We start from the raw sequence: 52210 nt of genomic DNA, 5'->3' as shown, positions 1-52210 counted from the left end.
CACCGTGGCCGAGGCCGGCGACGGCATCGCCCGTGTCTCCGGTCTTCCCTCGGCCATGGCCAACGAGCTCCTCGAGTTCGAGGACGGCACGCAGGGCCTGGCGCTGAACCTGGACACGCGCGAGATCGGCGTCGTGGTCCTGGGTGACTTCGAGGGCATCGAGGAGGGTCAGAGCGTCCGTCGTACCGGCGAGGTCCTCTCGGTCCCGGTCGGGGACGGCTACCTGGGCCGCGTCGTGGACCCGCTGGGCCGCGCGATCGACGGCCTCGGCGACCTCGAGACCACCGGTCGCCGTGCGCTGGAGCTGCAGGCTCCCGGAGTGATGGCGCGCAAGTCGGTGCACGAGCCGCTCGCGACCGGTATCAAGGCCATCGACGCGATGACCCCGGTCGGGCGCGGGCAGCGCCAGCTGATCATCGGTGACCGTGCGACCGGCAAGACGACGATCGCCATCGACACGATCATCAACCAGAAGCAGAACTGGGACTCCGGTGACCCGTCGCAGCAGGTGCGTTGCATCTACGTGGCGATCGGTCAGAAGGGCTCGACCATCGCCTCCGTGCGTGGCGCCCTCGAGGAGGCCGGTGCGCTCGAGTACACCACCATCGTGCACGCGCCCGCGTCCGATCCGGCCGGCTACAAGTACATCGCGCCCTACGCCGGCTCGGCGATCGGACAGCACTGGATGTACGCCGGCAAGCACGTGCTGATCATCTTCGACGACCTGTCCAAGCAGGCCGAGGCCTACCGCGCCGTGTCCCTGCTGCTGCGCCGTCCGCCGGGCCGTGAGGCCTACCCGGGCGACGTGTTCTACCTGCACAGCCGCCTGCTGGAGCGTTGCGCGAAGCTCTCCGACGAGATGGGCGCCGGCTCGATGACCGGTCTTCCGATCATCGAGACCAAGGCCAACGACGTGTCGGCCTACATCCCGACCAACGTCATCTCGATCACCGACGGCCAGATCTTCCTCCAGTCGGACCTGTTCGCCGCGAACCAGCGCCCCGCGATCGACGTCGGGATCTCGGTCTCGCGAGTCGGCGGCGCCGCGATGACGAAGGCCGTCAAGAAGGTCACCGGATCGCTCAAGGTCGACCTCGCGCAGTACCGCGCGATGGAGGCCTTCGCGATGTTCGCCTCCGACCTCGACGCCGCGTCGCGTCAGCAGCTGGACCGTGGTTCGCGGCTGATGGCGCTGCTCAAGCAGCCGCAGTACACGCCGTACCCGGTCGAGGAGATGACCGCGTCGCTGTGGACCGGGACCACCGGTCGCCTCGACAAGGTGCCGACCGACGACGTGGCGCGGTTCGAGTCCGAGTTCCTCGACTACCTGCGGCGCGAGCACTCCGGGATCCTCGACGGGATCCGCGAGAGCCGCGACTTCAGCGACGACACCTCGTCGGCCCTCGAGGGCGCCTACGACTCCTTCCTGGACCAGTTCGAGACCTCCGAGGGGCAGTCGATCAAGATCGGCACCGAGGAGCACGAGGCCCTGGAGGACGAGGACGTCGAGCAGGAGCAGATCGTCAAGCAGAAGCGGGGCTGACCCATGGCAACCTCTGTGCGTGAGCTGCGAGCGCGGACGAAGTCCGTCTCGTCGATGAAGAAGATCACGCGCGCCATGGAGCTCATCGCTGCGTCCCGGATCATCAAGGCGCAGCAGCGGGCCCAGGCCGCGGCGCCGTACGCGCGGGAGCTCACCCGGGCGGTGTCGGCGGTGGCGACGTTCTCGAACGTCGAGCACGCGCTGACCACCGAGCCCGAGGAGCCCAAGCGCGCGGCGATCCTCATCGTGACCAGCGACCGCGGACTGGCCGGCTCGTACTCCTCGAGCGTGCTCAAGGAGGCGGAGCGGCTCGCCGAGAAGCTCCGGAGCGAGGGCAAGGTCGTCGACTCCTACATCACCGGGCGCAAGGGCGTGGCCTACTTCACGTTCCGCAGGCGGCCGGTGGCGGCGAGCTGGACCGGGTTCTCCGACCAGCCGAGCTACGACGTGGCCCGGGAGATCGGCGAGCGCCTCATCGGGGCGTTCCTGGCCGACACCGACGAAGCCCCCTCGGAGTCGGTCGGCGACGCGGAGGAGCCGGCAGGCGTCGACGAGGTGCACGTGGTCTACACGCGGTTCCGGTCGATGCTCGTGCAGGAGCCGACCGCGGTGCGGCTGCTGCCGCTCGAGGTCGTCGAGGGCACGGAGAAGCCTGCCGAGGAGGAGGCGCTGCCGCTCTACGAGTTCGAGCCCGGTGCCTCCGAGGTGCTCGACGAGCTGCTTCCGCGCTACGTCCAGAGCCGGATCTTCTTCGCGCTGCTCCAGGCCTCGGCCTCGGAGCTGGCCGCGCGCCAGCGGGCGATGAAGGCGGCGACGGACAACGCCGAGGAGCTCATCAAGAAGTACACCCGCATGGCGAACCAGGCTCGCCAGGCAGGGATCACCCAGGAAATCAGCGAGATCGTCGGTGGCGTGAACGCGCTTGCCGATGCGACGGCCGGGAGTGAGTGAAGGAAATGACTGCCACTGTGAACGAGGGCACTGCCCAGGGCTCCGCCGCCGGCGGAGTGGGTCGCATCGCACGGGTGATCGGCCCGGTCGCCGACGTGGAGTTCCCCGTCGACGCGATGCCCGAGATCTACAACATGCTCACCGTGGAGGTGGAGCTCGGCTGTGAGAAGCGCACCCTCAAGCTCGAGGTCGCGCAGCACATCGGTGACGGCATGGTCCGCGCCATCTCGCTGCAGCCGACCGACGGCGTGGTCCGCGGGGCGCCGGTGCAGGACACCGGCGAGCCGATCACGGTGCCCGTGGGCGACGTGACCAAGGGCCGGGTGTTCAACGCCACGGGCGAGGTGCTCAACCTCGAGGAGGGCGAGAGCTTCGACGTGCAGGAGCGGTGGGGCATCCACCGCAAGGCACCCGCCTTCGACCAGCTCGAGTCGAAGACCCAGATGTTCGAGACCGGCATCAAGGTCATCGACCTGCTGACGCCCTACGTCCTGGGCGGCAAGATCGGCCTGTTCGGCGGCGCCGGGGTCGGCAAGACCGTGCTCATCCAGGAGATGATCGCGCGTGTCGCCAAGGACCACGGCGGTGTGTCGGTGTTCGCCGGCGTTGGCGAGCGCACCCGTGAGGGCAACGACCTGATCGCGGAGATGGACGAGGCCGGCGTCATCGGGCAGACCGCTCTGGTGTTCGGCCAGATGGACGAGCCGCCGGGCACCCGGCTGCGCGTGGCGCTGTCCGCGCTGACGATGGCGGAGTACTTCCGCGACGTCCAGAAGCAGGACGTGCTGCTGTTCATCGACAACATCTTCCGGTTCACCCAGGCGGGCCAGGAGGTCTCCACGCTGCTCGGCCGGATGCCGTCGGCGGTGGGCTACCAGCCGAACCTCGCCGACGAGATGGGCGTGCTGCAGGAGCGGATCACGTCGACGCGCGGTCACTCGATCACCTCGATGCAGGCGATCTACGTGCCGGCCGACGACTACACCGACCCGGCGCCGGCGACCACGTTCGCCCACCTGGACGCGACCACCGAGCTGTCCCGCGAGATCGCCTCGCTGGGCATCTACCCCGCGGTGGACCCGCTGACCTCGACCTCGCGCATCCTCGACCCGCAGTACATCGGTCGGGAGCACTACGACTGCGCGATCCGGGTGAAGCAGATCCTGCAGCGCAACAAGGAGCTGCAGGACATCATCGCGATCCTGGGTGTCGACGAGCTGTCCGAGGAGGACAAGATCATCGTCAGCCGGGCGCGCCGCATCCAGCGCTTCCTGTCGCAGAACACCTACGTGGCCAAGCAGTTCACCGGCATCGAGGGCTCGACCGTCCCCGTCGCCGACACCATCGAGGCGTTCAACAAGATCGCTGACGGCGAGTACGACCACGTGGCCGAGCAGGCCTTCTTCATGTGCGGCGGTCTGGACGACGTCGAGAAGAAGTGGGCCGAGATCCAGAAGAACCTCTGATGACGAGCGAGGGAGCCACCGGCCTGCAGGTCGCGCTGGTCGCCGCCGACCGGACCGTGTGGTCCGGCGAGGCGTCGATGGTCATCGCTCGCACGACCGAGGGCGACATGGGTGTGCTGCAGGGCCACGCGCCCATGCTCGCCCTGCTCACGGACGCCGCGATCGAGATCAACGCTCCCGAGGGTGTCGTGCACGCGGCCGTCGACGGCGGGTTCATCTCCGTCGCCGACGACCGGGTCTCGATCCTCACCGAGCACGCGCTGCTGGCCGAGGAGATCAAGGTCGACGAGGCGCGCGCGGAGCTGGAGGCGGCCCAGGGGCTGCCCACCGGCGACGAGCGCGAGATGCGGATCCGACGCGCCGAGGCGCGCATCCGGGCTGCCGAGAAGTCCAGCTGACCGCACGCCTGCCCCGCAGGTCCTGACCCACCCACCGTCCCGCTAGGGTGACCCCCAGCCGGGACGGTGGGTGGTGTCGTTTCCCGGACTCGTCGGCGTGAGGGGGATGCGGTGCCGCTGTGGCAGTGGCTGCTCGACATCGCCGGCGGGCTGCTGGTGCTGGTGCTTCTCTACGGGCTCGGGCTGGTCGTCCGCCGACGGGTCATCGCGCGCTCCGGCGGCACCTTCGAGCTGTCCCACCGCGTGCGCACCGCGCACCCGGGGCGGGGCTGGCTGCTGGGTGTGGGCCGCTACTCCGACGAGCGGTTGGAGTGGTTCCGGATCTTCTCGCTCTCGCCGCGGCCCAAGCGCACCTGGGTGCGCGAGGAGCTGACCTACGTCGGTCGCCGTGACCCCGAGGGCCCCGAGCAGGTCTCGCTCTTCCCCGACCACGTGGTCATCTCCTGCCGGGCTGCCGACGGCGACATCGAGCTGGCGATGAGCCCGGCCACGCTCACCGGTTTCCAGGCCTGGCTCGAGGCGCGCCCACCGGGGGCGGAGATGCCCGGGTCGCGGGGGACCCGGCCCTGAGCCGGGGCGACCGATCGCCATTTGACCGGTAAACAAACCAGGCGCACCATGGTCGGGTGAGTGCCACGACCGACGTACGCCGCAGCCCTCTCGCGCCGGGGTTGCTCGCCGCCCGCAACGCCGTCGCGGCCTCCTTCGTCCTCAACGGCCTGGTGTTCGCCTCCCTGGTCTCGCGGTTGCCCGACCTGCGTGAGCGGCTGTCGCTGTCGAACGGCTCGCTCGGCATGCTGCTGCTGGCCATCGCCGGCGGCTCGCTCGTCGCGCTGCCCAGCACCGGTCGCGTCATCGAGCGGATCGGCGCGACCCGCACCGTGCGCGGTGGCGTGCTCGCGGACACCGTGGGCCTCTCCGTGGCCGCCCTGGGCGCCGTGACGGGCCAGCTGCCCCTGGCCGCGGTCGGGCTCTTCGTGCACGGCATCGGCATCGGTGTCTGGGACGTGGCGATGAACGTCGAGGCGGCCGAGGTCGAGCGTCGGATGGCGCGCACCGTGATGCCGCGCTTCCACGCCGCCTGGAGCGCGGGCTCCTTCCTGGGCGCCGGCATCGGGATCCTGGTCGTGGCCCTGGACGTCCCGATGCTCCTGCACCTCGTGGGCGCGGCCGTCGTCATCGGTGTCGTCGCCTGGACCACCTCCGCCCGCTTCCTGCCTGCCGAGCCGGCCGCCGCGGCCGGCGACGGCGGAGCCGTGCGCCGCGGCCCCTCGCCGTGGCGCGAGCCGCGGACCCTGGCCATCGGCCTCATGGTGCTGTGCTTCGCCATGGTCGAGGGCACCGCCAACGACTGGCTCACCCTCGGCCTGATCGACGGCTACGGCGTCGAGCACTGGGTCGGGGTCGCCGGGTTCGCGCTCTTCGTCGTGGCGATGACCGCCGGCCGCCTCTACGGACCGGTGCTGCTGGACCGCTACGGCCGACCGGCGACGTTGTGGGGAAGTGCCGCGCTGGCTGCGCTCGGCGCGGTCCTCACCGTGCTGGGTGGTGCGTTCCCGGGCCCCGCGCTGCCGTTCGTCGTGTTGGGTGTCCTGCTCTGGGGCCTGGGTGCGGCCCTCGGCTTCCCCGTGGGCATGAGCGCGGCCGCCGACGAGGGCGAGCGGGCCGCAGCGCGGGTCTCGGTCGTCTCGACGGTCGGGTACGGCGCGTTCCTGGCCGGCCCGCCGCTGCTGGGCCACCTGGGCGACCGGATCGGCACGCTCGAGGTGCTCCTCGCGGTCACCGCGCTCATGCTGCCCGCGGCGCTCAGCGTGCTCGCGACCCGCACGCCGGCCCCACTGGACTGAGGCTCACTCCCCGGAGGAGGCCGTCCGCTCACCACCCGGCACCCAGAGCACGTCGCCCTGGGCGCGGTTGGCGTGCCGGGCGAGGATGAAGACCAGGTCCGAGAGCCGGTTGAGATAGGTGATGGCCACCTTGTTCATCGTGTCGTGGTGCTGCTCGTAGGCCGCCCAGGCGGACCGCTCGGCCCGGCGGACGACGGTGCGGGCCACGTGCAGGTGTGCGGCACCCGGCGTACCACCGGAGAGGATGAAAGAGCGCAGCGGCTCGAGGTGCTCGTTGTACTCGTCGCACCAGGCCTCGAGGCGGTCGACGTAGTCCTGCTCGATCCGCAGGGGCGGGTACTCGGGGTCCGGGACCACCGGGGTGCAGAAGTCCGCGCCTACGTCGAAGAGGTCGTTCTGCACGTGGGTCAGCACCCGCACGACGTCCTCGTCGAGCCCGCCGGTGGCGACCGCGAGGCCGATCGTGGCGTTGGCCTCGTCGACGTCGGCGTAGGCGTGCAGGCGCAGGTCGTTCTTGGTGGTGACGCTCATGTCGCCGAGCCGGGTCTCGCCGGCATCGCCGGTGCGGGTGTAGATGCGCGTCAGGTTCACCATGACCGAGAGCGTAGCCACGCGGCCCGGACCCCTGCGGGCTAGGTTCGAGCGATGGCACGCAGCACCGGCACCACCAGCAGCACCGTCCTCCGCGACCCGGCCGCAACGGGCCGGTCCGGTCGTCGCGTCCCGCACCCGGCGCTGGTCGCCGCGCCGGCGTTCGCGCTGGCGGCCGCGGGGCTCTTCCACCCGCACTCGCTGACCTACGACTCCTCGTGGCGGTGGTTCACGCTGCACGTGGCCGGCCTGGTCGTCTTCCCGCTGGTCGGCTGGGCCCTGGCGACCCTCGTGGCCGGACGGCGCGACCCGCTGGCGTGGCTGGTCCGCCTCGGTGCCTACACCTATGCCACCTTCTACACCGCGCTCGACGTCGTGAGCGGGCTGGCCGCCGGCTGGGTCACCCACCAGCTCGGGCCGGGCGTGCCCCGGCCCGAGGCGGTCAGCCAGCTCTTCCGGATCGGTACGCCGTTGGGCCGGGTCGGGGAGTGGGCGCTGATCGTGGTGGTGCTCGCCCTCGTCGTGGACCGGCTCGTCCGGCACCGCGGCGACGTCCCCACCTGGGTCGTCGGGACCGTGACCCTGCTGCCCGGGGCCTGGCTGGTGCACGTCGGCCACATCTTCGCCCCCGAGGGCGTGGCCGGGATGGGGCTGATCGGCGTCGGGAGCGCCTTCTGGGCGTGGCGGCTGCGCTCCGCGGGACGCGCCCCGCTCGGTGGTTGATCCGTCCACCACCGACACGCGTCGAGAAAGTCGGGTCCGAGGTGCAACCGAAAAGGACTGGCGAGCGTCACTGTGGGTAAAGGAACCTGGGGGAGCACGTCTCGGGAGGCAGCGGATGGACATCACGACCGACGGACCCACGCTCGTGCTGAGCGGTGACTTCGACGCGCGCAGCACCATGGAGGTGCGTTCCGCGCTCTACGACCGGTTGGCCGAGCACGAGCACGTCGTGGCCGACCTGACCGCGGTGGCGACCATCGACCTCACCGCGCTGCGGGTGCTGGCGATGGCCTCGCGGGAGGCCGCTCGGGAGGGCCAGCACCTGACGTTGCGCGGGTGCGGCCCGGCGGTGATCCGGATGCTGCACCTCTCCCACCTGATCCGCGTGGTGGACGTGGAGCGCTCGGCCGCGACCGCCTGACGCACCACGTGCCCCGTGGCCGCGGCCTCCGGACGCGTGGCGATGGCCACATGGACGGAGGTTACCGACGCGTACATCTCGTTCTACCCTTCGATCCATGACTGCGCCCACCGAGCGGCCCGCTGACAGCCAGGCCCCCGCACGTCCCGCGAAGGACCGTCCCTGGGTCATGCGGACCTACGCCGGGCACTCCACGGCGACAGCGTCCAACCAGCTCTACCGGACGAACCTCGCCAAGGGGCAGACCGGTCTCTCGGTCGCCTTCGACCTGCCGACCCAGACCGGCTACGACCCGGACTCGGTGATGGCGCGCGGCGAGGTCGGCAAGGTCGGCGTCCCGGTCATGCACCTCGGTGAGATGCGCAAGCTCTTCGACGGCATCCCGCTCACGGAGATGAACACCTCCATGACGATCAACGCGGTCGCCATGTGGATGCTCGCGATGTACCAGGTCGCGGCCGAGGAGCAGAACCCCGAGCTGTCGCCGGAGGAGGTGGCCGCCCAGCTGGCCGGCACCACCCAGAACGACATCATCAAGGAGTACCTCTCCCGCGGGACCTACGCGTTCCCGCCCGAGGCATCCATGCGGCTGATCGCCGACATGATCGCCTACACCGTCCACCAGATCCCCAAGTGGAACCCGATCAACATCTGCAGCTACCACCTGCAGGAGGCCGGCGCGACGCCGACGCAGGAGCTGGCCTACGCGCTGTGCACCGCAATCGCCGTCCTCGACGAGGTCAAGGGCTCGGGGCAGGTGTCGGAGGAGGACTTCGGCACGGTCGTCGGCCGGATCTCGTTCTTCGTCAACGCCGGTGTCCGCTTCATCGAGGAGACCTGCAAGATGCGGGCCTTCGTGCAGCTGTGGGACGAGATCACCCGCGAGCGCTACGGCGTCACCGACGAGAAGATGCGCCGCTTCCGCTACGGCGTGCAGGTCAACAGCCTCGGCCTGACCGAGGCCCAGCCGGAGAACAACGTCCAGCGCATCGTGCTGGAGATGCTCGGCGTCACCCTGTCGAAGAACGCCCGTGCCCGCGCGCTGCAGCTGCCGGCCTGGAACGAGGCGCTCGGCCTGCCGCGGCCCTGGGACCAGCAGTGGTCGCTGCGCCTGCAGCAGGTGCTGGCCTTCGAGTCCGACCTGCTGGAGTACGGCGACATCTTCGACGGCAGCCACGTGATCGAGGCCAAGGTGGCCGAGCTGGTCGCCGGCGCGAAGGCCGAGATCGACCGGGTCCAGGCCATGGGCGGCGCGATCGCCGCCGTGGAGTACATGAAGGGCGAGCTCGTCTCGTCCCACGCCGCGCGTCGCGCGCGCATCGAGTCCGGCGAGGAGGTCATCGTCGGGGTCAACAAGTTCGAGACCACCGAGCCCTCGCCGCTGACCGCGGACCTCGACGGCGCGATCATGGTCGCCGACCCCGAGGCCGAGCGCACCGCGCTGGCCAGCATGGAGGAGTGGAAGGCCCAGCGCGACGAGGCAGCCGTCGAGGAGGCGCTCCGGGCGCTGGCCGAGGCTGCGAAGGGCACCGAGAACCTCATGCCCGCCACGCTGGCCGCGGTGCGCGCCGGCGCGACCACGGGGGAGTGGGCCGGCACTCTGCGCGAGGTCTTCGGCGAGTTCCGGGCGCCCACCGGTGTCTCGGGCGCCGTCGGCGTGGTGGAGGCCGGGGCCGAGCTGACCGAGGTCCGCGCCCGGGTGCAGCAGACCGGTGAGGAGCTGGGCGGTCGCCTGCGGCTGCTCGTGGGCAAGCCCGGTCTCGACGGGCACTCCAACGGCGCCGAGCAGGTCGCCGTGCGCGCCCGCGACGCCGGCTTCGAGGTCGTCTACCAGGGCATCCGGCTCACCCCGCAGCAGATCGTGTCCGCCGCCGTGGCCGAGGACGTGCACTGCGTCGGGCTCTCGATCCTCTCCGGCTCGCACATGGAGCTGGTGCCCGCGGTGCTCGACGGGCTCCGCGAGGCCGGGCTCGACGACGTGCCGGTCATCGTCGGCGGCATCATCCCGGAGTCCGACGGGCGCAAGCTGGTCGAGCTCGGCGTCGCGGCGGTCTACACGCCCAAGGACTTCGGGCTGACCCAGATCATGGGCGGCATCGTCGACGTCATCCGCAAGGCCAACGGGCTGGACTGACGGCGGCGGGCGCCGTCCTGCGCAGCGAACATAGGTTAGGCAATCCTGACTTCTTGCTACCCTCGTGCCGTGGGCAAGAAGAAGAGCAGCACGAAGATGGTGCTGAAGCTGCCGAAGACCAAGTGCTGCGAGTCGCGCAAGAAGTGCGACCGCTGCCCGCTGCGCATGCTCAAGGAGGGCACCCTCCCCGACGGCTACACCGTCAAGAAGCGCCGGCTCGTCCGGGTCGACGGCCGGACCTTCACCAAGAAGGACCTCACGCGCGCCGCCTGAGCGCCACCAAGGAGACATGACCGTGCCTGCCGCGCGCTTCGTCGACCAGCTCAACGCCCAGATCGGCAACGAGCTCGCCGCCCACAACCAGTACCTCGCCTGCGCTGTCTACTTCGACGCCCAGACGATGCCGCAGATGGCGGCCTTCTTCTACGGGCAGGCGTTGGAGGAGCGGGAGCACGCCATGATGATGGTGCGCTACCTGCTCGACACCGACTCCGACGTGGTCATCCCCGGGGTCGCGGCGCCGGTGCCGACCTTCGCGGACGTCGTCGCCCCGGTCGCGCTCGCCCTCGACCAGGAGCGACGGGTCACCGAGCAGATCAACGCCCTGCTGCGGATCGCGCGGGAGGAGAACGACTTCGCCTCCGAGCAGTTCATGCAGTGGTTCATCAAGGAGCAGGTCGAGGAGGTCGCGACCATGTCCGACCTGCTCGCGGTCGTCACGCGCAACGTCGGCGACGTCGAGGACATCGAGGAGTACGTCGCGCGCGAGCAGCGCGGCGAGGGGGCGGACCCGACAGCGCCCCGGGTCGCGGGGGCCTGATCCCCAGCCCTGGTGGCAGCACGAGGCCCCCGCCTGTCGGCGGGGGCCTCGTCGCGTCTGCTGCTGGTGCGGTGCGGGTGCTCAGCGCTCCACGAAGGTCGTGTCGAGCCAGTCGAGCACGGTGCGGCGCACCTGGGGCGCCTGGCGCTCCAGGGGGAGGGCCGAGCCGGCGCGGGCGAAGGTGCGCGCGGTGACCGCCTCGGAGGAGCGGAACCGCCGGGCCTGGGCCTGGGCGTCGCCGTCGGTGCGGGCGTCGCGGCCGCCCTGGAGCACCAGGACCGGGGGCTCGATCGAACCGGTGCCGAGGCCGAGCGCGCCGAGGGTGCCGAGCAGGCTCGTCACGTCGCCGCAGGGCGTGTCGTTGCGCTGGGCCACGGCCCGGCGCTGGACGGCCTGGGACGCCGAGGAGAACAGCAGGGAGACGAAGTCGGCCGGCGTCGCGCCGTACGACGCGTAGTCGTCGCCGAGGCAGGCGGTGGTCTGGCGCGCGGCCTCGCGCACGGCGGCCCGCGAGGCACCGGTGTCGTTGAAGCCCATGACGACCAGGCCTTCGACGTCGTCGAAGGTGGCCGCCTCGAGCTGGGCGACGGCCGCGCCGACGCCGTGCCCGTGCAGGACGACCTGTGAGGCGTGGGGGACCGAGGCCCCGGGACGGTCGACGAAGCGGTAGATGCCCGCCGTCACGTTCTGCACCACCTGGTGCAGCATCGTGGCCTGGGCACCCAGGCAGGTGGAGCGGCCGTCGGTCAGCGGGCTGGCGTCGAAGCCGAGCCGGTCGAGCACGAGGGAGGTCTCGCCCTGCGCAGCCAGGCGGCCGGCGTAGTCGTGGCGGGGGGAGGACTCCAGGTTCCAGAACCAGCCGCCGGTGCCGGCGTCGTGGACCAGCACGTTGATCCGGGTGCTCCCGGCCCGGCCGAGCACCTCGTCGCGGGGGCCCACGAGGCGGCCGGCGACGGAGTACGTCGAGCCGTCGGCCAGGCAGGGGACGTCGGTGTCGTTGGTGTTGGTCAGGGTGAAGACGACGTCGCGGGTGATCACCGGCTGGCGCTCGCCGCGCGGACCGGCCTCGGCGGCGGTGGACTGACCGGCGACGGCGCCGACCAGGGCGCCGGAGACCGCGCCGGCCAGCAGGCCGACGAGGAGGGTGCGCGCGACGCGCGAGCGGTGGGGGGTCCTCATGGTTGTTGAATGTAGGTCAACAACGAACTTGCGAACAAACTGTCGGTATGTGGCGCTCCCCACGTCCGAGCGGGTGGTGCTAGGGGGTTCCGCGTCCGTTGGCGTCGCGATCCTTGCCCCGCCGCAGCAGTAGCCAGACGGCGAGCAACCCCACCGCCAGGCCGGCGGCCGCGCCGGCGAGGGTCTCGGGGCCGCCGTCCGGGCCGCCGACGAGCACCCCGCCGAGGCCGGCCAGGGTCACGAGCAGCAGGCCCAGCGCTGCGTTGCGGAGCACCTCGCGCAGGAAGAGGCCACTGAAGGAGGTCGCAGCGAGCGCGTCCTCCAGGGGTACGGCGCGGACGACCGCGGCCACGGGCACGGGCCCGTACAGGTGCGGGAAGGTCTCGCGGCCGCCGGGCTCGCCGGGCTCCTCGAGCATGGGGCAGCCCAGAAGTGCGGTGTCGATCTCGAGCAGGACCAGCGGCTCGGTGACGTCGGCGTAGAAGCGCGCGTGCACCCCGCGCCACTGGTCGGCCCGGCTGGCGTGGACGAAGCCCTCCTGCTCCAGCGTGCGGCCGCGGGTGGAGGTCGTGTACCGCCCCTCGCGCCGGGCGGCGGCCCAGTCGGCGGCGGTGGCGACGTGGTAGACGAGCACGTCAGAAGAGCCGGTGCTCGGCGCCGTCGTCCATGCCCCGCAGCGCGTCGTAGTCCACGACCGCGCAGGTGATGCCACGGTCCTCGGCGAGGACGCGGGCCTGGGGCTTGATCGCCTGGGCGGCGAAGATGCCGCGGACCGGGCCGCGGGTGCACAGCAGGGGGTCGCGGTTGAGCAGCTCGAGGTAGCGGGTCAGCTGCTCGACGCCGTCGATCTCCCCGCGGCGCTTGATCTCGACCGCGACCGAGAGCCCGTCGGCGTCGCGGCACATCAGGTCGACCGGCCCGATCGCCGTCGGGAACTCCCGCCGCACCAGGGTGAGGCCGTCGGCGAGGGTCGCGGGGTGCTCGGCCAGCAGCTCCTGGAGGTGCCTCTCGACCCCGTCCTTCTGCAGGCCCGGGTCGACGCCCAGCTCGTGGGAGGAGTCGTGGAGGACCTCGGCGAGGAGGATCCGCAGGGTGTCCTCGGGGCCCTTCGCGGTGGCGCGGCTGGTGACCGTCCACTCCACCTGGCCGTCCTCGGTCGTGCCCTCCTTGAGGGTGCACGGCGGGGACATCCAGTTCAGCGGCTTGTAGGAGCCGCCGTCGGAGTGCACCAGCACCGACCCGTCGGCCTTGATCATCAGCACCCGGGTGGCCATCGGCAGATGGGCGGTCAGCCGGCCGGCGTAGTCGACCTGGCAGCGCGCGACGACGAGTCTCACGCGGCCCGAGCGTACCGGCGACGTGCCTCAGGCCGCGGCGGGGCCCTCCCGGGTGGTCCACTAGCCCGATCGGGTGGTGTTGCATGGTCCGCTATGACCATTCTCGGAAGCATCGCCGCGGTGACCCCGCTGGCCGCGCAGCCCGACGAGGGCGTCATCACCGACATCGAGCAGGGGATCAACGACGCCTTCACGCCCATCGCGGACGCCGTGACGTCCGTGGTGTTCTGGCAGGTCCCGCTCGGGGACTACTCCTTCCCGCTGATCGTCCTGTGGCTGGTCGCGGCCGCGGCGATCTTCACCGTCTACTTCAACGGCGTGCAGTTCCGCTCGCTCGGCACGTCCTGGGCGCTGGTGCGCGGGCGCTACTCCCGCTCCAGCGACCCGGGGGAGGTCACGCACTTCCAAGCGCTCGCCTCGGCGGTGTCCGGAACCGTGGGGCTCGGCAACATCGCCGGCGTCGCGGTGGCCGTCACGGTCGGCGGTCCGGGCGCCACGTTCTGGATGATCCTGGCCGGTCTGCTCGGGATGTGCACGAAGTTCGTGGAGTGCACCCTGGGCGTGCGCTACCGGGAGATCCACGAGGACGGCACCGTCACCGGCGGCCCCTTCACGTACATGCCGGTCGCCTTCGAGCGTTTCGGCGCCTCCGCCAGCAAGATCGGCGTGAGTATCTTCGCGGTGGCCCTCATCCTCTTCGGAGCGCTGGGCGGCAACGCCTTCCAGTCCAACCAGACCTACGCGCAGGCCGTGGAGATCACCGGCGGCGAGGAGGGGTTCCTCGGCTCACCGCTGGCCTCGTTGCTCTTCGGCATCGCTCTCGCGCTGCTGGTCGGGGTGGTCATCCTCGGGGGCGTCCAGTCGATCGCCCGGGTCACCTCCAGGCTCGTCCCCTTCATGGCGCTGCTCTACGTCGGAGCCTGCCTGCTGGTGATCCTCGGCAACGTCACGGAGGTCCCGGACGCCTTCAGTGCGATCATCACCGGCGCGTTCAACCCCGAAGGCGTCGCCGGCGGGATGATCGGTGTGCTGATCGTCGGCTTCCAGCGCGCCGCCTTCTCCAACGAGGCCGGGGTCGGCTCCGCGCCGATCGTGCACTCCGCGGTCAAGACCAAGCACCCCGTCAGCGAGGGCTTCGTCGCGCTGCTCGAGCCGTTCATCGACACCGTCATCATCTGCACGATGACGGCGCTCACGATCATCATCGCGGCCGACTCCACCGACTACGAGGACCGGATCGGGCAGAGCATCGACAGTGCGGGCGGGGTCACGTTGACCTCGCGGTCCTTCGAGTCCTTCCTACCGGGCTTCGAGAACGTGCTCACCGTCGCGGTAGCCCTGTTCGCCTTCTCCACCCTCATCACCTGGAGCTACTACACGCTCAAGGCCTGGACCACACTGGTCGGTAGGTCGCGGGCCAAGGAGAACGCGTTCAAGATCATCTTCTGCCTCTTCACCGCCCTGGGCGCCGTGGTCGATCTCGGCTCGGTGCTCTCCTTCGCCGACGCGATGCTCTTCGTCTGCGCGGTCTTCAACCTGCTGGCCTGCTACCTCCTGCTGCCGAAGGTGCGCGAGGAGATGCGCTCCTTCCTCCGCGGCATCCGCAGCGGTGAGATCGAAGAGGTCCCGGTCGAGGAGCGCGCCACCACGTGAGCGGGTCCCCGCCGGTCCTGGTGCGCGAGGCCCGACCCTCCGAGCTGCGCCACCTCGCGGCGATCGAGGACTCCGGTGCACCGCTCTTCCGGGAGTGGTGCACCGGGGACCTCCCGCCGGCCCTGGTCGCCCCCGCACCCACCGGGCACCAGCGCGACGCGGAGCCGGGGCGGCTGCTGGTCGCCCTCGACCCGGCGTACGACGGTGGGCCGGTGGGGTTCGCGCACCTGCTGTGGCTGCGTGACGACGCCGGTCTGCCCGCGGCCCACCTCGAGCAGCTCTCGGTGCTGCTCCCGGGGCACGGGCGGCGCGGGTTCGGGTCCGCCCTGGTGCGGGCGGCGTGCGAGGAGGCCCGGTGGGAGGGCCACGGGTCGATCAGCCTGTGCACCTACCGCGACGCCCCCTGGAACGGGCCGTTCTACCGGCGGCTCGGGTTCCGCGAGGAGCCGCGCCCGGCGGCGTACCTGCGGCGGCTGCGGGAGCACGAGCAGGCGCTGGGCCTCGACGCCTGCGGGGTCCGAGAGGTGCTCGTGCGGGACTTGGATCGATCAGATCGCGGCTAAGTTACCGACCAGTGAACATCCGCGGGGGAGGGGTGCCCGGACCGTGCCATGATGCCGCCCATGACCGCTGAGAGCGCCGCCACCGAGTCCGCTTCCCGCACCTTCACGACCATCGGCGTCGTGGGTCTCGGCACCATGGGTGCTGGCATCGCCGAGGTGTTCGCCAAGCACGGCTACGCCGTCGTCGGCGTGGAGAAGGACGAGGAGGGCGTGGCCCGCGGCCGCCGCCACCTGGAGGCCTCGACCTCCCGCGCGGTCTCGCGCGAGAAGCTGACCCAGGAGGAGGCCGACGCGCTCCTGGGGCGGATCACCTTCTCCACCACGCTCAAGGACCTCACCGACGCCGACCTCGTGGTCGAGGCCGTCGTGGAGTCGATGGACGTCAAGATCGGCATCTTCCGCGAGCTCGACTCCGTGGTCGCGCCGGGCGCCATCCTGGCCACCAACACCTCCTCGCTCTCGGTCACCGAGCTCTCCACCGCGACCTCGGCCCCGGGGCGGGTCGTGGGCATCCACTTCTTCAACCCCGCGCCGGTGCAGCGACTGGTCGAGGTCGTGCGCACCGTCGTCACCGAGCCCTCGGTGCTCGAGGACGTGCAGTCGCTGCTCGGCTCGCTCGGCAAGAGCCCGGTCGTGTGCGGCGACAAGGCCGGCTTCATCGCCAACACCCTGCTCTTCGGCTACCTCAACCACGCCGCCTCGATGTTCGAGCAGAAGTACGCCTCGCGCGAGGACATCGACGCCGCCATGCGCTTCGGCTGCGGCTACCCGATGGGCCCGCTGGCGCTGCTGGACCTGATCGGCCTCGACACGGCGTACGAGATCCTCGAGACGATGTACCGCCAGGGCCGCGACCGCCTGCACGCGCCCACCCCGATCCTCAAGCAGATGGTCACCGCCGGCCTGCTGGGCCGCAAGACCGGCCGCGGCTTCTACACCTACGAGAAGGCCGACTCCCCGGTCGTGGTCGCCGACGCCGCGACGCCGTCCGCCGACGAGGCGCCCGCGCTGCGCCACGACATCACGCAGGTCGGCGTCGTCGGCACCGGCACGATGGCCTCGGGCATCGTCGAGGTCTTCGCCAAGGCCGGCTACGACGTGCTCTACGTCGGGCGCTCGGCCGAGAAGGTCGAGGGCGTGCGCGGCATGATCACGAAGAACTTCGACAAGCAGATCCAGCGCGGCCGCGCGACCGAGGAGCAGAAGAGCGAGGTGCTGGGCCGCGTCACCGGCACCACCTCGCTCGACGACCTCGCGACCGTCGACATCGTGGTCGAGGCGATCGCCGAGGACCTCGCGATCAAGACCACGCTCTTCGAGAACCTCGACGAGATCTGTCGGCACGGGAACGGGGGGCGTGGCGCGATCCTCGCCACCACCACCTCGAGCCTGCCGATCATCGCGATGGCCAAGGTGACCTCGCGGCCCCAGGACGTCATCGGCATGCACTTCTTCAACCCGGCCACCGTGATGAAGCTGGTCGAGGTCGTCTCCACCGTCTCCACCTCCGACGAGGTGACCGAGACCGTGCGCGCGCTGTGCGCCAAGGTCGGCAAGGTCGCCGTGTCCTGCTCGGACCGCGCCGGCTTCATCGTCAACGCGCTGCTCTTCCCCTACCTCAACGACGCCGTGAAGATGCTCGAGGCGCACTACGCGACCGCCGACGACATCGACACCGCGATGAAGCAGGGCTGCGCGCTGCCGATGGGTCCCTTCGAGCTGCTCGACGTCGTCGGCAACGACGTCTCCCTGGCGATCCAGCGCGAGCTCTACCTGGAGTTCCGCGAGCCGGGCTTCGCGCCGGCGCCGCTGCTGGAGCACCTGGTCACCGCGGGCTACCTCGGTCGCAAGACCAAGCGCGGCTTCCGCGACTACAGCGTGCGCTGAGCGCTCACCACCTCCTTCGACCACCCCCGTAGCATCGGGACATGGGCCTGCTCCTGATGCTGCTGGTGGTCGTGCTCGGCATGGTGGTGCTCGGCGTGATCGTGACCCGGGTCAACCGCCGCCAGGTCGAGGCACGTCGCGAGGCCGAGATGGCGCCGGTGCGCAAGCTGGCCTTCGAGGACGTCACGGCGCTCGGCACCGAGCTCCAGGACCTCGACCTGGAGCTCGCCGGGCACCCGCTGGACGCCGGCGCCAACGCCGACTACCAGCGGGCGCTCGACGACTACGAGTCGGCCAAGGCCGCCGCGGACGCCATGAAGTCCCCCGAGGACGTCAAGGGCGTCACCGAGATCATCGAGGACGGCCGCTACGCCATCAACTGCGTGCGTGCACGGGTGGCGGGCCGGCCGCTCCCGACCCGGCGTCCGCCGTGCTTCTTCGACCCCCGCCACGGGCCCTCGGTGTACGACGTGCCGTGGACGCCGCCGGGCGGCGCCGAGCGCGAGGTGCCGGCCTGCGCGCTGGACGTGGAGCGGGTGCGTGCCGGCGCGGAGCCGGACATCCGCAAGGTGATGGTCGGCACCCAGCGGGTGCCCTACTGGCAGGGCGGCCGCGCCTACCGGCCCTACGCCGCCGGCTACTTCGGCGCGTTCAGCCCCATGGACTGGATGTTCGCCGGCCTGCTCTTCAGCGGCATGGGCGGCTTCGACGCCCTCGGCGGGATCGGGGAGGGCATCGGCGAAGGGATCGCCGGGGTCGGTGAGGGCTTCGGCGACCTGCTCGGCGGCATCGGCGAGGGCTTCGGCGACCTGTTCGACTTCTGACCCGCTCCCGGGTCGGCGACTCCCTCAGGTGGGGCGCTCGGCGCCGGCCAGCTGCTCGACGGCCTCGACCAGCCCCGCGGCGGTGAAGGGCTTCACCAGCACGCGGTCCACGCCGGCCGCCAGCGCCTTGGCGTGGTCGGGCAGCGCGGTGACCATGAGCAGCGGCAGCGAGGTGAGCGCCAGCTCGCCGCGCACGGCGGCCGTGAGGCCGAGGCCGTCCAGGCGCGGCATGTTCCAGTCGAGCACCACGATGTCCGGGACCTGCTCGCGGATCGACCCGAGCGCCTCCAGCCCGTCCCCGGCCGTGGTGACCTCGTGACCGGCCTTGCGCAGGAACAACGACATCAGCAACGACAGGTCGGGGTCGTCGTCGACGACGAGGATGCGCATCGATGGTCTCCTGGGACGGCTCTGGGGGAGTCCCGCTGGGGACAAGGGTGGCACAGCGCTCCACGCCGCGCCGGGGAACCGGGGGAGGGGTCGCTCACGTCCCGGCACGTGGGACGACGGCTCGGGGCGGACGCCGCCGGGGCGGCTGTCGTGGGGCTAGCGTGACCGGGTGGTCAGCAGTGTCCTCGCCGCCGTCGTCGCAGTGCTCGCCGCGGCGGTCCCGGCCCAGCCGACCCCGCCGGCACTGCCTGCCGCGAGCGACTGGGACTACCAGCTCGGCGGTGTCTCCGAGCCGCCCGAGCACGTCGGGATCGTGGCCCGCGACCGCACCGAGGCGCCGACGCGGGCGGAGGAGGGGCGCTACGACCTCTGCTGCGTCAACGGCTTCCAGACCCAGCCGGATGAGAAGCGCTTCTGGCGCCAGCGGTGGGCGCTGGTGCTGAAGGACGGGCGCGGGCGGCCGGTGGTCGACCAGGCGTGGGGCGAGTGGCTGCTCGACCTGCGCACCGCCGCCAAGCGCGAGCGGCTGGCCCGGATCGTCGGTGGGTGGACCGCCGGGTGCGCCGAGGACGGCTTCGAGGCGGTGGAGTACGACAACCTCGACTCCTTCACCCGCAGCGACGGCTTGCTGCGGGCGCGGCACGCGACGGCGTACGCCGCCCTGCTGGTGGAGGCGGCGCACGGGGTGGGTCTGGCTGCGGCGCAGAAGAACCGCGCGGGCTGGGACGGGACTCGGGTGGGCTTCGACCTGGCGGTCGCCGAGGAGTGCGGTCGCTACGACGAGTGCGACGCCTACACCTCGACGTACGGCGACCAGGTGCTGGTCGTGGAGTACCGCCGGGTGGACTTCGAGGAGACCTGCGAGGGGTTCGGTGAGCAGCTGCCGGTGCTGCTGCGCGACCGCGACCTGGTCGCCGACGGGCTGCGGGAGTGGTGCTGAGCGCCGCTCCCAGCGTGGATCAGTCCCCGCCGGCCTGGCGGGCGCGGTAGGCCGCGACGGCGTTCCGGTTGCCGCAGGTGGTGGAGCAGAAGCGCTTGGACCGGTTGCGGGAGAGGTCCAGGACGATGCCGTCGCAGTCCTCGTCGTCGCAGGTGCCGAGGCGCGACATCTCGTCGGCGCGGATGACGTCGATCATCGCCATCGCGGTCTCGACGGTCATGCGGGTGGCGAGGGCGGCGTCGGGGGAGACGGCGTGCACGTGCCAGTCGTAGGGCTCGTGGCGCACCAGCTGCGGGACGGCTCCGGCCTCGGCGAGCATCCGATTGACCATGCCGACGGCGTCCTCGCGGGAGGCCGTGAAGAGGCTGCGGAGCTCGGCGCGCAGGGCACGGACCTCGTCCAGCTCGGCCCGGGTGCGCTGGTGGCGACCGGTGTACTGGAAGCGCGAGTAGAACTCGTCCAGGTCGGCGACGGTCTGCAGGGTGTCGGGCTCCGAGGCGGTGTTGACCAGCTCGACCGCCGCTTGGAGCGACATCGCGGTGTCATGGGCGAATACCATTTTGACAGATTACTACGCCGACCGTACCGTCATGTGTCATGACGACTTTGACCCATGACGCCTCCCGAGGCGCCTCCGTGTCGCGGGTGCCGGCGGGGCTCGCCTTCGCCCTGGTCTCCTCGCTGTCCTTCGGGCTGTCCGGCGCGGTGGCGCGTGGACTGCTGGACACGGGCTGGTCGCCGGGGGCGACGACGCTGATCCGCGTCTCGGTCGCCGCGCTGGTCGTCCTGCCGCTCGGGCTGGTCGCGCTGCGCGGGCGGTGGGAGCTGCTGCGGCGCAACGCCTCGCTCGTCCTCACCTACGGCGTGCTGGCGGTCGCCGGCGCGCAGTTCTGCTACTTCTCCGCGGTCCAGCACATGCAGGTCGCCCCGGCGCTGCTCATCGAATACACCGCGCCTGCCGCGGTCGTGGTGTGGCTGTGGCTGCGCCACGGCCAGCGCCCCGGCCCCGTCACCCTGGCCGGCGCCGCGCTGGCCGCGGCCGGCCTGGTGCTGGTGCTCGACGTGGTCTCCGGGGCCGACCTGAGCGTGCCGGGCGTGCTGTGGGCGCTGGGTGCGATGGTCGGCGCGACGGCGTACTTCCTCATCTCCGCCGACGAGGACAACGGCCTGCCGCCGCTCTCGCTGGCCGCCGGCGGCCTCGTGGTCGGCGCGGTCGCCCTCGGCCTGCTCGGGCTGGTCGGGCTGCTGCCGATGGACGCCGGCACAGCCGACGTGTCGTACGCCGGGGCGGCAGGCGGCACGGTCGCCTGGTGGGTCCCCGTGCTGGTGCTCGGGCTCGTCACCGCCGCGCTCGCCTACACCTCCGGCATCGCCGCGGGGCGCCGGCTGGGCTCGCGCCTGGCGTCCTTCGTGGCGCTGACCGAGGTGCTGGCCGCGGTCGTCGCCGCCTGGCTGCTGCTGGGTGAGCTGCCGCGCGGCATCCAGCTGGTCGGCGGACTCGTGGTGCTGGCCGGGGTCGTCACCGTCAAGCTGGGCGAGGGCCGTGGCGCCCACCTCGCCGAGCGGCCCGAGCCGGTCATCCAGAACTGACGCGCGTCTCCCGCCACGCCCACCAGGCCAGCGCGACCAGCACCGGCCAGAGGGCGAGCCGCTCGAGCGCGCCGGTGACCGGGGTGTCCCCGAGGGCGATGAAGGCGACCGCCGCCGCGGCGGTCACGACTCCTGTGAGGGTGAGCGCGCGGGCCGTCCTCGGCTGCTCCCGCCGCACTCGCGCCCCGAGCAGCAGCAGCGCCAGCGGCTGGGCGACGAACAGGGGAGCGGCCGCCAGCAGGTGCAGGGTCGCGTCCTGGTCCTGCGGCGCCAGCCCCGTCGCCACCGAGCTGAGCCCGGAGACCACGAGCAGCGCGGTCACCAGCGGTCCGAGCCTTCGGTGCAGCAGCGTCGCTCCCAGCGCGAGCAGCACGCCGAACACCACGAACGAGCCGTTCATCAGCGCGTGCCGCGGCGAGCAGTACGCCGCCGAGCAGCCGACCTCCCCGAGCCGGCTCACGGTGTCGCGCGCGAAGCCGTAGCCGCCGGTCGTCGCCGCGGCGACCACGACCTCCGTCGCGACGTACGTCGGGCGCACCAGCAGGGCCAGGACGCCCCAGCGCTCGAGGTGGGGGCGGGTGGCTCGGGGCACGCGGTCACCGTAGGCGGTGGGGAGGGGAGCCGTTGCCGGTTGGCGCCCCGCTCGCGGCGCTATGACGCAGATTCCTCCGTGGTGTGATGATCGTGGAGATGGTGGTCCACCCGATGGACCAAGGCCTCCACGATCTCGAAGCTGCGCGTCGATCTGGGCGGAGTGACGCGACCGAGAGCGCCGGGCCCCGCGCAGTCCGACCGGCGAGACGCTCCGGAACTCGCTGGCTGCCGCCCCGGCGTGCCTCCACGCTGTGCGGGTGGGCCCCCTCCTGATCCTGGTCTCCGCCACGTGCTTCGGCGCGATGGCGGTCTTCGGGAAGCTCGCGTACGCCGCCGGCGTGCCGGCCCCGACGCTGGTGCTGCTCCGGTTCGCGCTGGCCTCGCTCGTCCTCGTGGCCGCCGTGCTCGCCCTGCGGGTGCGGAGCGGCCGCCCGGCGCTGCCGGTGGAGGGACCCGGGCGGCGACGACTGGTGCTCACCGCGCTCGCCCTCGGGGGGATCGGGTACGCCGCCCAGGCCTCGCTCTACTTCGCCGCGCTCGAGCGGATCGACGCGGCGCTGGTGGCGCTGGTGCTCTACACGTTCCCGGTGATGGTGACCGTCGCGTCGGTGCTGCTCGGGCGTGACCGGCTCACGCCGGCCCGGGCCGCGGCCCTGCTGGCGGCCACGGGCGGGACGGCCCTGGTGCTGGTGGGTGCGGGGGCGGTGTCCTTCGACGCTGCCGGGGTGGCCCTCGCCTTCGGGGCGGCCCTGACCTACACCGTCTACATCCTGGTCGGGGAGACGACGGTCCAGCGGGTGCCCGCGCTGACCCTGACCGCCCTGGTGATGGTCGGCGCCACCGTCACCCTCGCCGGCCGCGCCGCGCTGGCCGGCGGGATCGACCTGGACCTCGGAGCCGAGGGCTGGGGCTGGATCGCCTGCATCGCCCTGGTCTCGACCGTCGTGGCGTCCACGACGTTCTTCGCCGGCCTGCGTCGCACCGGGCCCTCGGCCGCCTCGATCCTCTCCACGTTCGAGCCCGTCGCCACGGTGGCCCTGGCGGCGCTGGTGCTGGGGGAGCGGCTCACGGGTCTGCAGGCGGTCGGCGCCGCCCTGGTGCTGTCCTCGGTCCTGCTGGTGCAGCTGCGACGCCGGCCCGTTGTCGACGCGCCGGTCCCGCTGGTGGACGCGCCCGTGCCGGCCGCCGTCGAGGAGCACGCGGCGGGGCCGCGCCCCGCGGACGGACAGGCCTAGCTGGCGTCCTGTCGCCGCACGTAGACCTCGCGCAGCAGCATGAGGATGCCCGCGGCGGTGGGGATGGCGAGCAGAGCACCGACGACACCGAGCACGGCCGCGCCGACCAGGGCGCTGATGACGATGACCGCGCCAGGCAGGTCGACCGAGCGCGACATCACGCGCGGGTAGATGAGGTAGTTCTCGACCTGCTGGTAGACGACGTAGAAGACGATGCAGATGATCCCGGTCTGGACGTCGGTGGCGAAGCCGATCGCGACGACGACGACCGCGCCGAGGGTGGCCCCGATCATCGGGATCACGCCCAGCAGCGCGACCACGGTGGCCAGGGCGACGGCGTACTCCCCGAGGCCGACGGCGAAGAGGAAGACCAGCGAGGACAGCCCCGCGACCAGCGCCACCAGGAAGGCGCCGGAGACGTAGCCGCCGATGCCGGCCAGCACCCGGTCGCCGAGCCGGCTGACCCGGTCGCGGCGCGAGGCCGGGGCCAGGCGGTAGACGGCGGCCTTGGTGGTCTCCATCGAGGCGAGGAAGTAGAGCGTCAGCACCAGGATGATGAAGGCGTTGAACACGGCCCCGAGCAGTGCCAGGCCCAGTCCCAGCACCCCGCCGAAGAGGCCGCTGATGAAGTCGCCGCTGGCGACGTACTCCTTGGCCCGCTCGAGGACCTGGTACTCCGCCTCGAGGTCGCGGATCCGCTCGTTGGACTGCAGCTGGTCGAACCAGCCCGGCGCCCGGTCGGTCAGCGCGCTGACCTGGTCGGCGATGACCGGCACGATCGCGAAGACGAATAGCGTGACGCCCGACAGGAACGCGACCGTGACGGTGAGGACCGCGAAGCCGCGGCGCAGGCCGTGCCGCTCCAGGAAGAGGACGGCCGGGTGCAGCCCCGCCGCGAGGAACAACGAGACCACGATGAGCAGCAGCGTGCTGCCGATGGCCAGGAGGGTCGTGCCGAGCCACCAGGCGGTGAGGGCCCCGAGCCCGCCGAAGAAGCCGAGGTAGAACGGCGCCCGGCGGTCCAGCGGGGGACCGGGGTGCCCGAGGTGGTCGGGGCCACCGACCAGGCCGACGTGCGCGTCCTCGTCACCGTCCCCGTCGGCGGCCTCGTGCTCCTCGACCATCGCGACGGTCTCGTCGTCGGCCAGGCGGGAGTGGTCGTGCTCCTGCGCCGCCTCCGGGTGGCGCGAGGGGGCCGGGCCGGGCCGTTCGTCCTCCGGCCCGCCCGACCCGGTGCTCACTTCGAGCCCGCCTCGGGGTCCGCTGCCGGCGCGTCGTCGTCGCGGCCGAAGCCGGACACGATGTCGGCCAGCGAGGCCAGCTGGGCGGTGATGCCGTCGCGGCGCTTCTGCAGCCGCTCGACCTCCGCGCGCACCGCGGCGAGCTCGCGCTCGGCCTCGGCGGTGCCGGACGTCGAGATCGACTCGGCCTGCTTCTGCGCCGAGGTGACGATCTGCTCGGCCTCGCGACGGGCCCGCTGCAGCAGGGCGTCGGCCTCGGCCTGGGACTGCTCGCGGTACTGCGTGGCCTGGGTCGTGGCCTGGCGGCCGCGCTCCTCGGCGGCGGTCGCGCGCTGCTCGGCCTCCTGGACCAGGCGCTGGGTCTCGGCCATGGCGCTCTCGTGGTGGTCGGCGGCCTCGCGGGCCAGCCGCTCCTTCTCCACCGCCAGGGTGCGGCGCGCCTCGGTCACCTCGCGGTCGGCGGCCGCGCGGGCCTTCTCGACCTCGCGCTGCGCGGCCGTGCGCATCTCGGTGGACTCCTGCTGGGCGGCCAGCCGCAGCTGCTCGGCCTCCCGTTGCGCGGAGGCACGCAGGTCGGCGGCCTCGCTGCGGGCCAGCGAGCGCTCCTGCTCGGCGTCGGTCAGCAGCCGGGTGCGGTGCTCCTCGAGCTCGGCCAGCTGGACCAGGCGCATGTCCTCGGCCTCGCGGGCGGCGTCGGCACGGATCGCCTTCGCGTCGCGCTCGGCCTGGGTCAGGATCTCGGCGGCGTCGCGCTGGGCGGAGGCGCGCACGTCGGCGGCCTCCTCCTCGGCCAGGCGCAGCATCGCGCTGGCGCGCCCGCCCAGGCCGGCGTACGACGGTCGCTCCATCTCCGCGAGCTCGGTGCGGACCTTCTCCAGCTCGGCCTCCAGCTCGGCGACGCGCCGCTCGGTGGCCACGACGCGGGAGGCGTCCTCGGACTTCTCCGCGAGCAGCTGGCGCAACCGCGTGTCGACCGCGGCGACGTCGTACCCGCCGCGGCGCACGACCGGGAAGGCACTGCCGCTCGGCGGAGGCACGGGCGCGGCGCCGCGGGCAGGCGCGGGAGCCGGCGGCACGACGGGACGCTGGGCCGTGGGCTGGCCGGTCGCGGACCCGCCCGCGGCACGGCCGGCGCCGGCGGCGGAGCCGGGCCCGGCCTGCGCGTCGGGGGTGCTCGGCTTGCTCGCGGAGCTCGCCGAGGCTCCCTGGACGGGGATCACCTGGGTCTTGTCGTCGGGGGAGCCGGGCTCCTCGTCGAAGATGGACAGGCCCTGGTCGCTCATGGAGGACAACCTACTTCCAGTCGTGGGAGTGCGGTGGCGGGCCCCATCATGGCGCGGGGCCCCGGTGGGACACACCCGGAGGACGCCTGCGGGGCCTGAGAAGTTGCCGTGCTTCCGGGTCCGGACCGGCTGGGGACGCCACGAGGGCCGCCCCTGCGGGACGGCCCTCGTGGTGGGAGCAGCAGGTGCGGCGGCTCAGACTCCGCGGAAGCGGTTGATCGCGTCGAGGTGCTTGGCGCGCTTCTCGTGGTCGCGCACGCCCAGGCCCTCCTCGGGAGCCAGGCACAGGACGCCGACCTTGCCCTGGTGCTTGTTGTGGTGGACGTCGAGGGAGGCCTGGCCGACCTCGTCGAGGGTGTAGGTCTTCGACAGGGTCGGGTGGATCTTGCCCTGGTCGATGAGGCGGTTGGCCTCGTAGGCCTCGCGGTAGTTGGCGAAGTGGCTGGAGACGATCCGCTTGAGGTTCATCCACAGGTAGCGGTTGTCGTACTCGTGCATGTAGCCCGTGGTCGAGGCGCAGGTCGTGATGGTGCCGCCCTTGCGGGTGACGTAGACCGAGGCGCCGAAGGTCTCGCGACCGGGGTGCTCGAAGACGATGTCGATGTCCTCACCGCCGGTGAGCTCGCGGATCTTCTTGCCCAGGCGCTGCCACTCCTTGGGGTTCTGCTCGGTGTTGTCCTCGTTCCAGAACTTCCAGTTCTCCTCGGAGCGGTTGATGATCATCTCCGCGCCCATGGAGCGGCAGATCTTGGCCTTCTCCTCGTTCGAGACCACACAGATCGGGTTGGCGCCGCCGTTGAGGGCGTACTGCGTCGCGAAGCCGCCCAGGCCGCCCGAGGCGCCCCAGATCAGGACGTTGTCGCCCTGCTTCATCTGGCCGGCGTTCTTGGAGACCAGCTGGCGGTACGCCGTGGCGTTGACCAGGCCCGGGCTGGCCGCCTCCTCCCACGTCAGGTGGGCCGGCTTCGGGAGCAGCTGGTTGGACTTGACCAGCGCGATGTGCGCGAGCCCGCCGAAGTTGGTCTCGAAGCCCCAGATCCGCTGCTGCGGGTCCATCATCGTGTCGTCGTGGCCGGCCGGGTCCTCGAGCTCGACGCTGAGGCAGTGCGCCACGACCTCGGCGCCCGGCTTCCACTGGGTCACGCCGGGGCCGGTCTTGAGCACGACGCCCGCGAGGTCGGAGCCGACCACGTGGTAGGGCAGGTCGTGACGCTTGGTGAGCTCGGAGAGCCGGCCGTAGCGCTCGAGGAAGCCGAAGGTGGAGACGGGCTCGAAGATCGAGGTCCACACGGTGTTGTAGTTGATCGCCGAGGCCATGACCGCGACGAAGGCCTCGCCGGGACCGAGCTCGGGCAGGGCGACGTCCTCGACGTGGAGGCTCTTGCGCGGGTCCTTGTCGCGGGTGGCGACACCCTCGAACATGTCGACCTCGTCCTTGTGGACGGTCACGGCGCGGTAGGACTCGGGCAGGGCAAGGTTCGCGAAGTCCTGCGAGGCCACGTCGCCGGAGTCGAGGGCCTGGATCGCGTCGAGGATGTGCTGCACGGGGTGGCTCCTGTGTCGTCGGGAGTCGGTCGGGGCGGGTGCCCGCGACGGCGGGCTGAGATTACCGATGGGTAACAGTGACGGGAAGGGCGTCTCGCGGGCCAGTGGCTGTGACGCACGCCATGGAGGGCCCGTCAGCCGGTCCGGTCCGGCGGCGGGTCAGTGCGCCGCGTGGGCGGCGGGCTCGACGATCTCGACGAGGATGCCGCCGGCGTCCTTGGGGTGGACGAAGTTGATCCGGCTGTCGGACGTGCCGCGCTTGGGCGCGTCGTACAGCATCCGCAGGCCGCGCTCGCGCAGGATCGCGGCGACCTGCTCGACGTCGGTGACGCGGTAGGCGATCTGCTGGCAGCCCGGGCCGTTGCGGTCGATGAACTTGGCGATCGTGGAGGACTCCGACAGCGGCGCGAGCAGCTGCACGCAGGAGCCGGAGTCGCCGACCGCCATCATCGCCTCGCGCACGCCCTGCTCCTCGTTGGTCTCCTCGTGCGCCAGCGTCATCCCGAAGGTGTCGCGGTAGAACGCGATCGCCTCGTCGAGGTCCGGCACGGCCATGCCGACGTGGTCGATGGCGGTGAAGAGGTGGGCGGGGATGTCCAGGGGTGCGCTCATGGCCGCATCGTCGTACGACGGGGGCGGGCGCGACAACGCACGTGCGGAGGTTGTGACGAGCGACTCACCGGACGTCCGACGGACGCCTCTCGCCGCCGAGGTGACTCGTGGGTAGCCTGAGCCGGTCCCGGCCCGGCGCGCCGCGAACCTCGGCGTGCCCCGGGGGTCGGGCCCACGCCAGCACTGGAGGAGAACCCCATGTCCGGAACCGTCATCGTCGCCGGGGCACGCACCCCGATCGGCCGCCTGCTCGGCGGGCTCAAGAGCTTCTCGGCCGCCGACCTCGGTGGCTTCGCGATCAAGGGCGCCCTGGAGAAGGCCGGCGTGTCCGGTGACCAGGTCGACTACCTGATCATGGGCCAGGTCATCCTCGCCGGCGCGGGCCAGAACCCCGCCCGCGCGGCCGGCCTCGCCGGTGGCCTGCCCGCCTCGGTGCCCTCGATCACCATCAACAAGGTGTGCCTCTCGGGCCTGAACGCCATCGCCACCGCCGACCAGATGATCCGCGCCGGCGAGGCCGACATCATCGTGGCCGGCGGCATGGAGTCGATGACCAACGCCCCGCACCTGCTGCCGAAGTCCCGCGAGGGCTTCAAGTACGGCGACACCGCGCTGGTCGACTCGATGGCCTACGACGCGCTGTTCGACCAGGCCACCCAGCAGGCCATGGGCGGCCTGACCGAGGCCTGCAACGCCGCGACCGACCAGTTCACCCGCGAGGAGCAGGACGCCTTCGCCGCCGCCTCGCACCAGAAGGCCGCGCTGGCCTGGAAGAACGGTGTCTTCGACGAGGAGGTCGTCCCGGTCTCGATCCCGCAGCGCAAGGGCGACCCGGTCGTCGTCTCCGCCGACGAGGGCGTGCGCGGCGACACCACCGCGGAGTCGCTGGGCAGCCTGCGCCCCGCCTTCGCCAAGGACGGCACCATCACCGCCGGCACCTCCTCGCAGATCTCCGACGGCGCCTGCGCCGTGGTCGTGATGAGCAAGGCCAAGGCCGAGGAGCTGGGCCTGGAGTGGCTGGCCGAGATCGGCGCGCACGGCATGGTCGCCGGCCCCGACTCCACCCTCCAGCTGCAGCCCGCCAACGCCACCAAGAAGGCGTGCGACAAGGAGGGCATCTCGCCCGCCGACCTCGACCTGGTCGAGTTCAACGAGGCCTTCGCCGCGGTCGGCATCGCCTCGGCCCGCGCGCTCGGCCTCCCCGACGAGAAGGTCAACGTCAACGGTGGCGCGATCGCCCTGGGCCACCCGGTCGGCATGTCCGGTGCCCGCGTGGTGCTGCACCTGGCCCTGGAGCTCAAGCGCCGCGGTGGCGGCACCGGTGCGGCCGCGCTGTGCGGCGGCGGCGGCCAGGGCGACGCCCTGATCGTGCGTGTCCCGAAGAGCTGACGCCTCGGCGGTCCCGGACCTGGTCGAGCGCGCACGCGCCGGCCAGGCCCGGGCCGTCGCCCGGCTCGTCTCGCTGGTCGAGGACGAGTCGCCCCTGCTGCGGCCGGTGATGGCGGCGCTCGCGCCGCACACCGGCCGTGCCCACGTGGTCGGCCTGACCGGCGCCCCCGGCGTCGGGAAGTCGACCTCGACGAACGCCCTGATCGGCGCGCTGCGCGCCGCGGGCAAGCGGGTAGGCGTGCTCGCCGTCGACCCCTCCTCGCCGTTCTCCGGCGGCGCCCTGCTGGGCGACCGGATCCGGATGCAGGACCACGCCTCCGACGAGGGCGTCTTCATCCGCTCGATGGCCTCCCGTGGCCACCTCGGCGGGCTCTCCTTCACGACCCCGCAGGCCGTGCGCGTCCTCGACGCCGCCGGCTTCGACGTCGTGCTCGTCGAGACCGTCGGCGTGGGCCAGAGCGAGGTCGAGGTCGCCGGTCTCGCCGACACCACGATGGTGCTCCTCGCCCCCGGCATGGGCGACGGCATCCAGGCCGCCAAGGCCGGCATCCTCGAGGTCGGGGACGTCTACGTCGTCAACAAGGCCGACCGCGACGGCGCCGAGCGGCTGCGCCGCGACCTGCGCAACGGGCTTTCGCTCGCCGAGCGCGCGGAGGGCTCCTGGAAGCCGCCGATCGTGCTCACCGTGGCGCAGTCAGGGCAGGGTGTCGAGGAGGTCGTGGCAGCGCTGACGTCGCACCGGGAGTGGCTGGGGGAGACCGGCCAGCTGGCCGTGCGCCGCGCCCGACGCGCCCGGGCCGAGGTCGAGGCGGTCGCGGTCGCCGCGCTCCGCGCGCGGTGGGAGATCGGCGACCGGTCCTCCCTCGACGCGCTCGCCGAGGCGGTCGCGGCCGGTGAGACCGACCCGTACGCCGCTGCCGACCGGCTGCTCGGGGACTGACGCGCCCCGGGCCTGCCGCGGAACGGGCCCGACCGGGCGGGTGGGTGCGGGTGCCGTGTCTGCTCTGATGGGGGAGTGGACCTCGCGACGCTGCTGGCCGACCTCCCGGACGACCCGCGGGTCGTGGTCACGGGCAACCACGCCAGCCCCGGGCACCTGCTCGGCCTGGTCGACGGGCTGCTGCCGGCGTACCGGCTGTGGATGCTCAACGCCCAGCGCGGCATCCCGGACCGCGACGGGGTGGTGCTCGAGACACCGTTCGTCGGGCCGGGGATGCGGCGCAGCCCGCGGTTGCGCTACACGCCCTCGCGGCTCTCGCTGGTGCCGCGGCTCTTCCGCACCACCCAGCCGCCGGACCTGGTGCTCCTGCACACGACCCGCCCCCGCGGCGGGAGGGTGTCCCTGGGCACCGAGGTGAACATCCTCCCGGCTGCCATCGAGGCGGCCCGCGCGCGAGGTGGCCGGGTCGTGGCGCAGGTCAGCGACCAGGTGCCCTGGACCTTCGGCGACGCCGAGCTCGACCTCGAGCACGTCGACCTGCTGGTGGAGGCGGACGAGCCGCCCGTGCCCGCGGCGCCGGCCCGGATCGACGACGAGGCGGCCCTGATCGGCGAGCAGGTGGCCGCGCGGGTCGGCGACGGCGCGACCCTGCAGGCCGGGATCGGCGCGGTGCCCGACGCGGCGCTGCGCGGGCTGGTCGGCCGACGGGGGATGCGGGTGTGGACCGAGATGTTCTCCGACTCGATCCTGGCGCTGGAGCTGGCGGGGGCGCTGGACCCGGACGTGCCGATCCACGCCTCCTTCCTCTTCGGCACCCCCGAGCTGCTCGCCTGGGTCGACGGCAACCCGCGGGTGCGGATGATCCGCACCGAGACCGCCAACGACCCGGCGCTGATCGCGCGGAACCCGGCCATGACCAGCGTCAACACCGCGCTCCAGGTCGACCTCTTCGGCCAGGCCAACGCCTCGCGGATCAACGCGCGCATCCACTCCGGCTTCGGTGGCCAGACCGACTTCATCGTCGGCGCGCTGCACAGCGACGGTGGGCAGGCGCTGATGGCGCTGCGCTCCTGGCACCCGAAGGCGGACTGCTCCACGATCGTGCCGCTCGTGGACGAGCCGGTCACCTCCTTCCAGCCCACCGCGGTCATCACCGAGCAGGGCGTCGCCGAGGTGGCCGGCCACGACGAGCGGTCCCAGGCGCGGCACCTGATCGAGCACGCGGCGCACCCGCAGGTCCGCGAGGAGCTCCGCGAGGAGGCGGTCGCGCTGGGTCTGGCGTGAGGGGCCTCGCCTGACCGGGGGGGACCGACGCTTCCTAGGATGTCGGCCATGACGCAGCAGCCGTTCTCCCGACCCGGTGCGATCGACCTCTCCGCGCTCAAGCGCCCCGCCCCACAAGGTGCTGCGGGTGGCGCGGCCGGCGGCGCCGGCGCGCAGGGCGGCTCCGCGGGGGCCGGCGGCGGGTCGGCGTACTCCGTCACCGTCACCGAGCAGAACTTCCAGGAGGTCGTCGAGTCCTCGATGACCGCGCCGGTGCTGCTGGTGTTCTTCTCCGCCAGCCGGCTGCCGGAGAGCGAGCAGATGGCCCGCGACCTCGCCACGGTCGTCGACGAGCACGACGGGCGGTTCCTGGCCGGGCTGGTCGACGTCGACGCCACGCCCGCGATCGCCCAGGCCGTGCAGCTGCCCTCGGTGCCGTTCGTGATGGCCGTGCTCGACGGTCGTCCGCAGCCGCTGCTCCAGGACGTGCTGGGGATCGACGAGCTGCGCACCGTGCTGCAGCAGGTCGGCCAGCAGCTGACGACCCAGGGGATCGCCGGGCGCCACCAGCCTCGCGCCGCCGCTCCCACCGCCGGCGGCGAGGAGCCGGCGACGGACCCGCGCTACGCCCCGGCGCAGGACGCGCTCGAGGCCGGTGACGTGGACCGGGCGGTGGAGGAGTACCAGAAGCTGGTCTCGGCCAACCCCGCCGACACCGAGGCGGCCGCCGGCCTGGCGATGGCCAAGGTGCTCCAGCGGACCCAGGGCGTGGACCTGCAGGCCGCGCGCGCGGCGGCCGCGTCCGCCCCCGACGACGTCGACGCCCAGACCCTGGTCGCCGACCTCGACATGCTCGGCGGCCACGTCGAGGACGCCTTCGCCCGGCTGGTCGAGCTGGTGCGACGGACGTCGGAGAAGGAGCGCGACCGCGCCCGCGACCACCTGCTCGGGCTCTTCGCCGCCGTCGGCAACGACGACCCCCGCGTGCTCAGCGGCCGGCGGGCCCTCGCCTCGGCGCTTTTCTGAGCCGCGGGTCCGAGGCGGTGGCCAGCCGATGACTGCGCCGATGACCGGGCCGATGACCGGTCCGGTGCGGGGAGTCGCCGGCGGTCCGGCGTGCCTCCTGCGCGGCCTCGGCATGTGGCGTCGCCGCCCGGGTCTGATGCTGCTCGGGATGCTGCCCGCCCTGCTGGTGCTCGTCGCGGTCCTCGCCGGGCTCGTCCTGCTGCTGCTGCACGTCTCGGACCTGGTCGCGTGGGCGACGCCGTTCGCCGACGACTGGGCCGAGGGCCTGCGCTCGCTGCTGCGGCTCGGGCTGGCGGCCCTGGTGGTCCTCGGGTTCGTCGTGGTGTCCTCGCTGACCTTCACCGCGCTCACCCTCGTCGTGGGGGACCCGTTCTACGAGCGGATCTGGGCCGAGACCGAGCGTATGCTGGGCGGACAGGTGCCCGACCAGGGGCCCGGCTTCTGGAGGTCGGCGAGGGACGGGGCGGCGCTGGCCGGCACCGGGCTGCTGCTCGGGCTCGGTGTCGTGGTCCTGGGCCTGCTGCCGGTGGTCGGGACCCTCGTCGGACTCGTGCTCGGGGTGGCCGTCTCGGGCCGGTTGCTGGCCGCCGAGCTGCTGTCCCGCCCCCTCGAGGCGCGGGGCATGGACCGGGTCGCGCGTGCCGAGGTGCTGCGCCGCGACCGCGGGGCGGTGCTCGGCTTCGGCGTCGCCACCCAGCTGTGCTTCCTGGTCCCGCTGGGCGCGGTGGCCGTCATGCCCGCCGCGGTCGTGGGCGCGACGGTGCTGGCCCGCGACCTGCTCGAGCGCGAGGCGATCGGGGACGTCATACGCCCCGCAGCAGGGGACGTCCCGCCCGTATGACGTCCCGAGACGAGCGGCGGGACGTCATACGCCCCGCAGCAGGGGACGTCCCGCCCGTATGACGTCGCGAGGCGAGCCTCAGCGGCCGCTCTCGGTGTACGCCGGGCCGTGGCCGTGGAGGCTGGCCAGGGCCGACTCGATCCGGCGCGCGGTGAAGTCGGCGCAGCGCTCGCGGACCTCCTCGACCGTGCAGAACTGGGCGTCGCGGATCTCGCGGGTCTGGCGCTCGATCCCGGCGACGATCGAGGCGTCGTGGACCCCGCCGTCGAAGACCAGGCACAGGGCGTCGTCCCAGCCGCCCCACGGGGGCAGCCAGTCGGTGAGCAGCAGCCGGCCCGCGGTGATCTGGAGGGCGAGCTCCTCCTCGACCTCGCGCGCGACCGCGAGCTGCGCGGACTCACCGACCTCGACGACCCCGCCGGGCAGGTCCCAGTCGGCCTTGTAGGTCAGCTGGCACAGCAGCACCCGACCCGCCTCGTCGCGCACGAGCATCTGGCTGATCGCGCGCTTGCGGGGGAGGAAGGAGTTGAGCAGGGCGCGGAAGGCACCGGGCTCCGAGAGCGGCGGGTCGGTGGCCAGGCGGGCCAGCACGACGTACCCCGTGGCGTCGGAGTCCTCACCCGGGACGACCCGTCGCACGCCCTCGCGGCGCAGCCCGGCGCGGGTGGCGACGCGCAGCGCGGCCTCGTGGTCGGTCGGTACGTGCGCCTCGACCCGGCTCAGGCCCAGGCCGTCCTCGCGGACCGGGGCCAGCGACCAGTCGGTGAGGACCCGCACGGCGCGGGTGGCGTAGCCGCGCCCGCGGTGGGGCTCGGTGAGCTCCCACGACAGCTCGCCGGCGCGTCCGCCGACGGGGACGACGGCCACCCGGCCCACCAGTTCCTCGCCCGCGAGCACCACGAAGGTGTGCGGCTCGGCGGAGGGCTCGAGGGTGACGGTGCCGTCGGTCAGGGTCGGCTGGGCGGTCACACGACCACCTTAGGGCGCGCCGCCCAACTCCATGGCCTGCTGCGCGGCCGAGAGTCGGGAGGCACGCCCTAGACAGTGCCCGGCAACCAGTCCGGCAGCTGCCCGCTGGCCCTGCGCTCAGTCCGCTGCCCGGAACCACACGGTCCCCAGCGGCGGGAGCGAGACGTCGGCGTGCGCCGGCTGTCCGTGGTGGGCCCCCTCGACGGCGGTCACGGCACCGAGGTTGCCGACCCCGGAGCCGGCGTAGGCCTCGGCATCGGTGTTGAGCACCTCCGACCACTCACCGGCGGTGGGGAAGCCGACCCGCACCCCGTGGTGCGGCACGGCCGAGAAGTTGGCCACGCACACGACGTCGGGGTGCCCGGGGGCACGCCGCACGAAGGAGAAGACGTTGCGACCGGCGTCGTTGGCGTCCAGCCACGCGAAGCCCTCGGGGGAGTGGTCGAGCGCCCAGAGCGCGCCGGAGCCGGCGTACGCCGTGTTGAGGTCGCGCACGAGGTCGTGGACGCCGCGGTGCTCGGGGTGGTCCAGCAGCCACCAGTCGAGCTCGCGCGACTCCGCCCACTCCGACTCCTGGCCGATCTCGCAGCCCATGAAGAGCAGCTGCTTGCCGGGGTGGGCCCACATGAAGGCGAGGTAGGCGCGCAGGTTGGCCAGCTGCTGCCAGCGGTCGCCGGGCATCTTGCGCAGCAGCGAGCCCTTGCCGTGCACGACCTCGTCGTGGCTGATCGGCAGCACGAAGTTCTCCGACCACGCGTAGACCAGCGAGAACGTCATCTCCCCGTGGTGGTAGGCGCGATGGACCGGCTCGTGGGCCATGTAGGCCAGCGAGTCGTGCATCCAGCCCATGTTCCACTTGAAGCCGAAGCCCAGGCCGTCGACGTCGGTCGGGCGCGTGACACCGGGCCAGGAGGTCGACTCCTCGGCGATCGTCACCACGCCCGGCACCCGGCGGTAGACGGTGGCGTTCATCTCCTGGAGGAACTGCACCGCCTCGAGGTTCTCCCGGCCGCCGTGGATGTTGGGCGACCACTCGCCCTCCTTGCGGGAGTAGTCGAGGTAGAGCATCGAGGCCACGCCGTCGACGCGCAGGCCGTCGGCGTGGAACTCCTCGCACCAGTAGATCGCGTTGGCGAAGAGGAAGTTGCGCACCTCGGGGCGGCCGAAGTTGAAGATGTGGCTGCCCCACTCCTGGTGCCAGCCGCGCTGCGGGTTGGGGTCCTCGTAGAGCGGGGTGCCGTCGAAGCGGGCCAGTGCCCACTCGTCGGTCGCGAAGTGGCCGGGCACCCAGTCGAGGATGACGCCGATGCCGGCCTGGTGCAGCCGGTCGACGAGCAGCCGGAAGCCGTCGGGGTCGCCGAACCTGCTGTCGGGGGCGAAGTACGACGTCACGTGGTAGCCCCACGACCCGCCGAAGGGGTGCTGCATCACCGGCATCAGCTCGACGTGGGTGAACTCGAGGTCGGCCACGTAGGCGACCAGGTCGGTGGCCAGCTGCTCCCACGACCAGTGGGTGTCGTCGTAGTTCTTGCGCCACGACGCCAGGTGCACCTCGTAGGTGCTCATCGGCGCGCTCACGGCCTGCCGCTCGGCGCGCGCGGCCATCCACTCCTCGTCACCCCAGGCGTAGGAGGACTCGAAGACCTTCGAGGCGGTGCTCGCGGGCTGCTCGGCCCACTGCGCGAGCGGGTCGGCCTTCTCCCGCCAGTGGCCGTCCTGGCCCAGGATCGCGAACTTGTACGCCGCCCCGGACCCGATCCCGGGCACGAACAGCTCCCAGACCCCGGACGTGCCGAGCTGGCGCATCGGGTGCTCGCGGCCGTCCCAGCCGTTGGCGTCGGACTTCAGCCGCACGCCCCGGGCGGAGGGTGCCCAGACCGCGAACGAGGTGCCGCTGACCGGCTCCTGCCCGGGAGCGTCGTAGTGGTGCACGTGCGCACCCAGGACGGTCCACAGCTGCTCGTGCCGGCCTTCGTTGACCAGGTGCAGGTCGACCTCGCCGAGCGTGGGCAGGAACCGGTAGGGGTCCTCGAGGAGCAGCGGCTCGCCGTCGTAGGCGACGGAGAGGCGGTACGCCGGGACCTCGGCCACGGGCAGCACCCCGACCCACACGCCCTCGTGCTCGTGCGTGAGCGCGACCTCGGTGGTGCCGCCGAAGTCACCCAGCACGCTGACCCGCGAGGCCAGCGGCTTGAGCACCCGCACGGTGACCGCACCGTCGTGCTCGTGCGGACCGAGCACCGCGTGCGGGTGCCCGTGATCGCCGCGGACGAGCTGGTCGAGCTCCCCGGTGGGGACGGGCGCGGGGGCGGGTGTGCTGGCGGGGCTCATGCGGCTCCGATCTCGGCCACGGCCCGGAGCGGGATGTCCACCCAGGTCGGCCGGTTGCGGGTCTCGTAGACGGTCTCGTAGACGGCCTTGTCGGCGACGAAGGCCTCCACCAGCGTGCGCTGCTCGGGGGTCACCTCGCCACCGGCGTAGGCGACGAGGAAGTGGTTCTTGGCGCGGTTGGCCCACTCCTGGGCACGGGCGCCGCGGACCTCGCCGCCGTCGGGGTCGTCCTCGGCCCAGGTGCGCTCGACCACGCGCGGGGCGTAGTCGAAGGAGCGCAGCATCCCGGCGACGTCGCGCCAGGGGCAGTCGGGCAGCAGCCGCTCGGCCAGCGGCTTGGCCGGCTCGCCCTCGAAGTCGACGATCTTCCAGCCCAACGAGGTGCGCAGGGTCTGGCCGAGGTGGAGGTCGCCGTGGACCCGGTGCACCGTGACGTCGCCGAGGGCGGCCACGCGGCCGAAGAGTGCCTCGAGCCGCTCACCGTGCTCGGCCAGGGCGGGTGCGGCCGCGACGGCGGCGGGCAGCCGCTCGCGCATCCGTGCGGCGACGTCGCCGGCCGGCACCCGGCCCACGCCGAAGTGCTCGACCAGCAGGTCGTGCACTGCACGCAGGGTCAGGCCGAGGCGGGTCGCCTCGCCGGCGAAGTCCCCGCCGGAGGCCGAGGCGTGCACGTCGGGCTCGGAGAAGAGGGTGCGGACGCTGGCCAGCGCCAGGTCCCACCCGTCGGAGGCGGTGCGCAGGAACTGCTGGAGCATGGCCAGCTGCACGACTTCTCCCGAGTCCGAGTCCGCGGGGTCGACCGAGCCCGGCTCGACCCAGTCGACCCAGCCGTAGAGGTGGGCCACGTCGGGGGAGTCGGCGCGCGAGAGCACCTCGTGCACCTGGATGTCGGGGTTGATCCCGGGGGTCACCTTGCGAAAGACCTTGAGCAGCGCGTCCTCGCCGAAGGCCACCGAGGAGTTGGACTGCTCCCCGGAGAAGAGCGACGAGTGCGCGGAGAGGTCGAGGTCGTGGCCGGGCAGCCGGTGGAAGGCCAGCGAGCTGGCCGGGTCGTGCAGGTTGCCGCCGGGCTGCTCCGCGGCGGCCGCGAAGGCCCGCTGCCAGGCCGCCATCGCCTCGCGGTCGTGGAGGGCGTCGTAGGCGTGGACCCAGCCCAGCCCCGGCTCCTCCCACCAGCCGACGAAGGCGTGCTCGAGCCGCGCCTCGGCGTCGGTGTAGAGGGCCAGCGGGACCTGGTAGTGCTCCACGGCGTCGGGCGCGCCGGGGTCGACGTCGGTGTAGGTCACCTCGACCAGGTGCAGGGCCACCCGCGGCTCGGTCGCGCCACCGGTCGCGGCGCGGGTCTGGGTCCCGGGCACCTCGCCGAGCCGGCGTACGCCGGTGACGGAGGAGGGGCGGCCCTTGCCGGCGTACCAGCGGGTCCGCGCGAGGTAGTCGGCCAGGACCTGGGGGTCGAGGTGGTCGGTCTCCGGGCTCAGCCCCGGACGGGCATCGTCGGGCTCGCTCACAGCAGCTGGTCCTCCTCGTGGTGGCCCTCGGGCGTGGTCAGCCGGAACCAGTAGAAGCCGTACCCCGCGAGCGTCAACAGGTACGGCAGCTCGCCCACCGGGGGGAACGGCACGTTGCCGAGGAGCTCGACGGGGCGGCGGCCCTCGAAGCGACGCAGGTCCAGCTCGACCGGCTGCGGGAACCGGGAGAGGTTGTTGACGCAGAGGATCACGTCCTCCTCGCCGGTCTCCGGGTCGGTCCACTCCCGCACGTAGGACAGCACGCAGGAGTTGGATCCGCCCAGGTCGTGGAAGGTCCCCAGGCCGAAGGCCGGGTGGTGGCGGCGGGCGGCGAGCATCCGGCGGGTCCAGTGCAGCAGGGAGGAGGGGTTCTCCATCTGCGCCTCGACGTTGACCGACTCGTAGCCGTAGATGGCGTCCTGCACCACCGGCAGGTCGAGCCGGCCGGGGTTGGCCGAGGAGAAGCCGGCGTTGCGGTCGCCGGTCCACTGCATGGGGGTGCGCACGCCGTCGCGGTCACCGAGCCAGATGTTGTCGCCCATCCCGATCTCGTCGCCGTAGTAGAGCACCGGGCTGCCGGGCAGCGAGAGGAGCAGGGCGTTGAACAGCTCGATCTGGTTGGTGTCGTTGTCCAGCAGCGGGGCCAGCCGCCGACGGATGCCGATGTTGGCCTTCATCCGCGGGTCCTTGGCGTACTCCGACCACATGTAGTCGCGGTCCTCGTCGGTGACCATCTCCAGGGTCAGCTCGTCGTGGTTGCGCAGGAAGATGCCCCACTGGCAGGTGTCGGGGATGGCCGGTGTCTGCTCGAGGATCTCCGAGATCGGGTAGCGCGACTCGCGGCGCACCGCCATGAAGATGCGCGGCATGACGGGGAAGTGGAAGGCCATGTGGCACTCGTCGCCGCCGACGGAGAAGTCGCCGAAGTACTCCACGACGTCCTGCGGCCACTGGTTGGCCTCGCACAGCAGCACCCGGCCGGGGTACTCCTCGTCGACGACCCGGCGCACCTTCTTGAGGAACTCGTGGGTCTCGGGGAGGTTCTCGCCGTTGGTGCCGGGCCGCTCGTAGAGGTAGGGAACGGCGTCGAGCCGGAAGCCGTCCAGGCCCATGTCGAGCCAGAAGCGCAGCGCGTCGAGGATCGCGTCGTGCACGGCCGGGTTGTCGAAGTTGAGGTCGGGCTGGTGGTGGAAGAACCGGTGCCAGAAGTACTGCCCGCGCACCGGGTCCCAGGTCCAGTTCGAGGGCTCGGTGTCGACGAAGATGACCCGGGCGTCCTGGTAGAGCTCGTCGGTGTCGGACCAGACGTAGAAGTCGCCGTACGGGCCGTCGGGGTCGCTGCGGCTGGCCTGGAACCACGGGTGCTGGTCGCTGGTGTGGTTCATGACGAAGTCGATGATCACGCGGATGCCGCGGGCGTGCGCCTCGTCCAGGAAGTGGTGGAAGTCGTCGATCGTGCCGACCGCGGGCAGGACGCCCTCGTAGTCGGCGACGTCGTACCCGCCGTCGCGCAGCGGGGAGGGGAAGAAGGGCGGGACCCACAGGCAGTCCACGCCCAGCCACTGCAGGTAGTCGAGCTTCTCGACCAGGCCCTTGAAGTCACCGGTGCCGTCGCCGTTGGAGTCGCGGAAGGAGCGGACCAGGACCTCGTAGAAGACGGCGGTCTTGAACCAGTCGGGCGTGCTGTGCGCGGCCTCGGTCACGTCCACTCCCGAGTCGGTGGTCTCGTGCGGGGCCTGGGTCATGCGCCTCTCCTGACGGTCAGCACGTGGGCTGGTTCGTGGTGGGGGTCGAGCCGGACGTAGTTGTGCTGGCCCCAGGACCAGTCGGCCCCGGTGACCTCGTCGTGCACGACGTACCGCTCTCCCCACTCCATGCCCAAGGCCGGCAGGTCGATGTGCACGGTGGTCTCGCGCGTGGCGTGCGGGTCGAGGTTGACGACCACGATGACGGTGTCGCTGTCGGGGTCGCCGACCACGGCCTGCTTGGCGTAGACCAGCACGTTCTCGTCGTCGCTGGAGTGGACGGTCAGGTTGCGCAGCAGCTGCAGGGAGCGGTGCTCGCGGCGCACCCGGTTGAGCATCGAGAGGTACGGCGCCAGCGTCCGTCCCTCGGCCTCGGCGCCCTCCCAGTCGCGGACCCGCACCTGGAACTTCTCGGTGTCGAGGTACTCCTCCGAGCCCGGCTTGACCGCCACGTGCTCGAACAGCTCGTAGCCGGAGTAGACGCCCCACGTCGGGGAGCTGGTCGCCGCGAGGGCCGCCCGGACCTTGAACGCCGCCGGTCCGCCGTACTGGAGGTAGGCGTGGAGGATGTCGGGGGTGTTGACGAAGAAGTTCGGCCGCATGAGGTGGTCGGTCTCGCGGCTCAGCTCGCGCAGGTAGTCCTCGATCTCCCACTTCGCCGTGCGCCAGGTGAAGTAGGTGTAGCTCTGGTGGAAGCCGACCGCGCCGAGCCCGCGCATCATCGCCGGCTTGGTGAACGCCTCGGCGAGGAAGAGCACGTCGGGGTCGGTGCGGCGCACCTCCTTGAGCAGCCACTCCCAGAAGGCGACCGGCTTGGTGTGCGGGTTGTCGACGCGGAAGATCCGCACCCCGTGCGACATCCACAGCCTCACCACGCGCAGGACCTCGCGGCAGATGCCGGTCGGGTCGTTGTCGAAGTTGATGGGGTAGATGTCCTGGTACTTCTTCGGCGGGTTCTCCGCGTAGGCGATCGAGCCGTCGGCGCGGGTGGTGAAGAACTCCGGGTGCTCGGTGACCCACGGGTGGTCCGGCGCGGCCTGCAGCGCCAGGTCCAGCGCGACCTCGAGGCCCAGGCTCCTGGCGTGCGCGACGAAGGCGTCGAAGTCGGCCATCGTGCCGAGGTCGGGGTGGATCGCGTCGTGACCGCCGTCCTTGGACCCGATCGCCCACGGCGAGCCCGGGTCGTCGGGGCCCGGGGTGAGGGTGTTGTTCGGGCCCTTGCGGTTGACCTCGCCGATCGGGTGGATCGGCGGGAGGTAGACGACGTCGAAACCCATCGCCTTCGCCCGGTCCAGGCCGGTGACGGCGGTGCGGAAGGTGCCGCTGGTGATCTTCCCGGTGACCGGGTCCTTCCTGGCGCCCTCGGACCGCGGGAAGAACTCGTACCAGCTGCCGAACAGCGCGCGCTCCCGGTCGACGTACGCCGGGTAGGGGCCCTCGACGGTCAGCAGCTCGCGCAGGGGGTGGGCCAGCAGGACGGCGTCGAGCTCCGGGTCCTGGAGGGCGGCCAGGCGGGCCCCGGCCGGGCGTCCGGTGTCGGAGGCGGCCAGCACGGCGCCCTCGAGGACCTCGCGCGCCTTCGTCTCCTCCGCGGGCAGCTCGGCGAGGACCCGCTCGAAGAGCAGCCGGCCCTCGGTGAACATCAGCTCCACGTCGACCCCGGCCGGGATCTTGATGCCGGCGTCGTGCTGCCAGGTCGCCAGCGGGTCGGACCAGGCGTGCACCTCGAACGTCCACGCGCCCTCGACGTCGGGGGTGACCCAGGCGAGGTACTCGTTGGGCTCGGGGCTGGGCAGGTGCATGCGCACCGGTGGCCGCCGGACCCCGGCGGGGTCGACCAGCACGACTTCCGCAGCCAGCGCGTCGTGGCCCTCCCTGAAGACCGTCGCGGTCACGGGGAAGGGCTCGCCGACGGTCGCCTTGGCGGGCTGACGTCCCAGGTCCACCAGGGGCATCACGTTCATGACGGGGATGCGTCCGACCATGCGCACTACCCAACCGGCTGCCCCCTGCAGGTGCAAGCGGCCCCCGGGGTGAGGGGCGGGTCCGGGGGGCCGGCGGTTGAGGAGGTTGCTCTGCAACCGTCTCGAAACCCCCGGCGGTGGTGCGGGGCGCCGGCGGTTGAGGAGGTTGCTCTGCAACCGTCTCGAAACCCCCGGCGGTGGTGCGGGGCGCCGGCGGTTGAGGAGGTTGCTCTGCAACCGTCTCGAAACCCCCGGCACCGTCGCTTGTCCACAGGTGGCCGACGCGACTGGTTCGCCGAGTGACATCCGGGCAGACCGGACCCATGACCGCCTGGACCTACATCCTCCGGTGCGCCGACGGTTCCTACTACGTCGGCAGCACCACCGACATCGACCGCCGGCTCAGCCAGCACCAGCTGGGCGAGGGGGCTGCGTACACGCGACGGCGGCGCCCGGTGGAGCTCGTGTGGTGCGCCGAGTTCGAGCGGGTGGACGAGGCCTACTGGTACGAGAAGCAGGTCCAGGGATGGAACCGCCGCAAGCGGGAGGCGCTCATCCGTGGGGAGTACGAGCTGCTCCCCGAGCTGGCGAGCCGGTCGTGGGCGGCGCGGCGGGCGACGGGGTTTCGAGACGGCGCTGGCGCGCCTCCTCAACCGCCGTCGTCTCGGCGGCCGCGGTCGGGGGCACCGTCGGGGTTTCGAGACGGCGCTGGCGCGCCTCCTCAACCGCCGTCGTCTCCGCGGCCGCGGTCGGGGGCACCGTCGGGGTTTCGAGACGGCGCTGGCGCGCCTCCTCAACCGCCGTCGCCTCGGCGGCCGCAGTCGGGGGCACCGTCGGGGTTTCGGGACGGCGATGGCGCGCCTCCTCAACCGCCGACGATGCCCTCATCCGTCAGCGGCTGAAGACCTGCAGCTCGGCGGCGTGCACGATCGTCCCGCGGTCCGACCCGGTGGCGCAGTCGGTGGTGGTGATCGGGTCGTTGTCGAGCTCGCCGGCGTACCCCTTGAACCCGGTGCACTGGTTCTCCAGGGTCACCAGGCGCACCGCGGCGGCGCGGGCCGGCTCCGGGAGCCGGAAGGAGCGCATGGCCTGGGTGGGGGCCGTCGGGCGCGGGCGCACCGACGGGAACGCATCGGGTGCGGAGGTGAAGACACGCGTCCAGCGGGCCTTGCTGCTCCCGCAGTCCGAGGTGCACACCTCGATCGCGAACCGGCGCAGCGCGGTGAAGCGCGAGCCGGAGGCCTGGTCGACGTCCTCGGGACCGTCGACCGGGTTCAGCAGGGCGCTGACCTGGACCCGACGGATGGTCGAGGTGCCGCCGGCGAGGTCCACCGCGACGTAGGGGTTGGACTCGTCGACGTTCTCGGCGGTGATGCCCGCCCAGTTGGTGTCCTCGGTGCCGTCGATCAGCGCCTCGGTCTTCAGCGAGCCCGGGGTCGCGTCGATGACCTTCGCGCCGGCCGCGCCGGCCGCGAGGTTGCGGTGCCTCGGCATCCGCACGGTGCGGGTCTCGCCCGCGCGCAGCTGCAGGGTCGCGCGGTGGAAGCCGCCCTTGCGGGACACGTAGACGACGTCGTACGTGCCGGGCGCGAAGCGCGCGGTCGAGGAGACCTTCTTGGTGCGCGGGTCGGTGTCGGCGGCTGGCGAGGTGCGGGCCTCGAACATGCCGACGAAGACCTGCGTGGGGCCGTTGCCGCCGGTGAAGCGGACCGTGGCGTTGGGCTCCCTGGGCGTGGCGAAGCCGCCGGTCACGTCGTTCTCGTCGGCCTTGGCGATGGTGGCGTTCGCCCCCATGCCGCGGCGGGCGAAGGCGCGCCACATGACCTGCTGGTTCTCGCCACGGAAGCGCATCCGGTCCGCGGCGAGCATGGCGTCGCGGGCGTCGAGCATCGTGGTGCTGCCCTGCTGGAGCAGGAAGGCGTCGAAGAGCAGCTGGATCCAGCGGCGGTTGCCGGGGCAGAACTGCGGGGCCACGGGGGAGGCGTTGGGCGTGCCCTCCGCGCAGGCGACCTGCAGCTTCTTGTCCCGGTAGGGGAAGCGGGCGTCCCACTTCTCCACCAGGGCCTGGCGGACCTCCCACTGGGTGCCGCTCCAGATCTCGCCGTCGGCGTGGACCTGCACCCCGAGGGTGTCGTAGCCGTAGTTGGCGTAGTTGAGCGGGTTGCGGTTGATGGAGAAGTTGCGGATCGCGGTCGTCTTGTTGCCGGTCGCGTAGACGCCGACGGCGAAGATGTTGCCGCCGTTGTCGTAGCCGTGGCTGAACTGGTATTCCGCGGCGACCAGGTCGCCCCACGACTCGCCCATCGCGCCGCCCTGCTGGGAGCCGATGCCCTCGTCCGGGCCGGCGATCATGCGGTTGGAGATGGCGTGGGTGTACTCGTGGCCGACGATGCCCATGTCCAGGCTGCCGTCGGTGCACGGGGCGTAGAAGGCGCCCGCGACCGGCTGGAAGAGGTACTGGTTCGTGATGCCCGGCACGCCGTCCTGCAGCGTGATCTGGTTGGCGTTGTTGCGGCCGGTGGCCACGCCGGTCTCGTCGAAGACCGGCGAGGTGAGCGCGCCCGCCTGGACGTTGCCGGTCTCCTGGTCCGCGGGCACGCCGCCCTTGCCGAAGTTGTCCAGCTGCATGTTGTAGTTGGCCTCGGTGAAGCCGAGGTAGTAGCTGTAGTCGTGCATCCGGTTGTGGGACACGAACAGGTTGCCGGTCACGTAGTTGATGTCGTTGCCGCCCGGCACGAGGTTGGCCGGGTCGCAGGCCGACTCGTTCCAGGCGTCGGTGAACTCACCGGTGTAGTCGCGGACCGGGGAGACCGGGGCCTGGAAGAGGCCACCCGGGCTCAGGGGGCTGCCCCACGCCTCGTGGGTGTTGGCGTTGTTGCCGACCGTGGTCATCGAGGAGCTTCCGGCCACGTTGACCTGGTCCCAGGCGAAGGGCGAGGCGATGTTGGCGAAGGGGCCGGTGCGCTCGGTGCAGTCCGGGGTGTCGGTCCAGCAGCCGACCACGTCGTTGGACGGGGTCTTGCCGACCCGGGTCGAGTCCATCGAGGGGTTGGCCGGGAAGTAGCTCCAGGTGGGCGCGAGGCCCGCGCCGCCGCCGGGCGTGGGGGTGCCCTCGTCGGAGGTGTTCACCACGAGCGCGTAGGTCCCGACGACCACCGAGGCGGCGTCGAAGGGGCAGACCTGGGCGGAGTAGACGCCGGCCGGCAGCGGCTCGGGAGCGGTGTACGTCGCGACCTCGGGGCTGGTGAGCAGGTCACCGGTGAAGAGCAGGCGGTCCTTCGGTCCGAAGAACTTCACGACCACGTCGTCGGAGGGCAGCGCCAGCGCCACGGCGGTGAGGGTGCGGGTCGCGTCGTCGGTGAGCTCGAAGGGGTGCTTGGCGCCGCACTCGGTGGGCGTGATGGTGCCCTGGAAGACCTCCTGCACGGAGTCGTTCTCGACCTGGCGGGCGCGGTGGAGCACGTCGCCGGTCACGGCGTCGACCATCAGCGTGTAGGCGAAGCCGATGCCGCCGGTGTTGTCGACGACGTTGGTCTCGTAGACCGGGCGCACGGTGCCGTCGGCCAGCGCGAGGGCGCGCAGCCGGACCTGCTGCTGCTCGGAGAAGCCGGGCACCGCCAGGCGGGTCCAGGCCACGGTGCCGGCGGTGGCCTCGTCGACGGTCTCGGTGATCTTCGACAGGACCGAGCCGGTGACCGAGCGGCCGACGTTGGCGGCGGCCTCGACCCACGCCTGGACCGGGCTCAGCTCGGCGGCGGGCACCGAGGCGCCGTCGGCGACCCGGGCCAGGGAGGAGGAGACGTAGGCGATCTCGCCGCGGGAGACGCCCACGGTCACCATCGAGCCGATCGCGGGGGAGAGGTCTCCGAAGCGCTGCCGGAACAGCACGGCGTGGCCGGCCTCGGCGGTCGGGCGGCCCTGGGCATCGGGGTAGCTCGCCAGCTGCTGGGCGTTGACCAGCTCGAGGTCGGCCATCGCCGCGCGGGTCAGCCCGAAGAGGCTCGCGTTGTCCTCGAGGAAGGTGCGGGCGGCACGGACGGGGTCGGACGACGTGGCCCGGGCCAGCGCGCCGTCGGCGGGCAGCAGCGAGGCCGGGGTGCCGAGCGCGTTCCAGCGCAGGGTGCTCTCCCCGAGCCGGTCGGCGGCGGCCAGCTGGGCGCGCGTGGGCAGCACCCGGCCGCGCAGGTCGAGGTCGGAGAGACCGGGCACGGTGTCGCCGATGGTCGCGACGACGTCACCGACGACGTCGCCCCGGTCGGCCGCGGCGAGGGCGCCGGAAGAGGTGGCGAGGGCGGGGAGCTGCGCGAGGCCCGGGACCAGGGTGGCGGTCAGCAGGGCGAGGGCGACCGTCGTACGGCGGCCTCGGCGCGAGGGAGCGATGGGCATGGCCTGCACAACGGAGGGCGCGGCCCGTGGTTATGTCCGCGCCGCGGACGAAACACGATCGTCACCGGACCGGTCCACCGGGCCCTCGAGTGGTGCAGGGTCTTGGATCGATCCAAGAAACCGTCTAGCATCCCGCGGGTGCGTGCCATCCGACGCTTCACCGTCCGCCCCGTCCTGCCGGCCGAGCTGGCGCCCCTCCACGACCTGGCGCTGAACCTGCGCTGGTCCTGGCACCCGCCGACCCAGGACGTCTTCGCTGCCGTCGACCCCGAGCGGTGGGAGGCCGTGGGCCACGACCCGGTGCGGCTGCTGGGGGCCGTGGACCGCGACCGGTTCGCCGAGCTCGCCGCGGACGCCGGCTTCCGGGCGCGGCTGGACGCCGCCCAGGCCGACCTGGCGGCGTACCTCGGCACCGACCGGTGGTACCAGCGGGCCCGGGGCGAGCAGGGCGGGGAGTCCCTGCCGCGCGCGATCGGCTACTTCTCCCCGGAGTTCGGCATCACCGCGGTGCTCCCGCAGTACTCCGGCGGCCTGGGCATCCTGGCCGGCGACCACCTCAAGGCCGCCAGCGACCTGGGCGTGCCGATCATCGGCGTCGGCCTGCTCTACCGGCACGGCTACTTCAAGCAGTCGCTGTCGCGCGACGGCTGGCAGCAGGAGACCTATCCGCTGCTCGACCCCGACGAGCTGCCGATCTCGCTGCTGCGCGAGCCCACCGGCGAGCGCACCCGGATCTCGATCACCATGCCCGGCGGGCCCGACCTGGTCGCGCAGGTGTGGGTCGCCAGCGTCGGCCGGGTGCCGCTGCTGATGCTCGACACCGACGTGGAGGAGAACCCCGCGGCGTACGTCGAGGTGACCGACCGGCTCTACGGCGGCACCTCCGAGCACCGGCTGCGCCAGGAGCTGCTCCTCGGCGTCGGCGGCGTCAAGGCGCTGCGCGCCTACTGCCGCATCACCGAGCACCCCGAGCCCGAGGTCTTCCACACCAACGAGGGGCACGCCGGCTTCCTCGGCCTGGAGCGGCTGCGCGAGCTGACCGTCGACCCCGCCGGCCCCGGGCTGGACCTCGACACCGCGCTCGAGGTCGGTCGCGCCTCGACCGTCTTCACCACCCACACCCCGGTCCCGGCCGGCATCGACCGCTTCCCGCGCACCCTGGTCGAGCAGTACTTCGGCGAGGGCGGCGCCGTGCCCGGCGTCCCGCTCGACCGGGTGCTGGCCCTGGGCGCGGAGGACTACGAGGGCGGGGACCCCGGCGTCTTCAACATGGCCGTCATGGGCTTCCGGCTGGCCCAGCGCGCCAACGGCGTCTCCACGCTGCACGGGCGCGTGTCCAGGCACATGTTCGAGGGGCTGTGGCCGGGCTTCGACGACGCCGAGGTTCCGATCGGCTCGATCACCAACGGCGTGCATGCGCCGACCTGGGTGGACCGCAAGGTCGCCGAGGTGGCGGACCAGTACGTGGGGCCGGAGCTCACCGAGCACGGTCGCGGCTGGGGCGAGCTGATGAAGGTGCCCGCTGCGGACGTCTGGCGGGTCCGGGGCGAGCTTCGCGCCCAGCTCGTGGAGGAAGCCCGCAAGCGCGTGCGCGCCTCGTGGCTGAAGCGGGGGGCGTCGGCCGCCGAGCTGCGGTGGGTCGACGGCATCCTCGACCCGAACGTCCTGACGATCGGCTTCGCCCGCCGGGTGCCGACCTACAAGCGTCTGACGCTGATGCTTCGCGACCCCGAGCGGCTGAAGTCGCTGCTGCTCCATCCCGAGCGACCCATCCAGCTCGTCGTCGCCGGCAAGTCGCATCCCGCCGACGAGCAGGGCAAGCGGCTCATCCAGCAGATGGTCCGGTTCGCGGACGATCCCGCGGTGCGCCACCGCATCGTCTTCCTGCCCAACTACGACATCGCGATGGCACAGCGCCTGTACCCGGGCTGCGACGTGTGGCTGAACAACCCCGTGCGCCCGCTCGAGGCGTCCGGGACCTCAGGTATGAAGGCCGCGCTCAACGGGTGCCTCAACCTGTCGATCCTCGACGGGTGGTGGGACGAGTGGTACGACGGTGAGAACGGCTGGGCGATCCCGACCGCTGACGGCGTCGAGGACGACGACAGGCGCGACGACCTCGAGGCCGCCGCCCTGTACGACCTCATCGAGAACTCGGTTGCGCCGCGCTTCTACGACCGAGGCGCCGACGGCCTTCCCGAACGGTGGATCGAGATGGTGCGGCACACGCTCTGCACCCTCGGGCCGAAGGTCCTCGCGAGCCGGATGGTCTCCGACTACGTCGAGCAGCTGTACCTGCCCGCCGCCGTGAGCGCGCGACAGATGGACGGCCCGAAGTACGACGGTGCCAGGGAGCTCGCCGCCTGGAAGCAGCGCGTGCGCCAGCACTGGGGCGAAGTGCACGTCGACCACGTCGAGTCCGGCGGGCTCGGTGACGTCCCACAGCTCGGTGAGGTGCTGCGGGTCCGCGCATACGTGTCGCTCGGGGAGCTGTCTCCCGACGACGTCGACGTCAAGGTCGTGCACGGGCGCGTCAACGAGACCGACGACCTGACCGACGTCGTCGCGGAGTCCCTCGACCACTGCGAGAGCTACGAGGCGGGCCGGCACCAGTTCGCCGGCGAGATCCGGCTGCGCCGCACCGGACCGTTCGGGTACACCGTCCGGGTGCTGCCCAAGCACGCGGGTCTGGCCAGCCAGGCCGACCTCGGGCTGGTCGTCAACGCCTGACCGAGTGGTCATTCCGGCTGCGGGACCGGCCTGATCGGCTGGCCCTGTGATCGGCTCGTCGTCAGCGCAGCGCTCGGTACAGACGCACGCTCCGCTCGGCGACCACGACGCCACCGCCGGCCGGCGTCGTGACGTGCGGGACGTCGTCCGGGTGCTCGAACGCGCTGTCCCACAGCAGGTGGAACGACCGCGCCCACGGTGTCGGCGGGAGCGTCAGAGGGACCGGCTCGTCCCCGGCGTGCAGGACGATCAGCACCGACCCGCGGGGGGTGGGGTCGTACAGGAACATCTGCAGGGTGCGCAGGGACGCATCGTGCCAGCGGTCGTGGTCCATCAGCGTGCCGTCCGCGGCGAACCAGCCGAGGTCGGTGGTGCCGTCGGTGTGGACGGCGCGACCGGCGAAGAACCGGTCCTGGCGCAGGGCGGTCAGCTCACGCCGCCACCGGAGCAATGCCGCTGTGGTGGCGAGGAGGTCCTGCCGCCACCGCTCGAGCTGCTCGGGCTGGTCCGGCCGGTCGTCGCCCCAGTCCAGCCACGACGTCTCGTCATCCAGGCAGTAGGCGTTGTTGTTGCCGTGCTGGGTGCGTCCCAGCTCGTCGCCGGCGGTGATCATCGGCACGCCGGTGGCGAGCAGCAACGTCCCCAGCAGGGCACGCATGCTGCGTCGGCGGGCGGAAAGGACGTGCGCGTCGTTTGTCTCGCCCTCGACCCCGTGGTTCCAGGCGCGGTTGTCGTCGGCGCCGGCGGCGCCGCCATCTCCGGTGGCCTCGGTTTGCGTTCGTTCGTACGCCGTGAGGTCGGCCAGGGTGAAGCCGTCGTGGGCGGTGACGAAGTTGACCGACGCGGTCGGCGTGCGCGGCGCGGCGTCCAGGGAGGCGGACCAGCTGAAGAAGTCCGCGGAACCGGCGAGGCGAGTGGCCAGATGCCTCACCCCGTGACCGAGAACGCCCTCGTGCCTGCGGGTTTCGGCCGCGTCGGCCAGCCAGAACGTCCGCACGTCGTCCCGGAACCGGTCGTTCCACTCCGAGAACGGCGCCGGGAACTGGCCGGTGCGCCAGCCGTGGTGGCCGACGTCCCAAGGTTCGGCGATGAGCTTGACGCGGCTGAGAACCGGGTCGGTCCGCAGGGCGACGAGGAAGGGGTGGTCGGGCTCGAAGCCGGCGGTGCCCCGGGCCGGGGTGGTGGCCAGGTCGAACCAGAACCCGTCGACTCCGAACGCGGTCACCCAGTAGCGCAGCGAGTCCAGGGCGAGGCGGACCGTCCACGCGTTGCGGAAGTCCAGGGTGCCGCCGGTGCCGGTGACGTCCAGGTCCCGACCCCGGGAGTCGAGACGGTAGTAGGTGGCTGCGTCGAGACCACGCAGGCTGAACATCGGGCCCTCGACGCCGCCCTCGGCGGTGTGGTTGTAGACCACGTCCAGCACGACCTCGATACCGGCCTCGTGCAGGGTGCGGATCGCCTGGGCCAGCTCGACGATGACGGCGTCGGGGCCTGCCTTGCGAGCGGCAGCCGTCGCGTAGCGGGGCTCCGGGGCGAAGAACGACAGAGTGCTGTAGCCCCAGTAGTTGCGAAGCCCCCGGCGCACCAGCGCCGGCTCGTCGCCGATCGCGTGGATGGGCAGCAGCTCGAGCGTGGTGACACCCAGCCGGGTCAGGTGCTCGACCACGGCCGGGTGGCCGAGGGCCGCGTAGGTGCCGCGCTCGTCGGCCGGCACCTTCGGGTGCCGCATCGTCAGGCCACGCACGTGCGCCTCGTAGATCACCGTCTCCGGCCAGGACACCTTCGGCTGCAGGCTCAGATCCGCCTGCGGCGGGGCGACGACGACGCCGTGCGGCACGTCCGCAGCCGAGTCCTCGTCGTTCGGGATGGCAGCGCCGCCCTCGAAAGCGCGCCCGTCCAGCGGAAGCCAGGTCTCGCCGTCCACCTCATGGGCGAAAACGGCTGGACCCCAACTGATATGGCCGTCGATCGCACGTGCGTAGGGGTCCAGCAGGAGCTTTGCGGGGTTGTACCGGTGACCCCGCGCGGGCTCCCAGGGGCCGTGCGCCCGCAGGCCGTAACGTTGACCGTGCGTGACGCCGTCCAGGTGTCCGTGCCAGACGCCGTGCGTGCGCCCGGTGAGTGGGAGGCGTCGCTCCTCGCCGTCGGTGAACAGGCAGACCTCGACGGCCTCCGCGTGCATCGCCAGTACCGCGACGGAGGCGCCGGTGGGCGTGAGATGCACGCCGAGCGGCGGTGGAGCGGAGGGCGCGGGCATGGGGGCAGTCTGCCGTGGCGGCCCGGAAGGCGCCGTCTACGGTGGTCGGATGAGTGATCCGACCTCGCTGCCGTCCTTTCCGCCGCCGCCGGACGAGCACCCCCTGCGCGGACGGGTGCTCGACGCGCTGATCGACGAGGGCGGCCAGCCGGTTCTGGACGACGACGGCGACGTCGTGGTCGTGGTCAACGACCAGCGGATGTTCGTGCGCTGTGCCGACGGCCAGGTCCCGATGATGCGCGTCTTCGGGCAGTGGCGGATCGGCGATACGGTGCCGGCCGACCCGCTGACGCGGCTGAAGGTCGCCGGTGACCTCACCACGCGGATGAACCTCGTGAAGGTGGCCGTGCACGACGACGTGCTGTTCGTCGCCATCGACGTGCTCGTGACGCCCGAGATGCCCTTGCCTGCCGTGCTGAACAGCTGTTTCGCCGCGATCTTGAACAGCGTCCGGGTGTGGCACGAGAACGCCGGTGGTGGCGGTGAGTGCGGTCCGGAGAGCTCTGGCGGCCCCGAGAACGTCGGTGGCGGCGGGAGCGAGGGCTAGGCTCCGGCGCCAGAAGAGCCGTCGAACTGGCGAGAGGGAGTGACATGGGCGAGGTTGTGCGCCTTGAGGTCGAGGACGGGATCGGCACCATCCGGCTGGACCGGCCCCCGATGAACGCGCTGGACACCGAGCTGCAGGAGGGCATCCGGGCAGCGGCCACGGAGGCGGGGGAGCGGCGCGACGTCGCAGCTGTTGTCGTCTACGGCGGGGAGAAGGTGTTCGCGGCGGGTGCGGACATCAAGGAGATGCAGACCATGTCCTACACGGACATGGTCGACCGCTCGGCGGCTCTGCAGTCCGCGTTCACAGCGGTCGCCAAGATCCTCAAGCCGACGGTCGCCGCGGTGACGGGCTACGCGCTCGGTGGTGGCTGCGAGCTGGCGCTGGCCTGCGACTTCCGGGTGGCGGGGGCGGGCGCCAAGCTGGGGCAGCCGGAGATCCTGCTCGGGATCATCCCGGGAGCCGGCGGCACCCAGCGGCTCGCGCGACTGGTCGGGCCGGCCAGGGCCAAGGACCTGGTGTACTCGGGGCGGCACGTGAAGGCCGA

Annotated in this window: 45 protein-coding genes; 27 read left to right on the top strand and 18 right to left on the bottom strand. The window is 72.1% G+C overall.

Annotated elements, in window-relative coordinates; genetic code table 11:
* From atpA to Q1V71_RS14495, 6 genes are all read left to right on the top strand, one after another.
* Positions 1–1543 (top strand): F0F1 ATP synthase subunit alpha (atpA, locus tag Q1V71_RS14520; protein ID WP_300644666.1); only part of this gene is annotated, 1543 nt, incomplete at its 5' end.
* Between the two features lie 3 nt (positions 1544–1546).
* Positions 1547–2494 (top strand): F0F1 ATP synthase subunit gamma, encoded by a 948-nt coding sequence (locus Q1V71_RS14515; protein ID WP_300644665.1) that lies wholly within the window; start codon positions 1547–1549, stop codon positions 2492–2494.
* 5 nt (positions 2495–2499) lie between these two features.
* Positions 2500–3960, top strand: a complete 1461-nt coding sequence (gene atpD / locus Q1V71_RS14510) for a F0F1 ATP synthase subunit beta (RefSeq protein WP_300644664.1) — start codon at positions 2500–2502, stop codon at positions 3958–3960.
* Positions 3960–4358: a F0F1 ATP synthase subunit epsilon gene (locus tag Q1V71_RS14505; protein ID WP_300644663.1), complete on the top strand. Its 399-nt coding sequence runs from the start codon at positions 3960–3962 to the stop codon at positions 4356–4358. Before atpD ends, Q1V71_RS14505 begins: the two co-directional genes overlap by 1 nt.
* A 111-nt stretch (positions 4359–4469) precedes the next feature.
* Positions 4470–4928, top strand: a complete 459-nt coding sequence (locus tag Q1V71_RS14500) for a DUF2550 domain-containing protein (protein WP_300644662.1) — start codon at positions 4470–4472, stop codon at positions 4926–4928.
* Between the two features lie 56 nt (positions 4929–4984).
* Positions 4985–6205, top strand: a complete 1221-nt coding sequence (locus Q1V71_RS14495; protein WP_300644661.1) for an MFS transporter — start codon at positions 4985–4987, stop codon at positions 6203–6205.
* A gap of 3 nt (positions 6206–6208) precedes the next feature.
* Here Q1V71_RS14495 and Q1V71_RS14490 read toward each other — a convergent pair whose 3' ends face one another.
* Positions 6209–6799: a cob(I)yrinic acid a,c-diamide adenosyltransferase gene (locus Q1V71_RS14490; RefSeq protein ID WP_300644660.1), complete on the bottom strand. Its 591-nt coding sequence runs from the start codon at positions 6797–6799 to the stop codon at positions 6209–6211.
* 51 nt (positions 6800–6850) lie between these two features.
* Here Q1V71_RS14490 and Q1V71_RS14485 point away from each other — a divergent pair, with 51 nt between their 5' ends.
* From Q1V71_RS14485 to Q1V71_RS14465, 5 genes are all read left to right on the top strand, one after another.
* Positions 6851–7519, top strand: a complete 669-nt coding sequence (locus Q1V71_RS14485) for a hypothetical protein (RefSeq protein ID WP_300644659.1) — start codon at positions 6851–6853, stop codon at positions 7517–7519.
* 115 nt (positions 7520–7634) lie between these two features.
* Positions 7635–7940, top strand: a complete 306-nt coding sequence (locus Q1V71_RS14480; protein ID WP_300644657.1) for an STAS domain-containing protein — start codon at positions 7635–7637, stop codon at positions 7938–7940.
* A gap of 97 nt (positions 7941–8037) precedes the next feature.
* Positions 8038–10074 (top strand): protein meaA, encoded by a 2037-nt coding sequence (locus Q1V71_RS14475; RefSeq protein ID WP_300644655.1) that lies wholly within the window; start codon positions 8038–8040, stop codon positions 10072–10074.
* 69 nt (positions 10075–10143) lie between these two features.
* Positions 10144–10347: a hypothetical protein gene (locus tag Q1V71_RS14470; protein ID WP_300644653.1), complete on the top strand. Its 204-nt coding sequence runs from the start codon at positions 10144–10146 to the stop codon at positions 10345–10347.
* 16 nt (positions 10348–10363) lie between these two features.
* The gene (locus Q1V71_RS14465; RefSeq protein ID WP_367280153.1) at positions 10364–10894 is read left to right on the top strand and encodes a ferritin; all 531 of its coding nucleotides are present in this window, start codon (positions 10364–10366) and stop codon (positions 10892–10894) included.
* A gap of 81 nt (positions 10895–10975) precedes the next feature.
* On the opposite strand, the gene Q1V71_RS14460 is transcribed toward Q1V71_RS14465, so the two are convergent.
* The 3 genes from Q1V71_RS14460 to nucS all read right to left on the bottom strand — a co-directional run bounded on the left by Q1V71_RS14460 (position 10976) and on the right by nucS (position 13410).
* Positions 10976–12073, bottom strand: a complete 1098-nt coding sequence (locus tag Q1V71_RS14460; protein WP_300644651.1) for a hypothetical protein — start codon at positions 12071–12073, stop codon at positions 10976–10978.
* Between the two features lie 79 nt (positions 12074–12152).
* Positions 12153–12707: a DUF952 domain-containing protein gene (locus tag Q1V71_RS14455; RefSeq protein ID WP_300644649.1), complete on the bottom strand. Its 555-nt coding sequence runs from the start codon at positions 12705–12707 to the stop codon at positions 12153–12155.
* A gap of 1 nt (position 12708) precedes the next feature.
* Positions 12709–13410 (bottom strand): endonuclease NucS, encoded by a 702-nt coding sequence (gene nucS, locus Q1V71_RS14450; RefSeq protein ID WP_300644648.1) that lies wholly within the window; start codon positions 13408–13410, stop codon positions 12709–12711.
* A gap of 93 nt (positions 13411–13503) precedes the next feature.
* On the opposite strand from nucS, the gene Q1V71_RS14445 reads away from it, so the two are divergent.
* Genes Q1V71_RS14445 through Q1V71_RS14430 form a run of 4 tightly spaced genes read left to right on the top strand, consistent with a single transcriptional unit; the run spans position 13504 to position 18337 of the window.
* Positions 13504–15063: a sodium:alanine symporter family protein gene (locus tag Q1V71_RS14445; protein WP_300644647.1), complete on the top strand. Its 1560-nt coding sequence runs from the start codon at positions 13504–13506 to the stop codon at positions 15061–15063.
* Positions 15060–15626: a GNAT family N-acetyltransferase gene (locus tag Q1V71_RS14440; RefSeq protein ID WP_300644646.1), complete on the top strand. Its 567-nt coding sequence runs from the start codon at positions 15060–15062 to the stop codon at positions 15624–15626. Before Q1V71_RS14445 ends, Q1V71_RS14440 begins: the two co-directional genes overlap by 4 nt.
* 60 nt (positions 15627–15686) lie before the next feature.
* The gene (locus Q1V71_RS14435) at positions 15687–17513 is read left to right on the top strand and encodes a 3-hydroxyacyl-CoA dehydrogenase family protein (RefSeq protein WP_300644645.1); all 1827 of its coding nucleotides are present in this window, start codon (positions 15687–15689) and stop codon (positions 17511–17513) included.
* Between the two features lie 41 nt (positions 17514–17554).
* Positions 17555–18337, top strand: coding sequence for a hypothetical protein (locus Q1V71_RS14430; RefSeq protein ID WP_300644643.1), 783 nt, complete (start codon positions 17555–17557; stop codon positions 18335–18337).
* A gap of 24 nt (positions 18338–18361) precedes the next feature.
* On the opposite strand, the gene Q1V71_RS14425 is transcribed toward Q1V71_RS14430, so the two are convergent.
* On the bottom strand, positions 18362–18727 hold the full coding sequence (locus tag Q1V71_RS14425; protein ID WP_300644641.1) for a response regulator: 366 nt from the start codon (positions 18725–18727) through the stop codon (positions 18362–18364).
* Between the two features lie 169 nt (positions 18728–18896).
* On the opposite strand from Q1V71_RS14425, the gene Q1V71_RS14420 reads away from it, so the two are divergent.
* Positions 18897–19667, top strand: coding sequence for an endo alpha-1,4 polygalactosaminidase (locus Q1V71_RS14420; protein ID WP_300644639.1), 771 nt, complete (start codon positions 18897–18899; stop codon positions 19665–19667).
* A gap of 19 nt (positions 19668–19686) precedes the next feature.
* Here the strand turns inward: Q1V71_RS14420 and Q1V71_RS14415 are convergent, their stop codons facing one another.
* Positions 19687–20226, bottom strand: a complete 540-nt coding sequence (locus Q1V71_RS14415) for a CGNR zinc finger domain-containing protein (RefSeq protein WP_300644637.1) — start codon at positions 20224–20226, stop codon at positions 19687–19689.
* A 38-nt stretch (positions 20227–20264) separates the two neighbouring features.
* Between Q1V71_RS14415 and Q1V71_RS14410 the strand changes: the two genes are divergently transcribed.
* Entirely contained in the window at positions 20265–21257 is a 993-nt protein-coding gene (locus Q1V71_RS14410) for a DMT family transporter (RefSeq protein ID WP_300644636.1), read from the top strand.
* Here the strand turns inward: Q1V71_RS14410 and Q1V71_RS14405 are convergent.
* The gene (locus tag Q1V71_RS14405; RefSeq protein WP_300644635.1) at positions 21244–21849 is read right to left on the bottom strand and encodes a DUF998 domain-containing protein; all 606 of its coding nucleotides are present in this window, start codon (positions 21847–21849) and stop codon (positions 21244–21246) included. The genes Q1V71_RS14410 and Q1V71_RS14405 overlap by 14 nt on opposite strands.
* A gap of 259 nt (positions 21850–22108) precedes the next feature.
* On the opposite strand from Q1V71_RS14405, the gene Q1V71_RS14400 reads away from it, so the two are divergent.
* Positions 22109–23086 (top strand): EamA family transporter, encoded by a 978-nt coding sequence (locus tag Q1V71_RS14400; RefSeq protein ID WP_300644633.1) that lies wholly within the window; start codon positions 22109–22111, stop codon positions 23084–23086.
* Here Q1V71_RS14400 and Q1V71_RS14395 read toward each other — a convergent pair.
* From Q1V71_RS14395 to mce, 4 genes are all read right to left on the bottom strand, one after another.
* Positions 23083–24327, bottom strand: coding sequence for an AI-2E family transporter (locus Q1V71_RS14395; protein WP_300644631.1), 1245 nt, complete (start codon positions 24325–24327; stop codon positions 23083–23085). The two genes, Q1V71_RS14400 and Q1V71_RS14395, sit on opposite strands and share 4 nt — an antisense overlap.
* On the bottom strand, positions 24324–25610 hold the full coding sequence (locus Q1V71_RS14390) for a hypothetical protein (RefSeq protein ID WP_300644629.1): 1287 nt from the start codon (positions 25608–25610) through the stop codon (positions 24324–24326). The genes Q1V71_RS14395 and Q1V71_RS14390 overlap by 4 nt, the downstream gene beginning before the upstream one ends.
* A gap of 195 nt (positions 25611–25805) precedes the next feature.
* On the bottom strand, positions 25806–27155 hold the full coding sequence (ccrA, locus tag Q1V71_RS14385) for a crotonyl-CoA carboxylase/reductase (protein ID WP_300644628.1): 1350 nt from the start codon (positions 27153–27155) through the stop codon (positions 25806–25808).
* Between the two features lie 159 nt (positions 27156–27314).
* Positions 27315–27767, bottom strand: coding sequence for a methylmalonyl-CoA epimerase (gene mce, locus Q1V71_RS14380; protein WP_300644627.1), 453 nt, complete (start codon positions 27765–27767; stop codon positions 27315–27317).
* 198 nt (positions 27768–27965) lie between these two features.
* Here mce and Q1V71_RS14375 point away from each other — a divergent pair, with 198 nt between their 5' ends.
* The 5 genes from Q1V71_RS14375 (at position 27966) to Q1V71_RS14355 (ending at position 33226) form a co-directional block, all read left to right on the top strand.
* Entirely contained in the window at positions 27966–29156 is a 1191-nt protein-coding gene (locus Q1V71_RS14375) for an acetyl-CoA C-acetyltransferase (protein ID WP_300644625.1), read from the top strand.
* Positions 29140–30096 carry a methylmalonyl Co-A mutase-associated GTPase MeaB gene (gene meaB / locus Q1V71_RS14370; RefSeq protein WP_300644623.1) on the top strand — a complete coding sequence of 319 codons (957 nt, stop codon included), beginning with the start codon at positions 29140–29142 and terminating at the stop codon, positions 30094–30096. Before Q1V71_RS14375 ends, meaB begins: the two co-directional genes overlap by 17 nt.
* A 75-nt stretch (positions 30097–30171) precedes the next feature.
* Complete coding sequence (locus Q1V71_RS14365) at positions 30172–31380, top strand: acetyl-CoA hydrolase/transferase C-terminal domain-containing protein (protein WP_300644621.1); 1209 nt, start codon at positions 30172–30174, stop codon at positions 31378–31380.
* Positions 31381–31428: 48 nt separating this feature from the next.
* Positions 31429–32385 (top strand): tetratricopeptide repeat protein, encoded by a 957-nt coding sequence (locus Q1V71_RS14360; protein WP_300644620.1) that lies wholly within the window; start codon positions 31429–31431, stop codon positions 32383–32385.
* Positions 32386–32413: 28 nt separating this feature from the next.
* Positions 32414–33226 carry an EI24 domain-containing protein gene (locus Q1V71_RS14355; RefSeq protein ID WP_300644619.1) on the top strand — a complete coding sequence of 271 codons (813 nt, stop codon included), beginning with the start codon at positions 32414–32416 and terminating at the stop codon, positions 33224–33226.
* A 78-nt stretch (positions 33227–33304) separates the two neighbouring features.
* Here Q1V71_RS14355 and Q1V71_RS14350 read toward each other — a convergent pair whose 3' ends face one another.
* From Q1V71_RS14350 to Q1V71_RS14330, 5 genes are all read right to left on the bottom strand, one after another.
* A complete protein-coding gene (locus tag Q1V71_RS14350) occupies positions 33305–34195 on the bottom strand; it encodes an NUDIX hydrolase (protein WP_300644618.1) in 891 nt (296 codons plus the stop codon).
* A gap of 117 nt (positions 34196–34312) precedes the next feature.
* Positions 34313–36526, bottom strand: a complete 2214-nt coding sequence (glgB, locus tag Q1V71_RS14345) for a 1,4-alpha-glucan branching protein GlgB (RefSeq protein WP_300644616.1) — start codon at positions 36524–36526, stop codon at positions 34313–34315.
* Complete coding sequence (locus Q1V71_RS14340) at positions 36523–38034, bottom strand: hypothetical protein (RefSeq protein WP_300644615.1); 1512 nt, start codon at positions 38032–38034, stop codon at positions 36523–36525. The genes glgB and Q1V71_RS14340 overlap by 4 nt, the downstream gene beginning before the upstream one ends.
* On the bottom strand, positions 38031–39779 hold the full coding sequence (treS, locus tag Q1V71_RS14335; protein ID WP_300644614.1) for a maltose alpha-D-glucosyltransferase: 1749 nt from the start codon (positions 39777–39779) through the stop codon (positions 38031–38033). The genes Q1V71_RS14340 and treS overlap by 4 nt, the downstream gene beginning before the upstream one ends.
* Positions 39776–41764, bottom strand: a complete 1989-nt coding sequence (locus tag Q1V71_RS14330) for an alpha-1,4-glucan--maltose-1-phosphate maltosyltransferase (protein WP_300644613.1) — start codon at positions 41762–41764, stop codon at positions 39776–39778. Before Q1V71_RS14330 ends, treS begins: the two co-directional genes overlap by 4 nt.
* A 302-nt stretch (positions 41765–42066) precedes the next feature.
* Here Q1V71_RS14330 and Q1V71_RS14325 point away from each other — a divergent pair, with 302 nt between their 5' ends.
* Positions 42067–42645 carry a GIY-YIG nuclease family protein gene (locus Q1V71_RS14325; RefSeq protein ID WP_300644612.1) on the top strand — a complete coding sequence of 193 codons (579 nt, stop codon included), beginning with the start codon at positions 42067–42069 and terminating at the stop codon, positions 42643–42645.
* Here Q1V71_RS14325 and Q1V71_RS14320 read toward each other — a convergent pair.
* On the bottom strand, positions 42635–46129 hold the full coding sequence (locus Q1V71_RS14320; protein WP_300644611.1) for a M36 family metallopeptidase: 3495 nt from the start codon (positions 46127–46129) through the stop codon (positions 42635–42637). The two genes, Q1V71_RS14325 and Q1V71_RS14320, sit on opposite strands and share 11 nt — an antisense overlap.
* Positions 46130–46267: 138 nt before the next feature.
* On the opposite strand from Q1V71_RS14320, the gene glgP reads away from it, so the two are divergent.
* Positions 46268–48859 (top strand): alpha-glucan family phosphorylase, encoded by a 2592-nt coding sequence (gene glgP, locus Q1V71_RS14315; protein ID WP_300644610.1) that lies wholly within the window; start codon positions 46268–46270, stop codon positions 48857–48859.
* Positions 48860–48920: 61 nt separating this feature from the next.
* Here glgP and glgX read toward each other — a convergent pair whose 3' ends face one another.
* Positions 48921–51116 (bottom strand): glycogen debranching protein GlgX, encoded by a 2196-nt coding sequence (glgX, locus tag Q1V71_RS14310; RefSeq protein WP_300644608.1) that lies wholly within the window; start codon positions 51114–51116, stop codon positions 48921–48923.
* Between the two features lie 49 nt (positions 51117–51165).
* Between glgX and Q1V71_RS14305 the strand changes: the two genes are divergently transcribed.
* Together Q1V71_RS14305 and Q1V71_RS14300 are read left to right on the top strand one after the other, a co-directional pair.
* Complete coding sequence (locus Q1V71_RS14305; RefSeq protein WP_300644607.1) at positions 51166–51663, top strand: hypothetical protein; 498 nt, start codon at positions 51166–51168, stop codon at positions 51661–51663.
* 44 nt (positions 51664–51707) lie between these two features.
* Positions 51708–52210, top strand: a 503-nt coding sequence (locus Q1V71_RS14300) for an enoyl-CoA hydratase/isomerase family protein (RefSeq protein ID WP_300644606.1), incomplete at its 3' end; no start/stop codon positions are given.

This window comes from Nocardioides sp., assembly GCF_030149505.1.
Lineage (GTDB): Bacteria > Actinomycetota > Actinomycetes > Propionibacteriales > Nocardioidaceae > Nocardioides.
This window is presented reverse-complemented; position numbering and strand designations above follow the sequence as displayed.

Coding starts and splice junctions, on each gene's coding strand:
- Q1V71_RS14515 (WP_300644665.1), top strand. CDS start 1,547: ATGGCAACCTCTGTGCGTGAGCTGCGAGCGCGGACGAAGTCCGTCTCG.
- atpD (WP_300644664.1), top strand. CDS start 2,500: ATGACTGCCACTGTGAACGAGGGCACTGCCCAGGGCTCCGCCGCCGGC.
- Q1V71_RS14505 (WP_300644663.1), top strand. CDS start 3,960: ATGACGAGCGAGGGAGCCACCGGCCTGCAGGTCGCGCTGGTCGCCGCC.
- Q1V71_RS14490 (WP_300644660.1), bottom strand. CDS start 6,799: ATGGTGAACCTGACGCGCATCTACACCCGCACCGGCGATGCCGGCGAG.
- Q1V71_RS14485 (WP_300644659.1), top strand. CDS start 6,851: ATGGCACGCAGCACCGGCACCACCAGCAGCACCGTCCTCCGCGACCCG.
- Q1V71_RS14480 (WP_300644657.1), top strand. CDS start 7,635: ATGGACATCACGACCGACGGACCCACGCTCGTGCTGAGCGGTGACTTC.
- Q1V71_RS14475 (WP_300644655.1), top strand. CDS start 8,038: ATGACTGCGCCCACCGAGCGGCCCGCTGACAGCCAGGCCCCCGCACGT.
- Q1V71_RS14465 (WP_367280153.1), top strand. CDS start 10,364: ATGACCGTGCCTGCCGCGCGCTTCGTCGACCAGCTCAACGCCCAGATC.
- Q1V71_RS14460 (WP_300644651.1), bottom strand. CDS start 12,073: ATGAGGACCCCCCACCGCTCGCGCGTCGCGCGCACCCTCCTCGTCGGC.
- Q1V71_RS14445 (WP_300644647.1), top strand. CDS start 13,504: ATGACCATTCTCGGAAGCATCGCCGCGGTGACCCCGCTGGCCGCGCAG.
- Q1V71_RS14435 (WP_300644645.1), top strand. CDS start 15,687: ATGACCGCTGAGAGCGCCGCCACCGAGTCCGCTTCCCGCACCTTCACG.
- Q1V71_RS14430 (WP_300644643.1), top strand. CDS start 17,555: ATGGGCCTGCTCCTGATGCTGCTGGTGGTCGTGCTCGGCATGGTGGTG.
- Q1V71_RS14425 (WP_300644641.1), bottom strand. CDS start 18,727: ATGCGCATCCTCGTCGTCGACGACGACCCCGACCTGTCGTTGCTGATG.
- Q1V71_RS14415 (WP_300644637.1), bottom strand. CDS start 20,226: ATGGTATTCGCCCATGACACCGCGATGTCGCTCCAAGCGGCGGTCGAG.
- Q1V71_RS14410 (WP_300644636.1), top strand. CDS start 20,265: ATGACGACTTTGACCCATGACGCCTCCCGAGGCGCCTCCGTGTCGCGG.
- Q1V71_RS14390 (WP_300644629.1), bottom strand. CDS start 25,610: ATGAGCGACCAGGGCCTGTCCATCTTCGACGAGGAGCCCGGCTCCCCC.
- mce (WP_300644627.1), bottom strand. CDS start 27,767: ATGAGCGCACCCCTGGACATCCCCGCCCACCTCTTCACCGCCATCGAC.
- Q1V71_RS14375 (WP_300644625.1), top strand. CDS start 27,966: ATGTCCGGAACCGTCATCGTCGCCGGGGCACGCACCCCGATCGGCCGC.
- Q1V71_RS14360 (WP_300644620.1), top strand. CDS start 31,429: ATGACGCAGCAGCCGTTCTCCCGACCCGGTGCGATCGACCTCTCCGCG.
- Q1V71_RS14355 (WP_300644619.1), top strand. CDS start 32,414: ATGACTGCGCCGATGACCGGGCCGATGACCGGTCCGGTGCGGGGAGTC.
- glgB (WP_300644616.1), bottom strand. CDS start 36,526: ATGAGCCCCGCCAGCACACCCGCCCCCGCGCCCGTCCCCACCGGGGAG.
- treS (WP_300644614.1), bottom strand. CDS start 39,779: ATGACCCAGGCCCCGCACGAGACCACCGACTCGGGAGTGGACGTGACC.
- Q1V71_RS14330 (WP_300644613.1), bottom strand. CDS start 41,764: ATGGTCGGACGCATCCCCGTCATGAACGTGATGCCCCTGGTGGACCTG.
- Q1V71_RS14325 (WP_300644612.1), top strand. CDS start 42,067: ATGACCGCCTGGACCTACATCCTCCGGTGCGCCGACGGTTCCTACTAC.
- Q1V71_RS14320 (WP_300644611.1), bottom strand. CDS start 46,129: ATGCCCATCGCTCCCTCGCGCCGAGGCCGCCGTACGACGGTCGCCCTC.
- glgX (WP_300644608.1), bottom strand. CDS start 51,116: ATGCCCGCGCCCTCCGCTCCACCGCCGCTCGGCGTGCATCTCACGCCC.
- Q1V71_RS14305 (WP_300644607.1), top strand. CDS start 51,166: ATGAGTGATCCGACCTCGCTGCCGTCCTTTCCGCCGCCGCCGGACGAG.